This window comes from Tistrella mobilis, assembly GCF_039634785.1.
GTDB classification, from domain to species: domain Bacteria; phylum Pseudomonadota; class Alphaproteobacteria; order Tistrellales; family Tistrellaceae; genus Tistrella; species Tistrella mobilis.
The window spans coordinates 287,919-345,589 of the sequence record NZ_JBBIAB010000002.1 but is presented as its reverse complement, the minus strand read 5'-3'; the positions used below and the strand labels follow the sequence as shown (position 1 = coordinate 345,589).

47 protein-coding genes (2 of these 47 cut by a window edge) are annotated in these 57,671 nt (G+C 70.6%); 16 read left to right on the top strand and 31 right to left on the bottom strand.

Translation table 11 applies throughout. The annotated features are described in order from the left end of the window. The 3 genes in view from WI697_RS04345 to WI697_RS04335 are tightly spaced (at most 14 nt apart) and all read right to left on the bottom strand, a layout consistent with a single transcriptional unit that may run on beyond the window. Positions 1-238, bottom strand: the 5' portion of a protein-coding gene (locus WI697_RS04345) for a CinA family protein (RefSeq protein WP_345957531.1). 284 nt of this gene lie to the left of the window's left edge; only the first 238 of its 522 coding nucleotides appear in the window; its start codon is at positions 236-238; its stop codon lies off the left edge, out of view. A 12-nt stretch (positions 239-250) separates the two neighbouring features. Then, on the bottom strand, positions 251-574 hold the full coding sequence (locus WI697_RS04340) for a hypothetical protein (protein WP_345957530.1): 324 nt from the start codon (positions 572-574) through the stop codon (positions 251-253). 14 nt (positions 575-588) lie between these two features. Further along, on the bottom strand, positions 589-780 hold the full coding sequence (locus WI697_RS04335; RefSeq protein WP_062763167.1) for a DUF3008 family protein: 192 nt from the start codon (positions 778-780) through the stop codon (positions 589-591). A 107-nt stretch (positions 781-887) separates the two neighbouring features. On the opposite strand from WI697_RS04335, the gene WI697_RS04330 reads away from it, so the two are divergent. Further along, positions 888-1,919 carry a hypothetical protein gene (locus tag WI697_RS04330; protein WP_345957529.1) on the top strand — a complete coding sequence of 344 codons (1,032 nt, stop codon included), beginning with the start codon at positions 888-890 and terminating at the stop codon, positions 1,917-1,919. Here WI697_RS04330 and WI697_RS04325 read toward each other — a convergent pair whose 3' ends face one another. From WI697_RS04325 to WI697_RS04285, 9 genes are all read right to left on the bottom strand, one after another. Beyond that, positions 1,920-3,275 (bottom strand): MBOAT family O-acyltransferase, encoded by a 1,356-nt coding sequence (locus WI697_RS04325; protein ID WP_345957528.1) that lies wholly within the window; start codon positions 3,273-3,275, stop codon positions 1,920-1,922. It abuts the gene before it with no gap. Between the two features lie 16 nt (positions 3,276-3,291). Next, positions 3,292-4,239, bottom strand: coding sequence for an SGNH/GDSL hydrolase family protein (locus tag WI697_RS04320; protein ID WP_345957653.1), 948 nt, complete (start codon positions 4,237-4,239; stop codon positions 3,292-3,294). 59 nt (positions 4,240-4,298) lie between these two features. Then, positions 4,299-4,430 (bottom strand): hypothetical protein, encoded by a 132-nt coding sequence (locus WI697_RS04315; RefSeq protein ID WP_345957527.1) that lies wholly within the window; start codon positions 4,428-4,430, stop codon positions 4,299-4,301. A gap of 60 nt (positions 4,431-4,490) precedes the next feature. Continuing rightward, the gene (locus tag WI697_RS04310; protein ID WP_345957526.1) at positions 4,491-4,643 is read right to left on the bottom strand and encodes a DUF5989 family protein; all 153 of its coding nucleotides are present in this window, start codon (positions 4,641-4,643) and stop codon (positions 4,491-4,493) included. A 54-nt stretch (positions 4,644-4,697) separates the two neighbouring features. Then, positions 4,698-4,904, bottom strand: a complete 207-nt coding sequence (locus WI697_RS04305) for a hypothetical protein (protein ID WP_345957525.1) — start codon at positions 4,902-4,904, stop codon at positions 4,698-4,700. 267 nt (positions 4,905-5,171) lie between these two features. Next, entirely contained in the window at positions 5,172-5,303 is a 132-nt protein-coding gene (locus WI697_RS04300; protein WP_345957524.1) for a hypothetical protein, read from the bottom strand. Positions 5,304-5,363: 60 nt separating this feature from the next. After that, positions 5,364-5,516, bottom strand: a complete 153-nt coding sequence (locus WI697_RS04295) for a DUF5989 family protein (RefSeq protein WP_345957523.1) — start codon at positions 5,514-5,516, stop codon at positions 5,364-5,366. Positions 5,517-5,570: 54 nt separating this feature from the next. Continuing rightward, on the bottom strand, positions 5,571-5,777 hold the full coding sequence (locus tag WI697_RS04290; RefSeq protein WP_345957522.1) for a hypothetical protein: 207 nt from the start codon (positions 5,775-5,777) through the stop codon (positions 5,571-5,573). Positions 5,778-6,160: 383 nt separating this feature from the next. After that, the gene (locus WI697_RS04285; protein WP_345957521.1) at positions 6,161-6,304 is read right to left on the bottom strand and encodes a hypothetical protein; all 144 of its coding nucleotides are present in this window, start codon (positions 6,302-6,304) and stop codon (positions 6,161-6,163) included. A gap of 249 nt (positions 6,305-6,553) precedes the next feature. On the opposite strand from WI697_RS04285, the gene WI697_RS04280 reads away from it, so the two are divergent. The 7 genes from WI697_RS04280 to WI697_RS04250 all read left to right on the top strand — a co-directional run bounded on the left by WI697_RS04280 (position 6,554) and on the right by WI697_RS04250 (position 14,408). Beyond that, positions 6,554-7,345, top strand: coding sequence for a FadR/GntR family transcriptional regulator (locus WI697_RS04280; protein ID WP_296715873.1), 792 nt, complete (start codon positions 6,554-6,556; stop codon positions 7,343-7,345). Between the two features lie 183 nt (positions 7,346-7,528). After that, complete coding sequence (locus tag WI697_RS04275) at positions 7,529-8,749, top strand: ABC transporter substrate-binding protein (RefSeq protein WP_345957520.1); 1,221 nt, start codon at positions 7,529-7,531, stop codon at positions 8,747-8,749. A 499-nt stretch (positions 8,750-9,248) separates the two neighbouring features. Beyond that, positions 9,249-10,109, top strand: a complete 861-nt coding sequence (locus WI697_RS04270) for a branched-chain amino acid ABC transporter permease (RefSeq protein WP_345957518.1) — start codon at positions 9,249-9,251, stop codon at positions 10,107-10,109. A 3-nt stretch (positions 10,110-10,112) separates the two neighbouring features. Further along, a complete protein-coding gene (locus WI697_RS04265) occupies positions 10,113-11,132 on the top strand; it encodes a branched-chain amino acid ABC transporter permease (protein ID WP_345957517.1) in 1,020 nt (339 codons plus the stop codon). Continuing rightward, positions 11,129-11,905: an ABC transporter ATP-binding protein gene (locus tag WI697_RS04260; RefSeq protein WP_345957516.1), complete on the top strand. Its 777-nt coding sequence runs from the start codon at positions 11,129-11,131 to the stop codon at positions 11,903-11,905. The genes WI697_RS04265 and WI697_RS04260 overlap by 4 nt, the downstream gene beginning before the upstream one ends. After that, positions 11,899-12,591: an ABC transporter ATP-binding protein gene (locus WI697_RS04255; RefSeq protein WP_062765789.1), complete on the top strand. Its 693-nt coding sequence runs from the start codon at positions 11,899-11,901 to the stop codon at positions 12,589-12,591. Before WI697_RS04260 ends, WI697_RS04255 begins: the two co-directional genes overlap by 7 nt. A 374-nt stretch (positions 12,592-12,965) precedes the next feature. Then, positions 12,966-14,408, top strand: coding sequence for an amidase (locus WI697_RS04250; protein ID WP_345957515.1), 1,443 nt, complete (start codon positions 12,966-12,968; stop codon positions 14,406-14,408). A gap of 73 nt (positions 14,409-14,481) precedes the next feature. Here WI697_RS04250 and WI697_RS04245 read toward each other — a convergent pair whose 3' ends face one another. The 14 genes from WI697_RS04245 to WI697_RS04180 all read right to left on the bottom strand — a co-directional run bounded on the left by WI697_RS04245 (position 14,482) and on the right by WI697_RS04180 (position 28,164). Beyond that, on the bottom strand, positions 14,482-15,801 hold the full coding sequence (locus tag WI697_RS04245) for an enoyl ACP reductase FabMG family protein (RefSeq protein WP_345957514.1): 1,320 nt from the start codon (positions 15,799-15,801) through the stop codon (positions 14,482-14,484). A 523-nt stretch (positions 15,802-16,324) separates the two neighbouring features. Beyond that, positions 16,325-16,489 (bottom strand): hypothetical protein, encoded by a 165-nt coding sequence (locus WI697_RS04240; RefSeq protein ID WP_014747492.1) that lies wholly within the window; start codon positions 16,487-16,489, stop codon positions 16,325-16,327. Between the two features lie 30 nt (positions 16,490-16,519). Further along, positions 16,520-16,666, bottom strand: a complete 147-nt coding sequence (locus tag WI697_RS04235) for a hypothetical protein (protein ID WP_345957513.1) — start codon at positions 16,664-16,666, stop codon at positions 16,520-16,522. 71 nt (positions 16,667-16,737) lie between these two features. Continuing rightward, complete coding sequence (locus WI697_RS04230) at positions 16,738-18,084, bottom strand: MmgE/PrpD family protein (RefSeq protein WP_345957512.1); 1,347 nt, start codon at positions 18,082-18,084, stop codon at positions 16,738-16,740. Next, positions 18,081-18,770 carry an aspartate/glutamate racemase family protein gene (locus WI697_RS04225; protein ID WP_345957511.1) on the bottom strand — a complete coding sequence of 230 codons (690 nt, stop codon included), beginning with the start codon at positions 18,768-18,770 and terminating at the stop codon, positions 18,081-18,083. Before WI697_RS04225 ends, WI697_RS04230 begins: the two co-directional genes overlap by 4 nt. 14 nt (positions 18,771-18,784) lie before the next feature. Then, the gene (locus tag WI697_RS04220; protein ID WP_345957510.1) at positions 18,785-19,543 is read right to left on the bottom strand and encodes an aspartate/glutamate racemase family protein; all 759 of its coding nucleotides are present in this window, start codon (positions 19,541-19,543) and stop codon (positions 18,785-18,787) included. A gap of 377 nt (positions 19,544-19,920) precedes the next feature. After that, the gene (locus WI697_RS04215; RefSeq protein WP_345957509.1) at positions 19,921-20,811 is read right to left on the bottom strand and encodes an isocitrate lyase/PEP mutase family protein; all 891 of its coding nucleotides are present in this window, start codon (positions 20,809-20,811) and stop codon (positions 19,921-19,923) included. Between the two features lies 1 nt (position 20,812). Beyond that, complete coding sequence (locus WI697_RS04210) at positions 20,813-22,231, bottom strand: MmgE/PrpD family protein (protein WP_345957508.1); 1,419 nt, start codon at positions 22,229-22,231, stop codon at positions 20,813-20,815. A gap of 13 nt (positions 22,232-22,244) precedes the next feature. Further along, positions 22,245-22,946 carry an ABC transporter ATP-binding protein gene (locus tag WI697_RS04205; RefSeq protein ID WP_062765803.1) on the bottom strand — a complete coding sequence of 234 codons (702 nt, stop codon included), beginning with the start codon at positions 22,944-22,946 and terminating at the stop codon, positions 22,245-22,247. Between the two features lie 14 nt (positions 22,947-22,960). Next, positions 22,961-23,704, bottom strand: coding sequence for an ABC transporter ATP-binding protein (locus WI697_RS04200; protein ID WP_062765768.1), 744 nt, complete (start codon positions 23,702-23,704; stop codon positions 22,961-22,963). Then, the gene (locus WI697_RS04195; RefSeq protein ID WP_345957507.1) at positions 23,704-24,687 is read right to left on the bottom strand and encodes a branched-chain amino acid ABC transporter permease; all 984 of its coding nucleotides are present in this window, start codon (positions 24,685-24,687) and stop codon (positions 23,704-23,706) included. The genes WI697_RS04200 and WI697_RS04195 overlap by 1 nt, the downstream gene beginning before the upstream one ends. Next, entirely contained in the window at positions 24,687-25,559 is an 873-nt protein-coding gene (locus WI697_RS04190) for a branched-chain amino acid ABC transporter permease (RefSeq protein WP_062765764.1), read from the bottom strand. The genes WI697_RS04195 and WI697_RS04190 overlap by 1 nt, the downstream gene beginning before the upstream one ends. A gap of 73 nt (positions 25,560-25,632) precedes the next feature. Further along, positions 25,633-26,856 carry an ABC transporter substrate-binding protein gene (locus tag WI697_RS04185; RefSeq protein WP_345957506.1) on the bottom strand — a complete coding sequence of 408 codons (1,224 nt, stop codon included), beginning with the start codon at positions 26,854-26,856 and terminating at the stop codon, positions 25,633-25,635. Between the two features lie 432 nt (positions 26,857-27,288). Continuing rightward, complete coding sequence (locus WI697_RS04180) at positions 27,289-28,164, bottom strand: GntR family transcriptional regulator (RefSeq protein WP_345957505.1); 876 nt, start codon at positions 28,162-28,164, stop codon at positions 27,289-27,291. A gap of 241 nt (positions 28,165-28,405) precedes the next feature. Here WI697_RS04180 and WI697_RS04175 point away from each other — a divergent pair, with 241 nt between their 5' ends. Beyond that, positions 28,406-29,800 carry an FAD-dependent oxidoreductase gene (locus tag WI697_RS04175; protein WP_345957504.1) on the top strand — a complete coding sequence of 465 codons (1,395 nt, stop codon included), beginning with the start codon at positions 28,406-28,408 and terminating at the stop codon, positions 29,798-29,800. Here the strand turns inward: WI697_RS04175 and WI697_RS04170 are convergent, their stop codons facing one another. After that, entirely contained in the window at positions 29,801-30,391 is a 591-nt protein-coding gene (locus tag WI697_RS04170; RefSeq protein WP_345957503.1) for a glutathione S-transferase family protein, read from the bottom strand. 18 nt (positions 30,392-30,409) lie between these two features. Further along, the gene (gene tam, locus WI697_RS04165; protein WP_345957502.1) at positions 30,410-31,174 is read right to left on the bottom strand and encodes a trans-aconitate 2-methyltransferase; all 765 of its coding nucleotides are present in this window, start codon (positions 31,172-31,174) and stop codon (positions 30,410-30,412) included. 124 nt (positions 31,175-31,298) lie between these two features. On the opposite strand from tam, the gene WI697_RS04160 reads away from it, so the two are divergent. Next, entirely contained in the window at positions 31,299-32,345 is a 1,047-nt protein-coding gene (locus WI697_RS04160) for a phosphotransferase (protein WP_345957501.1), read from the top strand. Positions 32,346-32,348: 3 nt separating this feature from the next. Here WI697_RS04160 and WI697_RS04155 read toward each other — a convergent pair whose 3' ends face one another. The 3 genes from WI697_RS04155 to WI697_RS04145 form a co-directional block, all read right to left on the bottom strand. Further along, positions 32,349-33,680 (bottom strand): MFS transporter, encoded by a 1,332-nt coding sequence (locus WI697_RS04155; protein ID WP_345957500.1) that lies wholly within the window; start codon positions 33,678-33,680, stop codon positions 32,349-32,351. Beyond that, positions 33,677-35,098, bottom strand: coding sequence for an MATE family efflux transporter (locus WI697_RS04150; RefSeq protein ID WP_345957499.1), 1,422 nt, complete (start codon positions 35,096-35,098; stop codon positions 33,677-33,679). Before WI697_RS04150 ends, WI697_RS04155 begins: the two co-directional genes overlap by 4 nt. A gap of 126 nt (positions 35,099-35,224) precedes the next feature. After that, positions 35,225-35,767 carry an aspartate 1-decarboxylase gene (locus WI697_RS04145; RefSeq protein WP_345957498.1) on the bottom strand — a complete coding sequence of 181 codons (543 nt, stop codon included), beginning with the start codon at positions 35,765-35,767 and terminating at the stop codon, positions 35,225-35,227. 348 nt (positions 35,768-36,115) lie between these two features. On the opposite strand from WI697_RS04145, the gene WI697_RS04140 reads away from it, so the two are divergent. The 6 genes in view from WI697_RS04140 to WI697_RS04115 are tightly spaced (at most 6 nt apart) and all read left to right on the top strand, a layout consistent with a single transcriptional unit that may run on beyond the window. Next, on the top strand, positions 36,116-38,557 hold the full coding sequence (locus WI697_RS04140) for a non-ribosomal peptide synthetase (RefSeq protein WP_345957497.1): 2,442 nt from the start codon (positions 36,116-36,118) through the stop codon (positions 38,555-38,557). Between the two features lie 6 nt (positions 38,558-38,563). After that, complete coding sequence (locus WI697_RS04135) at positions 38,564-45,199, top strand: amino acid adenylation domain-containing protein (RefSeq protein WP_345957496.1); 6,636 nt, start codon at positions 38,564-38,566, stop codon at positions 45,197-45,199. Continuing rightward, positions 45,199-50,634: an AMP-binding protein gene (locus tag WI697_RS04130; RefSeq protein WP_345957495.1), complete on the top strand. Its 5,436-nt coding sequence runs from the start codon at positions 45,199-45,201 to the stop codon at positions 50,632-50,634. Before WI697_RS04135 ends, WI697_RS04130 begins: the two co-directional genes overlap by 1 nt. After that, a complete protein-coding gene (locus WI697_RS04125) occupies positions 50,631-53,621 on the top strand; it encodes a type I polyketide synthase (protein ID WP_345957494.1) in 2,991 nt (996 codons plus the stop codon). The genes WI697_RS04130 and WI697_RS04125 overlap by 4 nt, the downstream gene beginning before the upstream one ends. Beyond that, the gene (locus WI697_RS04120) at positions 53,618-56,926 is read left to right on the top strand and encodes a non-ribosomal peptide synthetase (RefSeq protein WP_345957493.1); all 3,309 of its coding nucleotides are present in this window, start codon (positions 53,618-53,620) and stop codon (positions 56,924-56,926) included. The genes WI697_RS04125 and WI697_RS04120 overlap by 4 nt, the downstream gene beginning before the upstream one ends. Beyond that, a protein-coding gene (locus WI697_RS04115) for a non-ribosomal peptide synthetase (protein ID WP_345957492.1) crosses the window boundary here: on the top strand, positions 56,923-57,671 show its 5' portion. Its footprint extends 3,946 nt past the window's final position; only the first 749 of its 4,695 coding nucleotides appear in the window; the start codon lies at positions 56,923-56,925; its stop codon lies off the right edge, out of view. The genes WI697_RS04120 and WI697_RS04115 overlap by 4 nt, the downstream gene beginning before the upstream one ends.

The window sequence follows — 57,671 nt, the reverse complement described above, 5'->3', positions numbered from 1 at the left end:
CGAGCAGCAGCTGCGATATGCCCAGGATCTCGCGCTTGGCCTCGGGGCTATAGACCACGAAGCCGCGCTCGAACACGTGCGCGCAACCGGGCACATCGGTCAACACCGATGCGATCAACCCTCCGGTGCAGCTCTCGGCGGTGGCGAGCCGGTATCCGCGCGCGCAGATCCGGCCCATCACCTCGTTGATCCGCCGGTCCAGCCCGGCCGGCAAAGCGGGGGAGAGTGTGTCGGTCATGGCGCCGTTACCTCACGCCTCCCCGCCACTGCCCTGCGGGCGACCCGGACCACTGCCCTGCGGGCGACCCGGACCACTGCCCTGCGGGCGACCCGGGCCGCTGCGGGTCTCGCCCGCATCCCGCGTCCGGCGGTTGGCCTCGTGGTCTTGATACTGGTCGGTCTGGGTGGCCTTGCCGTCGAAGCCGCGGGTCTTCGCACCCTGGGCCTTGTCGCGGTTCGACAGCACCTCGTTGTCGCCCATCTCCACATCCCGGGGCAGGTCGGTCATGGCGCCTGCACCACTGCCCTTGCCCTGGGATCCGATGCCGATGTGCTTCTTGCTCGCATTGGCCATGATGATCTGGTCCCTCAATCCGATTTCGAGGCGTGCTCTGGCTTGCCCTTGCGCGAGCTGGAGGCCATGTCGTGCAGCTCCGTCTCGCTCATCGATTTCGCCATCGATTTCGACGCGCCCTGAAGATCGCTCATCTTCGTCTCGCCGCGTTTGGCGGAGAGCGCCGCACCGGCGGCTTTCTGCTGGGCCTTGGATTTGGCGGGCATGGGCCGGCTCCTTTATCGAAGACTGTGCCCCTTTAACCATCGACGGCGGGATTTGCTCCCGCTATTCATGGGGGCCAGCTGCCATCCCCGACCGGATCGATTCCCGCATGAAAAAGCTCGCCGCCCTGATCTTCGGGCTGTTTCTGCTCGTGGCCCTGATCGACGGCGTGCTCGATATCGGGCTGGGCCTGGCCTATGGGCTGCGGGGCCGGATGGTCGAGGCGGCACGCAATGCCGACCCTTACGCCGGGCTGCGGGCGGATTACGAGGCGCGGAAGCAGGACCTGCCGATCCGCTATGTTCCGGGCATCGGCGGCGTCTTTCAGCCGGGCACGGTTCCCGGCTTCACCATCGGTGCCGGCGGGGAGCGGCTGCATAGCCATGTCACGGCACCGGACAAGGCGGCGCGCCATGTTCTGCTGCTCGGCGCCTCTCAGGCCTTCGGATCGTTGAACCAGGACGATGCCAGCCTGGCGGCGGCGCTGGAACGCGCGATGCCCGGCACGGTGGTCCGCAATTTCGCAAGCGTCGGCCAGCGGCTGCCCGGCAACACCATGGTTCTGGAGCAGCGCATCGCCGCGGGTGACCGGATCGATCAGGTGCTGATCGTCAACGGCACGCTGGACCTGATCATGTACTGCCTGCCGCAGGCCTATCCGGCGCCCCGCCCCCGGCCGGTCCTGGCCGAAATCGCCGCCCGGCTGACCGGCAGGGCATCAGAAGGTCCGGCGGCCGCGACCGAGGACGCCTGCACCACGCCCGAAGGCCGGGCCGCGGTGCTCAACCGGCTGATGGCCGATATGGACGAGGTGCTGTCGGCGGCACGGCGCCACAACCTGCCGGCCATACTGGCGATCGTGCCCATGCCTTATGTCGCCGATGCCGGTGACGGCACATTCGCAGATCTGGCGCAGTTTCAGCGCTATCGCCGGGTCATCGATCCGGTGATCACCGCTCTGCGGCCGCGGATCGCGGATATGGACGGGATCGTCGATCTGACCCGGGATTTCGGCACCGCCCGACCCGGCATGTTCATCGACCTCCACGGCCACTTCACCGATGCCGGCAACCAGGCCCTGGCCCCGCTGCTCGCCGGGGCGCTGAACCGGCAGCTGCCGCCCGCGCCCCGTCCCGACTGATCAGAAGTCGAAATAGAAAAACGCCTGCGGCCGGCCGGCCGCGATCATCGCGCAGCCGGCGACGAGGACCAGGATCACCGGCAGGGCCAGTGCCGCCGGCACCCGGGCGGTCGCGCTGCGGATGCGGTCGATCGTATCGAAGGGATGCAGGGCCAGGGTCACCAGGATCAGCCCGGCCAGCAGCGGGGCATCCGCCGGCAGCATGCCCGGCCCATGCGCGCCGAAGCCGCCCGCGATCACCGATGCGGCGACCTCCAGCGTCGGCGCCCGGAAGAAGGTGGTGACCACGGCCCAGGTCAGGAAGGTCGCCAGAATGAAGCCCGCCCGCGCCAGGCCGCGGGACTGGCGCGCCCGCACGGCATGGCCGGTCAGGGCCTCTGCCATCATGATCGTGCCGTGGATCAGCCCCCAGACCACGAAGGTCCAGGCGGCCCCATGCCACAGCCCCGACACCGCCATGGTGCCGAGGATGGCCAGCACCCGCCCCAGCGGCTCGCGCAGGTATTTATAGACATAATCCCGCAACCAGAAGCTGAGGGTCATATGCCAGCGCTGCCAGACGTCGGTCATGGAGGTTGCGGCATAGGGTTTGTGGAAATTCTCGGGGAACGCCACCCCGAACATGCCGGCCAGCCCGATCGCCATATCGGAATAGGCGCTGAAATCGCAATAGATCTGGACCGCGAAGCCCAGCATCACGAACCAGGCCTCGATGATGCCCAACTGCCCCGGCCGGGTGATCACCCCGTCGATCCACAGCCCGATCGGGTCGGCGATCAGCACCTTCTTCATCATGCCGATGGCGAACAGCCCGGCATTCGCCGTGAACGCCGCCCGATCGATCCGGATGTTCGACAGCCGCGGCACCATCTTGTGCAGGCGCAGGATCGGCCCGGCGATCAGATGCGGGAAGAAGGTGACATAGACCGCAACGATGCCGAAGCGCGGGAAGGGGCGTTTGGGGTGGTGGGCGGTATCGACCAGCAGGCTGATCACCGAAAAGGTGACGAAAGACACGCCCAGCGGCAGGCCCCAACCCAGATGCGGCAGGCCGGCGCCGGTCAGCTCTTCCAGCGTCGTCATCACGAAATCGGTGTATTTGAACAGCAGCAGCGGCAGCAGCACCGTCACCACCACCGCCGGCAACAGCCGCGGATGCGCCCTGACCAGCCGCCCGCCGATCCAGGCCGCCGCCACATAGCCCAGGATCAGCGCGGTATAGGGGGGGTACCACCAGGCATAGAAGACCAGGCTGGCCAGGAAGACATAGGCCAGCACCAGCCGCCGGGGGCAGAGCGCCAGCCCGGCCGCGAAGGCCGCCAGAAAGACGAAGAAGCTGGGCAGCTGGAACAGCATCGGGCCTGGCCGGGTTTCACGAGGCCGGCGCGGCGAGCAGCGGCGCCAGCCGGTCGGCGATCCGGGCATAGGCCGCGGCATTGGGATGGATGTCGCCGGGCATGGTCCAGAAATCCGCCGCCGTCTCGCCCGCGAACAGCGGATAAAGATCGACGAAGTCCCAGCCATGGGCCGCGGCTTCGCGCCCCGTGATCCCGGTCACGAAGCCGAAGGCATAGTCGCGGAAATCATTGGTGTCGGGCATCTGGGCCACGATCACCCGGATGCCGTCGGCCCGGGTTTCGGCGGCCAGCCGGTCGAAAGCCCGTGCTATGCGCGCCTGCCCCTCGGCGCCGGTCCAGGCGGTGCGATAGGCGGCGATCATCCCGTCGCGGCCGGCGGCGCCGCTGGTCGCCTGGGCCCAGAAGGTCGCGATCAGGGCCGCCAGCTCGCTGTGGCGCACCAGCCAGCCGGCATCACCCGCGGGCTGCGGCAGCCCGGCGCGCGACGAGGGCAGCAGCACCAGTGTCCGCACCGGAAAGGCGTCGCCGATCCGCCGGCGGATCTCCAGCCAGTGGGCCACGATCTGCGGCACGGCCATGTTGCCGACGCCGGCATTCACCACCTGAACATCGTCGCCCAGCCGGCGGGCAAGCTGACCGGCCAACGTGCCGCTTTCCGCCACGCCCCAGCCCAGCGTCATGCTGTCACCCGCCAGCACCACGGCCGGGCGGCCGGGCACCGGTTCCGGCCCGCGCAGCCCCAGGGAATTGATCGAGACCTCGACGCCCTGCAGGCGCGCGGACGCGCCCGGCACATGTTCATGGCCGATGGCGGGGTCGTCGCTCGGGCGCTTCAGCAGCTTTGCATAGCGCCACATCTCGATGACGTAGTTCTTCTGATTGGCGGTGCCGAGCCGCACCAGCCCTTCCCCGGCCAGGCAGCCGAGACCGATGCCGACCAGCACCAGCACCAGGACACGCATCACGCGACGCATCGACGCACCCCGGTCAGACGGCGGTGTTCAGGTCAAAGGCGAGCGGATCAGGAGAAGCCGGAGAGGTCCGGGACGCTGCCCGCATTCTCTGCCGTCTCATCCAGCGCCAGCATGCCGAGCACGGGCCGGATCCACATCTTGCGGGCCTCGTCGGTCGCCATCGGTGCGGTCTTCTGCATGTCCATGTCCTGCATATGCCCCAACTCCGGGTCCGATTGGTTTTCGACAGGGATGCCGGCTCAGAACACGGCATACAGGAAAGGCGACCAGGCGGTTCCCTGGGTGGCGACAAGAACCACCGCAAACCCCAGCAGCACCAGCACGAAGGGGATCAGCACCAGCCGCATGCGCGGCGAGAACAGAAGCCGCAGCACCTCCATCAGGCTGCCCATGCAGGCGGTCTCCCGATCAGCCCGGTGTCTGTCCCCATCAATCGGCGACGGAGTTCAGGAGACGGTCTGGCCGGAATTATCAGGCTGCGTACCGGCACCGACCGCGGTCTCGTCGATCGACAGCACCTCAAGCTCGGGCCAGCTCCAGACACCACGAACTGAAGCGGCGGTCGTCACGGGCTTGGCGTTCATCTGCATCATCTCGCTCCAGTATGACGGCGACCGATCGACGACACATGCCGGCCGATCTTCTTCGGTCATACCGCATCAGGCACTCATCAGCAACCACAGGCTCATGTTCATTTACCTGCCGCTGCGCTCCCTCAGGTGGAGAGGCCAGGACCCGGTGGTCCAGGTGCCGGCTGACTCCCCTCGACCGGTTCAGGAATTCGGAGCGAAGCCATCGTCCCCGGTAGCGCTGTCGAACGCGGTCTTGTCCGCCGACAGCGACCAGCACCAGGGCACGCATCACGCGACGCATCGACGCACCCCGGTCAGACGGCGGTGTTCAGGTCAAAGGCGAGCGGATCAGGAGAAGCCGGAGAGGTCCGGGACGCTGCCCGCATTCTCTGCCGTCTCATCCAGCGCCAGCATGCCGAGCACGGGCCGGGCCCACATCTTGCGGGCCTCGTCGGTCGCCATCGGTGCGGTCTTCTGCATGTCCATGTCCTGCATATGCCCCAACTCCGGGTCCGATTGGTTTTCGACAGGGATGCCGGTTCAGAACACGGCATACAGGAAAGGCGACCAGGCGGTTCCCTGGGTGGCGACAAGAACCACCGCAAACCCCGGCAGCACCAGCACGAAGGGGATCAGCACCAGCCGCAGGCGCGGCAAGAACAGAAGCCGCAACACCTCCATCAGGCTGCCCATGCAGGCGGTCGCCCGATCAGCCCAGTGTCTGTCCCCATCAATCGGGAGCGAGGATCAGGAGACGGTCTGGCCGTAGCCGTCATTCACCGTCCCGGCACCGACCGCAGTCTCGTCCATCGACACCACCTGAAAGTCGGGCCGGCTCCAGACACGACGGGCTGAAGCGGCGGTCGTCACGGGCATGGCGTTCATCTGCATCATCTCGCTCCAGTATAACAGCGACAGATCGACGACACATGACGGCCGATCTTCTTCGGTCATACCGCATCAGGCGAAGACCAGCAACCACAGGCTTACGTTCATTTACTTGCAGCTGCGCTCTCTCAGGTGGAGATGTCAGGAACAGATCAGGACAGACTGTAATAGTCCGATATATTGGTCCCGCTGATCGCCGTGTCGTTCAGCGACAGAATATCGAACACAGGCAGGCTCCAGCGCTTGTGCCGGCGGCTGATCCCGTCATGCCCGACCGCCCCCCCCGGGGGGCGGGCTTTTGCCTGTCGATATCCTGCATTTGCCAGCCGAGTTATTCACCCAGGCGGCCCGAAGGACCCCCTGAAAGACCTCAACCATAGCAGGTAAAACGCTTCAGACACCAGATTTATGCGCGAGGGCGCCGCATCCGCACCGCGCCGGTCGCGACGTCAGGACCGGGCGCCGCCATCCGACACGACGCCGGCATTCACGGCGGTTTCTTCGTACAGAACCACGGTCAGCACGGGCCGCGCCCAGCCGGTACCGGCGGCCGGACGGAAGCGACGACGATCGCGTTCGACTTTATCCCGCATGACAGATGCTTCCTCTGGTTGTTTCGGGCGTCACGGGAACCGGCGGCCCCCGTTCACATGCGCCGGATCCTTCCCGTTATACCAGAGCATTCGAGAGTCAAAAACCACAGGATCACGTTATAAACCTGCGATCGTCTTCGCCAGGGCAACACCGCGCCGTCGCGCCCGGCTGCGCGCGCCGCTTGACAGGGCCCGTCTGCGCGGCGCCTAATTATCATAATAAATAGGATCGATGCGGAGACGGGGCATATGGCTGAAGGGCGATCGGCAGGCGGCAGGCGTGGCGCCCCCACACGGCGGCGCCCCAAGCTGTCGGAGCTGATCGTCGAGGATGTGAAGCGCAGGATCGTCACCGAGCAGCTGAAACCGGGTGACCGGCTGCCCGGCGAGGCGGAGCTGATCCGGCTGCATGGCTGTTCCAAGGGCACGGTGCGCGAGGCGCTGAAAGGGCTGGAGGTGGAGGGGCTGGTGGTCAGCCGCACAGGCCCCGGCGGCGGCGCCTGGCTGGCCCGGCCGACCCATGAACACGCCTCGCGGGCCCTGCGCAACTTTCTGCAGTTCCGCCATCCCGACGGCCACCAGATCTACGCCCTGCGCAAGCTGATCGAGCCCGAGGTCGCGGTGCTGGCGGTGGGCCGGCTCGGCCCCGCCGACTTCGAGGTGCTGGAAGCCAATATCGCCCTCTGCGCCCATGAACCGGTCACCGAAGAGGAACAGCGCGTTCAGCGCATCGCCGAGATCGACTTCCACAACGTGCTCGCCGATGTCTGCCCGAACCCGATCTTCGGCTTTCTGGGCCGGTTCCTGAACGAGCTGCTGCGCGACGTGGTCGTGCTGAAAAAGGTCTATCTGCCCGAACGCCGGCAGTTCGGCCTGAACAATGTCGACTATCACCGCCGGCTGATCGAGGCCTTCCGCCGCGAGGATGCGGCAGAGGTCCGCCGGCTGATGCTGGACCATATGTGCGACGCCGAAGATCACCTCGATGCGCTCGAGGCCGAGGTCGCGCGCCGCTTCCTGCTGGAACCCGGATCGGGCTGAACCCGGCCGGGTTTTCAAACGACGACCAGCTGCCGCACCGGCAGCCCGCGCCGGGAGAGCGCGTGGCGGCATGTCAGAATCAGAACCGGGCGGCACCGGAGGATGACCCGAGGAATCCCCGTATTCCGATCAAAAAGGGTCCGAGGGGCGGATCACACGCCCCGGACGTGACATGGAGGCTCGATGACGATGATCACCACCACCCGCCGCACGCTGCTGAAGGGCGGCCTTGCCGCCGGCACGCTGCTCGCCGCCCCCGCCATCATCCAGAGGCGCGCATTCGCCGCCGATGCGGTCACCATCCACGGCGTCAAGTCGCTGTCGGGCGCCTTTGCCAGCTATGGCAAATTCGCCGATATGGGATCGAAGCTCGCCATCCAGGATTACGGCGAGCTGCTGGGCGCCCCCGTCGCCTACAAGGCGATCGATACCGAAGGCAATGCCGGCAAGGCGGTGCGCAAGGTGCAGGAAGCCATCCAGCAGGACGGCGCCCGCTTCTTCAACGGCTGCACGCTGTCGTCTTCGGCGCTCGCCGTCGGCAAAGAGGTCGACAAGGCCGGCGGCGTGTTCATGACCCCGGCCGGTGCCGACGAGCTGACCGGCACCGACTGCAATGCCGGCACCTTCCGCTGGTCGGTGCCCACTTACGGTGCCATCGAACAGACCGTCCGGCCGCTGATCGAGCGGATGCCGAACGCGAAGCGCTGGTACACCATCACGCCCCAATACGTCTTCGGCGAGGCGCTGCTGGCCAATGCCAAGCGCATCTTCGAAGAGAAGGGCATCGAGCATGTCGGCAACAGCTATCATTCGCTGCAGGAACAGGAATTCTCGGGCTATCTGACCAATGCCATGGGGGCGGCGCCCGATGTGCTGCTGATCCTGAATTTCGGCGGCCAGTCGTCCAACGCCCTGCGCCAGGCGGTGAATTTCGGCCTGAAGAGCCAGATGACCATCCTGCTCGCCTGGTCGGCCGGTCTCGACCAGTACCAGGAGCTGGGCTCGGACGTGATCGAGGGCGTGTATCTGGGCGCCCAGTACTGGCACCAGGTCGACAGCCCGATGAACAGGAAGCTGGTCGCCCGGGTGCGCGAGGCCTATGGCATCACCGCCAACTATCCGTTGGCGGCCGATTATATCGGCACGAAGGTGATCCTGGACGCCATCGCCAAGGCCGGCTCCGCCGACGGCGCCGCGGTCCGCGCCGCCCTTTCGGGCATGACCTTCGACGGCCCCACCGGTTCTGAAACCGTGCGCGCCGCCGACCATCAGGTGATCAAGGATTATTACCTGCTGAAGGGCAAGCCCGCCTCCGCCAAGACCGACGAGGATGATCTGGCCGAGCTGATCTCGTCGGGCAAGTCGTTCCCCGAGGGGGATAAGATCGCCTGCAAGATGGCCTGACCGGCAGGCCGCCCCTGCCGATACACACGTCGTCGGACCACTCTGACTGCACATGTCGGGCGCCGGCTTTCCCGGCGTCCGTACAACACGAATACCGTCATCCCGGCCTTCGCCCCCCGGCGCCCAGGTCGACGATCCCGCCGTCTGCACATGCCCGGCACCATCATTTCACGTGGTTGTTCAAAATAGCCGCCGTCATCCCGGCGAAGGCCGGGATCCAGGTAGGCTTCCACAGAAGTGGACGACGGGCATTTGCGGGAACGGGTATGTCGGCCGCCAGGCTACCCCGATCCGTGCGGATCGATCGACGCTCCTGGCGCGGAGACAAACCTGGATCCCGGCCTTCGCCGGGATGACGGCATAGATGTTGTACCGAGACTGGCGAGTGGTGCGCCGGACATATCGACATCCGGACACAGACCGTGCGTGCGCATCTCAAGGGTCCCCTCCCCCCTCGACACCCAACCGAACGGCACCAGCTGTCGGAGACCGGTCACCCATGCTCAACGTCTACCTCTTCCAGATCCTGAACGGTCTGGGGTTGGGGATGATCTATTTCCTCACCTCCGTGGGGCTCACGATCATCTTCGGCCTGCTCAACTTCGTGAACTTCGCCCATGGTGCCTTCTTCCTGGTCGGCTCCTATCTCTGCTTCACGGTCGTGGCCGCCACCGGCAATTTCTGGGCGGCGCTGGTCGCCGGCCCGCTGATCGCCGGCGCCATCGCCTGGGTCACCGAACGGGTGCTGGTGCGCCGGGTCTATCACCTGCCGCACACCTTCCAGATCCTGATCACGCTGGGCATCGCGCTGATCATCCAGGAAAGCGCGATCATGATCTGGGGTCCGGTCGGCAAGTCGGTGCCGCCGCCCGAGATGCTGAAGGGCGTGGTCCGCTTCGGCAATTTCGCCTATCCGGAATACCGGCTGTTCATGATCGCCTTCGCGGCCCTGGTCGGCTTCGCCCTCTGGCTGCTGCTTGAACGCACCACCTTCGGCGCCAAGGTGCGCGCGGGCAGCGAGAACCCGGAACAGGTGGCCCTGCTCGGCACCAACATCTACCGGCTGTTCTCGGCCACCTTCGCGCTGGGTGTGGCGCTGGCCGGGCTTGCGGGCGTGCTCTCGGCACCCCTGCGCGGCGCCCATCCCTTCGTCGGCACCGAAGTGCTCGGCATCGCCTTCGTCACCGTGGTGATCGGCGGCATGGGCTCGTTCGGCGGCGCGCTGGTCGGCGGGCTGCTGGTCGGGCTGGTGCAAAGCCTGATGACCAGCATCTGGCCCCAGGGTGCCAGCCTGATGATCTACGGCGCCATGGCCGCGGTCATCCTGCTCCGCCCCTATGGCCTGTTCGGAAGGGCGTGAGCCATGCAGACGACCCGCTCTCCCGCCCCCTCCTCCGGCACCTCCTCGTCCGGCACCTCCTCCTCTCTCTTCGGCGGCATCACGCTGGCGGCCCTCGCCGCCCTCATCGCCCTGCCGCTGATCCTGCCGTCTGCGACGCTCGCGACCGAGATCGTGATCTTCGCCATGGCGGCGCTCGCCTGCAATCTGCTGCTCGGCTATACCGGCCTGCTCTCCTTCGGTCAGGCGATCTTCTTCGGCATCGGCGCCTATCTGTCGTCGCTGGTGATGATCCATCTGGGCGCCGGGCTGATCATGGCGCTGGTGGTGGCCGCCATCGCCGGTGCCCTTGCCGCCGCCCTGGTCGGCGCGCTCGCGATCCGGCGGACCGGCATCTATTTCGTGATGCTGACGCTGGCCTTCACCCAGCTCGCCTATTTCATCGCCTATACCGCCGCCGACTGGACCGGCGGCGATAACGGCCTGCTGGACGTGCCGCGGCCGCCGCTGGCGCTGGGCGGGATGGTCATCGCCGATCTGGAACCGGCGGTCTCGTACTACATCTTCGTCGCCGCCCTGTTCCTGCTGCTGTTCGTGGCCGCGCGCCGGATCATCGGCTCGCCCTTCGGCAGCACCCTGGTCGCGATCCGCGAAAACCCCGACCGGGCGGCCGCGGTCGGCTACGACACCCGCCAGTTCAAGATCCTGGCCTTCACGCTTTCGGGCGCCATCACCGGCATCGCCGGCGCGCTCTACGCCATGCTCCTGCATTTCGCGCCGCTCTCGAACATCGAACTGCCGATGTCGGAAAACATCCTGATCATGACCATCATCGGCGGCACCGGCTCTCTGCTCGGCTCGCTGCTGGGCTCGACCGCGATCGTGCTGCTGGGCGACTGGCTGTCGGCGATCTGGCCGCGCTGGCTGATGCTGCTCGGCATCGCGCTGATCGGCGTGGTGATCTTCATGCGCGGCGGTCTCTGGGGCGGCATCGAAAGCGTGGTCGCAAAACTGCGCGAGCGGCGCGGAGGGCCCGAGGCATGAGTACCAATCGGCAGACCGGCGACGTGATCCTGGAGACCTCCGGGCTGGAACTCGCCTATGGCGCCTTCAAGGCGGTGGACGGGGTCGACCTCAGGATCCGCCGCGGCACCATCCACACCATCATCGGCCCCAACGGCGCCGGCAAGACCACCACCTTCCACTGCCTGACGGGGGAACGCCGGCCCACCGCCGGCCGGATCCTGTTCGACGGCAGCGACGTCACCCGCAAGCCGTCGCAGGATCGGGTCGGGCTCGGCATGTCGCGCTCCTTCCAGATCACCAGCCTGTTCCAGACCTTGAGCGTGCGCGAGAATCTGCGCCTCGCCGCCCAGGGCCGCGACGGGGCGAAGGCGCTCGCCTTCTGGCGCCCGGTCGGCGCCCGGCCCGATCATCTGAAGGTGGCGGACGAGATCATCGACCGGCTGCAGCTGGGCGCCCGCGCCCATGTGGCGGCGGGCGAACTCTCGCACGGCCAGCAGCGGGTGCTGGAGGTGGGCATGGCCATGGCCGCCCGCCCGAAACTGCTGCTGCTCGACGAGCCGACCTCGGGCATGGGCATCGACGACATTCCGGTGATGACGAAGCTGATCGGAGAGCTTGGCCGCGACTACACCGTCATGCTGATCGAGCACAATATGGGCATCGTGATGTCGATCAGCGACACGATCACGGTGATGCATCAGGGCAAGGTGCTGGTCGAGGGCGACCCCCGGACCGTGCGCAACGACCCCCGGGTGCGCGCCGCCTATCTGGGGGAGGCCGGGGCATGCTGACGCTGGACCAGGTCCACGCCTATTACGGCAAAAGCCATGTTCTGGAAGGCGTGTCGCTGGAGGTGCGGCCGGGCGAGCTGGTCACCCTGCTCGGCCGCAACGGCGCCGGCAAGACCACCACGCTCAAATCCATCGCCGGCATGGTGGACACGAAAGGCACGATCAGCTTCGACGGCACCAGCATCGCCGGCCGCCCCTCGCACGACATCGCCCGCCGCGGCGTGGCGCTGGTGCAGGAACATCGCGGCATCTTCGGCATGCTCTCGGTCGAAGAGAATCTGAAGATCTCGGTCCGCAAGGGCAGCCGCTGGTCGCTCGACGACGTCTACGCCATGTTCCCGCGGCTGAAGGAACGGCGGCGCAATGGCGGCAAGGCGCTCTCGGGCGGCGAACAGCAGATGCTGGCCATCGCCCGCGCACTGGTCAACGCCCCCCGCATCCTGCTGCTGGACGAGCCGACCGAGGGGTTGGCCCCGGTGATCGTGGACGAAATCGTCCGCATCCTGGGCCGGATCCGCGAAAGCGGCGTGCCGGTGCTGCTGGTCGAACAGAACCTCGCGGTCTGCGAGAAACTGGCCGACCGGCATTACGTCCTGGAACAGGGCCGCATCGTCTATGCCGGCAGCAATGCCGATTTCCGCGCCGACCGCAGCGTCCGCGACCGCTATCTGGCGCTCGACGCCTGACGCTGCCCCGACGGCCCTCGCCCGGAAATGTCAGGCGCCATCGTTCCGGATACACACACACCATCACCACCGTCATCCCGGCGAAGGCCGGGATCCAGGTAGGCCTCCACGAAAATGAACGGCAGGTATCCGGAAAGATGGAAATGTCAGGCATCAGGATGGATCCTGCCAGCAGGGCCGGAACCCGCATGTCCGACATCCTTCACGCGGAAGCGAACCTGGATCCCGGCCTCCGCCGGGATGACGGTATGAATGTTGTGCGGAAGGGGCGGGCCCTGCGCCGGACATGGGCGGCGGGGCATCACAGATACGCATGCATCCCCCCGGTACTCCACAAGGTGCCGACAGGAAACAATCTCGTAAGGACAGACGCCATGCCCGACACCCCCCTTTCGTCCACCCCCCTCTCATCTACAGATCTGGGCGAACTCGGCGCGGGCGAACTGCTCGGCCTCTATGCCCGCAAGGCGGCCTCGCCGGTCGAGGCGACCGAGGCGGCGCTGGATCGCATCCGTCGTTTCGACGGCGCGGTCAACGCCTGGGTCCTGGTCGATGAAGACAGCGCCCGCGCCGATGCCAAGGCGTCGGAAGCGCGCTGGATGGCCGGCCGGCCGATCGGGCCGGTCGACGGCGTGCCGTCCTCGATCAAGGATCTGACCTTCACCCGCGGCTGGCCCACCCGCAAGGGATCGAAGACCATCGCCGCCGACGGCCCCTGGGAGGTGGATGCCCCCTTCACCGCCTTCATGCGGGGCGCGGGCGCGGTGCTGCTCGGCAAGACCACCACGCCGGAATTCGGCTGGAAAGGGGTCACCGACAGCGCGCTCACCGGCATCACCCGCAACCCCTGGAATGTAAATACCACGGCCGGTGGTTCCAGCGGTGGTGCCGGCGCGGCAGCGGCGCTCAATATGGGCGTGCTGCATCAGGGCTCCGATGCCGGCGGCTCGATCCGCATTCCCTGCGGCTTCACCGGCACCGCCGGCATCAAGCCGACCTTCGGCATCATCCCCCAATGGCCGGCCAGCGCCATGGGCACCACCTCGCATCTGGGGCCGATGGCCCGCACCATCGCCGATGTCGCGCTGATGATGACGGTGGTCGGCCAGGCGGATGACCGCGACTGGTATATGGGCGCGCCGATCTCTCGCGACTGGCGGCTGGGCCTGGACCAGGGCGTGCGCGGGCTGCGCATCGCCTTCAGCCCGACCCTGGGTTACGTGAACGTCCGCGAGGATGTGGCGCGCGAGGTCCGCAGGGCGGTCGACGTCCTGGCGGCACTCGGCGCGATCGTGGAAGAGGTCGATCCCGGCTTCGAGGATCCGATCGACATCTTCAACGCCCACTGGTTCGCCGGCGCCGCCAAGATCCTGGCCAATACCCCGGCCGACCAGCGTGAACTGATCGATCCGGGGCTGCGCCGGGTGGCGGAACTGGGCGCCGGCATCGGCATCGTCGACTATATGCGCGCGGTCGATGCCCGGGTGGCGCTGGGCGAGCGCATGGCCGCCTTCCACCGCAGTTACGACCTGCTGGTCACCCCCAGCCTGCCGATCACCGCCTTCGAAGCCGGCCACGACGTGCCCCCGGGCTCGGGGCTGGATCACTGGATGCAGTGGACGCCCTTCACCTACCCCTTCAACCTCACCCAGCAGCCGGCGGCCTCGGTTCAGTGCGGCTTCGGCGATGACGGGCTGCCGGTCGGCCTGCACATCGTGGGCCCCCGCTTCCGCGACGAACTGGTGCTGCGCGCGGCCCGCGCCTATGAACTCACCTGCCCGCCGCGTTTCCCGACCGCACCGGTGGTGCCGGGCTGACATCCCGCCAAAAGCAAAGGCCCGGCCGGGTGGCGCCACCCGGCCGGGCCTTGCTTCATTCTGGCACCCGTGGTCAGGCGCCGTGCATCTCGATCAGCTGGCGTGCCACGATGTCGTGGTCCAGCCACAGCACCGGCGCTTCGGGGGCGCTGGTGGCGCCGAAGATCAGCCGGCCGGTGGCGGCGACCACATGCTGGCTCAACACGTCGCTGACCAGGGTCTTGCGGTCCTTGTGCAGGTTCACGATGTCCTGCGAGGTGCCGACGGTCTGCTCCACCTGATCGGCGCTGTTGGCCTTGGGCCAGCTGGCGAAATCGTAATAGGGCTGCATCGCCGGGTTGTGCTGATAGTCGTGGACCATCTGCAGCACCGTATCGACGCTGATGCCGTCCTGCAGCAGGGTCTCGCAATACTGCCACAGGTCGTCGACCCAGGCGCCGCCGCCCTCGTGGCGCAGCGCCGTCAGCAGCGGCAGCAGCGACAGCTCGATGCCGGCGAACACGTCCGAGGAATTGGTGCGGATCTCGGGGCAGTTGAACACCACCGCCTTCACGCCCTTATCCCATGCCGCCCGGGCCAGCCCTTCCAGCCGCATCTTGGCATAGCCCTGGGTGTAGTTGGTATAGGTCTGCCAGCGATAGGCGCCGTCGATCAGAACCCGGGTGCCGTGATAGCCATAGGCGGTATAGCGCACCTGGCCGCCCTGGGCTTCGATGCGGGCGCGCAAGGGCCCGCTCAGCTCCAGCAGATGGCCGAAGCTGTTGGCGGTGACCTCGTCGAAATTCTGCAGGATCAGCTTGCCCAGATCGCTGTCGATCAGCGCCTGAGACGACATATAGCGCGCGCCGCGGCCCTTATAGACCCGGTTGGCGATCGCCATGAACACCTTCGCCCGCGGGATGCCGCCGGCCATGGTATGGGCGAACAGCACGTTGCGGCCGGCCGGGATCATCCCGTCCAGCTCTGCCATCACCCGGGTCACGGCGTCGCGGAAGCGGGCAACGCCCACCTCGCGGGCCCGGGCGATCCGGTCCTGGTCCAGCTTGAAGCTTTGCCAGTTCTCAAGCGTCATCTCGCCCAGCATGTCGGTGGGCGTGGGCTCGCCGGGGGCGGCATCCATGTCGAAGCCGGCCATCAGCGGCACGTTGATGATGCGCCCGCCCAGCCCGGCCTCGGCCGCCGCCAGTTCCTCGTCGGTGAGCGGCCTGAGCGCGCCGCCATTGTCCCGCCGGCCCATGGTCATGCCGATGACGGTCATGCCGGCCGCCTTCGCGGCCTCGATCAGGCCGGTGGCATAGCCACGCCCGAACATTTCCCCGAAGAGCACGAAGACATCGCCCTCCCCGAACAGGGTGTTCGCGGGGATCGATTTCAGCGCGAGAGGGTGTTCCATCATCTTATCCTGTCTGCCGGCGTCTGAACGCCGAAAGCTTGCTGCCCCGGACGCAGGCGCCTGGGATGACAGGACGACGTCGAATTGATCCGGGCTCACATTCACGCTGCCTGCCCGTGTGAACGCGCAGGCAGGGCCAACATTCAGCCCGGCGGAGAGAATGTCAAGCCACCCACCGCGCGAAGCGGTGGTCTGCCCCCCTCCGAAGGCTCATTTCCCCTGGTGCCGGCGATCGAATGGCGACTTGGAAGGTGGATCCCCGCCTGCGCGGGGATGACGGGGGAGATGATGGTGAGCGGACCGGCACCGCCTTGCCCGCCGTTGACCCCGGTGCTGTCTTCCGGCCGCGGCAAGGACGGCCATGTCAGGTATCGCCGCTGCCGTACCCGCCCCTCTATCATCAATACCGTCATCCCCGCGCAGGCGGGGATCCACCCTATGGTGACAAGCCGTTCTCCCATAAAGTCCGGTCATCCCCGCGCAGGCGGGGATCCACCTTCCGTGCGCCGCAGCCGTCCAGGCGTCAGATCAGGCTGAACACCACCGCCAGCACCCCCATCAGGATCAGCCCGCCGATGAAGATCTGCCGGCGGCGCTTCGTCCGCAGGATGATCTCTCCCTGGCTGGTCTCATCGCCGGTATAGCTGGGGCCCGTCTTGTCCGGGCCGCCCGGTCCGTTGCCGGTCATGACAGATCTCCTTGCCCGGATGGCGGCCGGTCAGTAGACCGCAAGGGCCAGCACCACCGCGACCGCCACCACCAGCAGCCCGATCCAGATCAGCCCGCGCCGGCGCCGGGGCGAGGCGGGCGGGGTCATGCGGGCAGAAGGGGGGCTGGCGGCATCGGTGCGGGGATCGGTCGCCATGCAGGATCTCTCCTCGTTACGGATCATCGGGGAGAAACCGCCGGGGCCGGCCATGGTTCCGACGCCGGTGTTCAGACCGGCCCGATCCGGTCCAGGCTCTCGATCCGCGCCAGATCGGCTTCCAGGGCGTCGATCGCGGGCTCAGCCAGCGTCAATGCCGCCAGCCGGCGGAACTTGGCCCGCAGATCGGCCTCGGGCAGCGGGTTGTCGAAGCCGCCGATCGGGGTGTCGGATTGTGCCGAAACCACCCGGCCGTCGCGCAGGCCGATCTCCACCCGGGCCGCCCGCACCCCCGGCAGCAGTGCCGTCAGCGCCGGATCCTCGCGCACCGTCACCCGCGCCACCAGATCGACCAGGGCCGGATCATGGACCACGGCCTCGTTGTAGACCCCGACATCATTGCTGCCGTGCATCAGCTGTGCCGCCACGTTGAACGGGATCGAGTGCTTCGCCGCATAGGCATTGGCCACCCGGCCGCCGCCCAGCCGGGTCGCCGGGTCATAGGTGTGGACGACCACCCGGTCGATCATCGCAGGCGTCAGCCCGTGGGCTGCACGCAGATCGCGCGCCGCCTCGATCGGGGCATGGTTCCAGCGGCTGCAGGCATAGATCTTGAAGTAGTTGCGGGTGAGGTAGAAATCCTCGATCCGCGCCTCGACCGCGATCCCGAACCGTTCGCCCAGGATCCGGCCGAACACGGTTTCCAGCGCTCCCGGCTCGCCGCAGAAGCCGGCGCGGGCAAGCTTCGCCGCCAGCAGCCCGTTATGATTGGTGAAACCGGTGAAGAGGTTGCGCACCGAGGCGCCGGAATTCGCCGCCATCTGCGACGACGCGATCGGCAGCCCCGCCGCCAGTTCGATGCTGCGCGCGGTCAGCGCCGCATCGAAGCCCAGCAGCCGTGCCGCCCCCACGGCGGTGCCGATGATGGTATGGGTTCCGAAGGGATGCACCGGCCCGCGCAGCTTTGTGGCCGCCCCCACCCGGACGGCGATCTCGTAGCCCGCGACCAGGGCTTCCAGCAGGGCGGCGCCCGATGCCCCCTCTTCCTCTGCCAGCGCCCAAAGTGCCGGGATGATGTGCACGCCCGGATGGTTGACCGCGAACTGGTTGCCCTCGTCCAGTTCCAGCGACACCCCGCCGGTGCCGTTGACCAGCGCCGCCATATGGGCCGCCGCCCGGGTACCGGTGCCGAACAGCGAGGCGCCGCCCGCCGCCAGGCCGGGGGCGATGGCGGCCAGATTGCGGATCTCGGGCAGGGCCGCCCCGCCCAGCATCACCCCCACCGTGTCGCGCAGGATCCGCTTCGCCTGGGCCACCACAGCGGCGGGCAGATCGTCCAGCCGCACCGACAGCGCCAGCCCGGCCAGCGCATGGGCGGTTTCGGAAGGTTCGGTCAGAACCGGTGCCGCCGGGATCATGCCCCCGCCCCTGCGGCCACCAGCGCCGCGATCAGATCGGGTTTGGCGACCTGGGGCATCGGCCAGGTCCGCCGGCTCTGGGCCAGGCCCAGCCCCAGAAAGGCTTCGGCCAGCCGCAGCGACAGGCTGGCGGGCTCGATCAGCGGCACCGGCAGCGCCGCGGCCAGCCGCGCGGTCGCGGCTGCCGTAAGCGGCCGCCACAGCACCAGCACCTCGGCACCGTCTTCCTCGATCGCAGCGCGGGCCGCGGTCAGGATGGCGCCGTCGCCCTGGTCGATCCGGCGCACCCCTGCACATTGCGCGGCCAGCCCGTATTCCTGCACCAGCTTCCTCGCCCGCGCAGAACCGCCCGCCGGCGCCAGCACGCCGAAACGGGAGCCCAGCGTCAGGGCATAGAAGAGCGCACTCCGCCCGGCCCCCACCACCGGCACATCCAGCACCGAGCGGAGCGCATTGGCGCCATAATCGCCGGGGTCGGCGACACAGACCGCGGCATAGCCTTCAGCCGCCGCACCCTGGCCCGCCGCACCCTGGCCCGCCGCCAGCACCGCCAGATCGGCGAGCGTCCAGTCATGGGCGCTGACCAGCCCGGCCGGCAGACCGGGTGCCGTCAGCGCCACCACCTCCGCCTCGGCACTTTCCGGCGCCGGATGGTCGGCGGTGAAGATCATCAGAATCCGGGACATCCGGTCTCTCCCTGTCAAAGCCGCGTCGCCGCCGCACCCATGGCGGCCAGCGCCGCGTCGGCCGGGGCGGCGGGGCGGGGGAAGCTCGCCCGGCTATGGGTAAGCTTCTGGCGGATGGCGATTTCGGCCAGCCGGTAGGTCAGCGGGCCGGGATTGATCACCGGCACCGGCAGGCGTTCGGCCAGATAGGCATGGGCCTGATGCATGGTGGTGGAGCCGAGCACGATGACATCGGCGCCATCCTCTTCCACGCAGCGCAGCGCCGCGGCATGAAGCGCCGGAAAGAACGCCTCTTCCTTGCCCGCCATCAGGCTCTGATTGTCGGGCTGAAGATCGGCCGAGCGCAGCGAGGCGCATTTCGCCCCCAGCCCCAGTTCGGCCAGCGTCCTGGTATAGAGATGCCGCCACCGGTCCCACATGGCGAGGATGGAGAAGCGGTCGCCCAGCATCAGCGCGGTCAGCATCGCATGGCGCCCGGCGCCGATCACCGGAATGTCGAGCACCGAGCGCAGCGGCGCCATGCCGCCATCGCTGACCGTGTCGATGCAGACCGCGTCATAACCCTCGGCCTGGGCGCGGATGCCGGCCTCCAGAATGCCCACATCCGACAGCACGCTGTCCTGCTGGCTGACATAATTGACCGGCGCGATCCGGACCGGGCGGAAATCGAAATCCATCCCCGGCCCCAGCCGCACCGACCGCAGCTGCGCGCGGCGCATCTCCAGATTGTCCGCATCCATCGGAAACGGCACGATCACCAGAACCCTGGCCATGATTTCGGCTCCCTGCCTCTTAACATGTCGTGGCGGCCGCCGTGCCGGCAAAGCGGCCCGGTACAACCGCAGTCAGCAGTCCATTGCCACCCAGATAACCCCAGGATGCAGGTCCGGAGAGGCCCCGCGCCGCGCCGCCGGCCGACTACGACGACCGGATGGGCGACCACGACCGGTATGGGCCTGCCTCCCTCTATGTTCAGCGAGTGTTCTGGCGGTTGCGCCGCACCAGAGGTGGATCCCCGCCTACGCGGGGATGACGAGATTTTCTGTGAGAGCATCCGACGGCCAAGGGATCGTACCTCTCATAAACCAGGAGAAACCGTCATCCCCGCGCAGGCGGGGATCCACCTTTCTCGCCGTTTGGCTCGGCTGCCTCAGCCGATCTTCAACGCCACCGCCCCCTCCTCCGGCTCTTCATAGCTCCGCCCCAGCGCCAGCATCTCGGGCGTGCCGATCAGCGCGTTCAGGGCGTTGAAGTCGAACATCCGGTCCTTGAACGGCTGGTTGGTGCCGTTGGCCTTCAGCGAGCGGTAATAGGCCTGGGCGGTATGGGCCAGCGCGCGGACGATGCCGCCGGGGAAGATCACGATCCTGAACCCCAGCCCGCCCAGATCCTCGGCGCTGGCAAGCGGCGTGTCACCGCCTTCGACCATGTTGACCAGCAAAGGCCGGATGCCGCCCAGCGAGCGGGTCACCGCCACCAGCTGTTCGCGCGATCGGGGCGCTTCGACGAACAGCACGTCGGCGCCGGCCTCGGCGTAAAGACGGGCGCGGTCGATCGCACGGTCGAAGCCTTCCACCGCCACCGCATCGGTACGGGCCACGATCAGGGTCTCGTCGCTCTGCCGCGCATCGACCGCGGCCTTCACCTTGCCCACCATCTCGGCGGCCGTGATCAGGCTCTTGTCCTGAAGATGGCCGCAGCGCTTGGGCAGGGTCTGGTCTTCCAGCTGGATGGCGGTCGCGCCCGCGCGTTCGAACAGGCGTACGGTGCGCTGCACGTTCAGCGCGTTGCCATAGCCGTTATCGGCATCCACGATCAGCGGCGTCGGCACGCGGTCGCGCACCAGGGTGACGACCTCGGCCACCTCGCTCATCGATACCAGCCCGATATCGGGCCGGCCGAGGCGGGTATAGGCGATCGCCGCACCCGACAGGTACAGCGCCTCGAACCCGGCGGCGGTTGCGATCGATGCGGTCAGCGCATCATAGACGCCGGGGGCGACCACGGGGGCGGCGGTCGTCAGTCTCTGTTTCAGGCTCATTTCACTGTTCCTCGCGCGCCGGCTCTTTGAGCAGCGCATCCAGATCCGCAAGATCGGCGGCCCGGTCCAGGCCGTCGACCGCCTCCCTGATGCGGGTGGCATGGGCCGCGCCCCAGACGGGCGTGGCCAGGTCCATGAATTTCGCGACCACCTCGTCGGGCCCGTAGGGGTCGACGGCATCGCCGCGATTGGTGAAGGTTTCACCCGTCAGCACCCGGCCGTCGGTCAGGCGGATGGTCACCCGCGCCGGGCGCCTGTCGGGCAGCATGGCGGTCATCGCCGGGTCTTCGTCCACCGTCACCCGGCCGGCCAGATCCAGGATCCGCGCATCGGTCAGCGCCGGTGCCCGAAAGGCCGGCACGCTCGCCGCCCCATGGGCCAGCATGGTGGCGACCGCGAACGGCACCGAGAACTTGGCCGCCAGCATGTTGTCGGGCCGGGCCCCGTCCAGCTGCGCCGCCCAGACATAGGTCACCACCTCCACCCCGGCCACCGCCTCGGGCGCGATGGGGCCGTGCTCGGCGATCAGCCCCGCCACCACGTCGAGGGCGGCATGGGTGAAGCGGCAGGCGGCATGGCGCTTGAAGTAGTTGCGCCGGATTTCCCAGCGCGTGCCCAGCTCCGCCACCATCTCCTCGGGCCGGAAGCCTTCGGCCAGCACGCCGCCATACACGCTGCGCACGCCGTCGGTCTCGCCGGTGAAACCCGCCATGACGAGATCCCAGGCGGTCAGCCCGTTGCGCGCCGACAGGCCGGCATAGGCATTGCGCACCGTCGCCCCCTCCAGCATCGTCCTGAGGCTGGAGCCGACCGACAGGCTGGACGAGACATTGATCGCCGCGATCACCTCTTCCGCCCCGGCGCCGTCCAGCAGGGCGGCCCCCACCGCCGCCCCCACCGTGCCCCAGGTGCCGTGGGGGTGCAGCGCATTGCGCAGCCGGGCCGCGGCGCCGATCCGGGCACCGGCCTCGTAGCCGAAGACGAAGGCGTGCAGAAAGTCCGGGCCCGACACCCGGGCCAGCGGCCGCACCGCCAGCAGGGCCGGCAGCACATGAATGCCCGGATGGCCGCGGGCGAAGGAATTGCCCTCGTCCAGTTCCAGCATGGTGCCGGCGATGCCGTTGGCCAGCGCCGCATCATCGGCGCGCAGGGCAAGCCCCGCGCCGACCGCGGGGGCCGTCACCGTGCCGCCGCGCCGGGCCAGGCGCGCGGTCAGCGCCCGCATTTCCGGCTCCTGCATGCCGGCGGCAATGGCGCCCAGGCAGTCCAGCACCACCAGCCGCGCCTGGGCGGACAGATCGGCGTCGAAATCGCCGAAGCGGATGCCGGTCGCCGCCTCGGCGAAGGTCTTGAGCCAGGCCGGCCGCGGCTCGGCCAGCAGCACCGAGGCCGGCACGACATCAGGGGTGGCGATCGCCATGGGGGGCTGCTCCTCAGAGGCCGAGATAGGCGCGGCGCAGTTCGGGATCGGCGGCGATCTCGGCCGCCGGCCCCGACATGGTCACCAGCCCGTTCTCGATGATGTAGGCACGGTTCGCGATCTCCAGCGACTGCACCACATTCTGTTCCACCAGCATGATCGGCATGCCGTCGGCATTCAGCCGGCGGATCAGGGTGAACATTTCCTCGACCAGCAGCGGCGACAGGCCCAGCGAGGGTTCGTCCAGGATCAGCAGCCGCGGCTCGGCCATCATGCCGCGGCCGATGGCCAGCATCTGCTGCTCGCCGCCCGACAGCGTGCCGGCCGCCTGGCTCCGCCGTTCGCGCAGCCGCGGGAAGGTCTCGTAGACCCGCTCCAGATTGCGCGCCCGGTTCTTCCGCGCCCGCCGATAGCTGCCGAGTTCCAGGTTTTCCTGGATGTCGAGATTGGGGAAGATCTTGCGGCCCTCCGGCACCTGGATCAGCCCGGCCTCGACGATCGCCGCCGCATCCACGCCGTCCAGCCGGCGGCCTTCGAAGGTGATCTGGCCCGCGCGCGCCGGCAGCACGCCCGAAAGCACCTTGTTGATCGTGGTCTTGCCGACACCGTTCGATCCCAGCACCGCCACGATCTCGCCGGCGCCCACCGCCAGATCGATGCCGCGCAGCACCTCGACCCCGCCATAACCGGCCTTCAGGCCGGCAACCTCCAGCACGTATTGCCCGCCGGTCATGGCCGCGCCCCTTCCGCCTTCAGCCGCTCGGCCGCACCCCGGCCCAGATAGGCTTCGATCACTTTCGGATCGACGCAGACCGCGCGGGGCGTGCCCTCTGCGATCATCTCGCCCTGAGCCAGCACATAGACCTCGTCGCACAGGTTCATCACCGCCTGCATCACATGCTCGATCATCAGGATGGTGATGCCCTCGTCGCGGATCGCCCGGATCACCGGCACGATGTCGCGGATCTCCGACGGGTTCAGCCCGGCCAGCACCTCGTCCAGCAGCAGCAGCCGCGGCTCGGTCGCCAGCGCCCGGGCCAGTTCCAGCCGCTTGCGCCCGGCGACCGTCAGGCTGGAGGCCGGCTTGTCCAGATCTTCGCCCAGCCCCACCCGGCGGGCCACGGCCTCGGCCCGGGCATGGGCTTCGGCGGCACCCGCATGGCGCAGATAGGCGCCGACCGCGATGTTCTCGCGCACATTCAGCCCGGCGAAGGGCTGGACGATCTGGAAGGTGCGCGCAATGCCAAGTTTCGCACGTTCGTGCGCAGGCCGCCCGGTGATGTCGGTGCCTTCCAGCACCACCCGGCCGGCGGTCGGGGTCAGAAAGCCGGCGATGATCGCGAACAGCGTGGTCTTGCCGGCGCCGTTGGGGCCGATCAGCCCGACGATCCGGCCCGGTGCCACCTTCAGCGAGGCGCCGCCCACCGCGGTCAGCCCGCCGAAGCGCATGGTGATGTCCTGAACCTCCAGCATCACGCGCCCTCCCCGCCGGTTCCGGTGCCGCCGCCGCGGCGGCCGCGACCCAGCTTGTGCAGCAGGCCCAGCACGCCGCCCGGGGCAAAAGCGATCACCAGCACCAGCACCGCGCCATAGACCGCCAGATCGATGCCCGGCACCCGGCCGGTGAACATCTTGGTCGCCTCACCCAGCCCGTGCAGGGTGAAGGCGCCGATGATCGGCCCCAGCACCAGCCCGCGACCGCCGACCATGGGGGCGAGCAGCGCCTCCACCGAAATCCACAGCCCATAGGCGATGTTGGCGTCGATATAGAGGAAATACTGCAGATACAGGCAGCCCGCGGCCGCGGTCAGCGCGCCCGAGACCGTGATCGCCCGCAGCTTCACCGCCAGCACGTCCACGCCCAGCGCCCGCGCCGCTTCCTCGTTCTCGCGCACCGCCACCAGCTGGGCGCCGAAGCGGGAATTGGCGATCATCTGGCAGATCACCAGGCCGGCGGCCACGAAGACCAGCGCCAGCCACAGAAAGGCGCCGCGGCTGCTGAACTGCATGTTCCAGAAGCCGACATCCAGCTTCAGCAGCAGGCCGGCCGCACCATTGGTGAAGCCCGAGGCATTGGCCAGAATGCGCAACACCTCGGCGAAGGCCAGCGTCACCAGCGCGAAGTAAGAGCCGCGCAACCCGGCGCGGAAGGCCAGATAGCCGATCACCCGGCCGACCACGGCGCCCGCGATCACGCCCGCCGCCATCGCCGCCCAGGCATTCACGCCATAGCGGGTCTGAAGGATGGCCGAGGCATAGGCGCCGGTGCCGAAAAACGCGGCGTGGCCGAAGGATGACTGGCCGCCCGTGCCGCCCAGCAGGTTCCAGCCCTGCGCCACCAGGGTGATGATCAGCACGAAGACGACGAAGTTGAGGATGACGTTGGAGGTGACGACCAGCGGCAGGGCCGCCAGCACCACCAGAATCAGGGCGATGGGAAGATAGCCGCGTCGCATCACGCCCGGGCTCCGAACAGACCGGTGGGCCGGAACAGCAACACCAGGATGAAGATCAGGAAGATGCCGATCTGGCCCAGGCTTTCGCCCAGATACAGCCCGCACAGGCTTTCGACCACGCCGATGAACAGCCCGCCGATCAGGGCGCCGGTGATCGATCCCATGCCGCCCAGCACCACGATGGTGAAGGCGACCAGCACGAAGGCGCCGCCGACGCGCGGATTGACGTAGAAGGTCGGCATCAGCAGGCAGGCGGCGATGGCGAGCGTGGCACAACCCAGGCCGAAGGTGACGGCGAAGACATGGGCGACATTGATGCCCACCAGCCGCGCGCCCAGTTTCTCCTTCGCCACCGCCCGGATCGCCTTGCCGGTATCGGTGCGGGCCAGCAGCAGCCAGAGCAGCGCGCTCACCACCACAGCGCCTGCAAAGCCGTACAGCCGGGCCTGGGAAATCAGCAGCGGCCCCAGCTCCACCACCTGGAAGGAATAGTCGGTCGACAGCGACCGGGTATCCGACTGGAAGACGGCGAGCAGCACATTCTCGATCACGATCGACAGGCCCAGCGTCACCAGCAGGATATTGCCGTCATCGCCATGGGCGGCCGGCCCGATGATGAAACGCTGCACGCCATAGCCGATGGCGAAGAACACCAGCGTCAGCGGCAGGATCGCGAGATAGGGATCCAGGCCGAAGGCGGTGTAGACCAGCCAGACGGCGAACATCGCGCAGGTCAGCAGGGCGCCATGCGCAAAATTGATGATGTGCAAAACACCATACACCAGCGTCAGACCCAGCGCGATGAGCGCATAGACCGCACCGGTCAGAAGCCCGTTCAGCATGGCTTCCGCGACGATGGGAAGGGAGTACATCGTGCGATCCGTTTCGGCAAACGGGGACCGGGGCGGCGCGGGCGCGGGCCCGACGCCGCCCCGGTCGCCCGGATCAGCTCTCGACAGGGAAGATCGGCTTGGCGTCCGCGAAGCTTTCCGGATAGACCACCCGGATCTGGGACTTCTGCACCTGGGTCGACACCGGGGCCGCACCCTGGTTCTGCCCGCCCTCGAACTTCGTCGGGCCATAGGGCATCAGATGGTCCTGGAAGGTGGAGGCGGCCAGCGCCTCGATGATCTTCGTGCGATCCGCGCTCGCCGCGCGCTCGATCGCATCGGCCAGCAGCATCATGCAGGAATAGTTGAGCGGGGTGTTGTAGTTCCACTGCTTGCCGGCATCCGCCACCCGCTTCTGCAGCACGGCGTTCTTCGGGTTGCGCGGATCGTGCCAGTGGTTCACGTCCATGATGTTCTCGGCCGCTTCGGGGAATTCCTTCACGAAGCGCATATTCGATGCCGCACCATTGACCACGGCGTAAACCGCCTTCGGCCGCACGCGCTGCTGCTGCATGGTCCGCGCCAGCAGCACGGTTTCGCCGTAATAGGTGCTGGGGATCACCAGATCCGGGCGCAGAGAGCGCAGCCGCAGCACCACGTTCGACAGATCGCGCGACGGCGTCGGCACCGCGATGGTCTCAAGGATCTCGAAGCCGTGCTTGGGCAGCTCGGTCTGCATCAGCTTGGCCAGGCCCGACCCGAACAGCCCGTCTTCATGCACCAGCGCCACGGTCCTGGCCGGGCGGCCGGCGGCATTGTTGATCCGCACCAGATTTTCGATCGCGGTGCGGGTGCAGATGCCGAAACCGGGCGCGAAGCGGAAGGTATTGGTCAGGCCGCGGCTGATGATCTGGTCCGACACGCCGACATCGACGATATAGGGCAGGTCGTAGCGCGCCGCCGCCTGGGTGGTGGCCAGGCAGATCGGGCTTGCGAAGCCGCCGACGACGGCGGCCACGCCCTCGCTCTGCATCCGCTCCACTTCCTGCACGCCGACTTCGGGGTTCGATCGCGCATCGCCGAAGACCATCTCGATCTTCGCACCGCCCAGCGACTTGATGCCGCCCGAAGCATTGATGTCGGCGATGGCGAGTTCGGCGCCCGTGCGGCCGAATTCACCGTCCATCGCCAGCGCGCCGGTCACCGGCTGCAGCACACCGATCTTCACCGCCGGCGGCTCGGCGGCGCGCAGCACCGCCGGCGCCGCCATCACCGCCGCCGCGGCCATCCCGCCCTTCAGCGCGGTGCGGCGGCTGATCGATTTGTCGAACAAGGTCATGATCGTGCCTCCTCTGCCGGCCGTCGTCCCACCGCCGGCCGCTGTCATTGTTCTTTGTCCCGGTCCGGGGTCTTGTCCCTGCCCCGGTGGGCATATCCTCGCGCTTCAGCGTGCCCCGCAGTCATTGTCGGGCCGTGCCCTCACCATGCCGTGCACACACCCCCTCCACCGTCATCCCGGCGAAGGCCGGGATCCAGGTTCATCTCCGCGCGAAGAGCGGCGAATATCCTGGCAATGGCCGGGATGCCGGCATGCATGGCGTGGCCCGGCATGACGGCCTTTACACGTGAACCTCGTTCATTCCCGCAGCTACCTACCTGGATCCCGGCCTCCGCCGGGATGACGGTACGGAAGACAGGCAAATACGGGGCGGCGACGGCGACGGACATCCGGCGCGATGCAGCGCCGGGCATTCTGTACGGCGTCGTCTTCCTACGGCGTCTTCTTGCGCGGCGTGCTCCCCCGCCGCACCGTGCTCCGCCGCTGATGGGTTTCGGTCTCCGCCCGCGCCGCGGCCTGGCCGCGGGATCGGGTGGCGCCCTTGCGGGCCGGCCCCACCGGTGTCCACGACCGGGCATCCCCCGGCCCGGTGCGCACCAGATCCATCCGGAAGGAATAGAGATCGGGCCGGTAGAAGGCGTGCAGATGCTCGATGCCCTCACCGTCGATGCCCTGCACCACGCGGGTCATCGACAGCAGGGCCGCACCGATTTCCAGCCCCAGCGCCTCGGCGAGATCGGGGCCGGCAAGCGCGGCGCCGATGGTCTGGCTGGCGCGGTCGGCCACGATGCCGGATCGCTCCAGCAGTTCCAGCAGCGGCGTGGAGGCCATTTCGGCCTCGGAATACGACACGCCGATGCGTTCAGGCACATGGGTGATGAGATACGAAAAGGGCGTGCCGTCGATCAGGCGCAGGCGCACCGCCCGCTGCACCCGCTCTCCCGCCGCCAGGCCCAGCGCCTCGGCCACCGCCGGTGGCGGCATCACATAGCCGAACGACAGCAGGCGCACCTCGGTCCGCCGACCCATTTCGACCAGATGCGTCAGCAGGTTGGAAAAATCGGCGGTCACCGGCGCCTCGTTGCGCCGCCCCGCCACGAAGGTGCCCGATCCGGGCCGCCGCTCGATCAGCCCTTCGCCGGCCAGCTTGTCCAGCGCCCGGCGCACGGTCACCCGCGACACGCCGTGCTGTTCGGCCAGCATCGGCTCGCTGGGCAGGCGGGTCTGCGGGCGGTCCTCGCCGCTGACGATGCGGTCACGCAGCAGCAGGTAGAGCCTGCGTGCCTTCAACGGCTCGACCCCCGCCATGCGGCCCCTCTCCTGTCCCATTCGTGATACAGCTGCCTGTATTATTCGAACCGCGATATGCGGCTTGTCAAGCCTGTCTGCGATCTGCCGTCCGAGGTGGGCCCGGCACGGCCAAGCCTATGACACCTCGCCCCCGTATGACAAATCTTGTATTAGATCTGATACAGATTACACTCCGTCACATGGGACAGGTTGCGGTGCTGCCGGCAGCGGGGTCCGGTGGCGGGAAGCAGGGAGGCTGATGGTGAGCGAGGTGATCCGGGACGGCGCCAGGGTGTTCGAATTCACCGTGCCCGTGGTGGTGGTGGGCGCCGGAGCCGCCGGTCTGGTTGCGGCGCTGGCGGCGCGCGAGGCGGGTGCCGAGGTGCTGGTGCTGGAACGCGATGTCGTGCCGCGCGGCTCCACCGCCCTCTCCGCCGGCCTGATCCCGGCCGCCGGCACGCGCTGGCAGAAAGCCGCCGGCATCACCGACACGGCAGAAGCCTTCGCCGCCGACATCATGGCCAAGGCGAAGGGAGAGCCCGACCCCGATCTGGTGGCGCTGGTGACGCGCGAAGCAGGGCCCGCCATCGAATGGCTGGGCGACCGCTACGGCCTGCCCTTTTCGGTGGTGGCGGATTTCAGCTATCCGGGCCACGGCGCCCGGCGCATGCACGGCCTGCCGACCCGCTCGGGCGAAGAGTTGATCGATGCGCTGCGCGGCGCGGCAGAGGCCGCCGGCATCGACATCCTGTGCGAGGCGACCGTCACCCGGCTTTATGCCGATGCGGCGGGCCGCATCACCGGCCTCGCCTTCACCCGCCCCGACGGCTCGGTCGACGAGGTCGGCTGCGGCCGGCTGATCCTGGCCTGCAACGGCTATGGCGGCAACAGGGCGCTGGTGCGCGAACACATCCCGTCGCTTGCCGATGCGCTCTATTTCGGCCATGACGGCAACAAGGGCGATGCGCTGCTCTGGGGCCAGGCGCTGGGCGCCGCCACCCGCCATCTGCCCGGCCATCAGGGCCATGGCTCGGTCGCCCACCCGGCCGGCATCCTGATCAGCTGGGCCACCATCACCGAAGGCGGCATCCAGGTGAACCTGGCGGGCGAGCGCTTCTCCAACGAGGCCACCGGCTATTCCGAACAGGCGGCCGAGGTGCTGCGCCAGCCGGACGGCCTCGCCTGGACGGTGTTCGACGGCCGCATCGCCGCCATCACCCGCCAGTTCGAAGATTTCAAGCGCGCCGAGGCCATGGGCGCCGTGATCACGGCGGACGACCTGCCAACCCTCGCCCGCCGCATGAACCTGCCCGCCGAAGCGCTCATCCGCACCATGGACGCGGTCGCCTCCGCCCGCGCCGGCACCACCCCCGACGCCTTCGGCCGCGACTTCACCACCACGCGCCCGCTCGCCGCCCCCTATTGCGCGGTCAAGGTCACCGGCGCGCTCTTCCACACCCAGGGCGGCCTGGTCGTCGACAGCGCAGCCCGCGTCCTCGACACCACCGGCCACCCCCTGCCCAACCTCTACGCCGCCGGCGGCGCCGCCTGCGGCGTCTCGGGCGCCCGGGCCGCCGGCTATCTGTCGGGCAACGGCCTGCTCACCGCGGTGACGCTGGGGCGGGTGGCGGGGCGGGCTGCAGCGGCGGCGTGATCACCCCCCCGCCCGCGCCAGCGCCGGCCGGCCGGCCAGGCGGGCCCAGTAGGTTTCGAAGGCCGGGCGGCGTTCCATGGTGCCGAATTGCAGGCCCCAGCCGATCTGGGCGCCCAGATACACATCCGCGGCGGTGAAGCGGTCGCCGGCCAGGTAGGGGCTGGCGGAGACGGCCACCTCCAGCGTGTCCATCACCCGGGTGAAATTGCCGTAGCCGACGCTGCGCTCGCGTTCGGCCGGCACCTCGATGCCGAGCGCGCGGTTGATGATCGCCGCCTCCAGCGGCCCTGCGCCGAAGAACAGCCAGCGGAACCAGGCCGCGCGTTCATGGGGCCGGGGGGCGAGCCCCGCTTCGGGGAAGGTTTCGGCCAGATAGGCGCAGATCGCGGCGCATTCGGTCACCACCGCGCCGTTATGGACCAGGGTCGGCACCTTGCCCATGGGGTTGAGCGCCAGATAGTCGGGCGCCTTCATCGGGGCGCCGTACTCCAGCACCACGGTGCGGTAGGCGACGCCCACCTCTTCCAGCATCCAGCGTGCGATCATGCCGCGCGATTGCGGGTTGGTGTAAAGGATCAGGTCGTCGGACATGGGGCTTGGGGCTCCGGCTCAGCGGGTGGCGATCATGAACAGGCGTGGGAAGGGCAGCAGCACCGTCCCGTCGGCAAGCGGCGGATAGGCGGCGGCGATCTTCGTGCGGTAGCGGTTCAGAAAGTCGTCGCGCTCGGCCGGGCTCAGCGGGTCCAGGAAGGGGCGCAGCCCCGTGGCCTTCACCCAGTCCACCACCGCATCCGGCCCGCCGGGCAGGACGTGGATATAGGTGGTGCGCCAGATATCCACCCGGCCCGCCAGGTTGCGCAGCAGCTGGTAATACCAGGCGGCGGGCGGCAGGGGCGCGCGGGCGGCACCCGCCAGCCGCTCGGCCCAGGGGCCCTGGGCCGCGGTCTCGCGCATCAGCACATGGCTGGGTTCGGCCATGTTGTCGGGCATCTGCACCGCCAGGCTGCCGCCCGGGGCCAGCCGCTCCACCAGCGCCGGCAGCAGCACGTCATGCCCCGGCACCCATTGCAGCACGGCGTTGGACAGGATCACGTCGAACGGCCCCGCAGCCTGCCAGCGGCTGACATCATCCTGCGCGACATCGATATCCGGCAGCCTTGCCCTGGCGGCCGCCACCATCTCGGGCGAGGAGTCGAGCGCCGTTACCCGCGCGCCCGGAAAGCGGCGGATCAGCACCTCGGTCGAATTGCCCGGGCCGCAGCCCAGATCGACCGCGCTCCGGACCGGATCGGTCGGCACATGGGCCAGCAGATCGACCACCGGGCGGGTACGCTCGGCCTCGAAGGTCAGATATCGGGCGGGGGACCAGGTCATGGGGGCAGGCTCCGGTTGTGGGTGCACAGTCTGCGCCGGGACGTCCTCTCCCACAACCCCTGGCACCGGGACCAACCCGCGGGTAAGCTGATGACCAGAACAAGGCCGCAGGAGCCTCCGCCCGATGAGCACCGCCCCCCAGACCACGATGCCCGACACGGCGACACCCGACACCGGCGCCCTCGAAGCCTGGTTCGCCGATCACGTTCCCGGCCGGCATGGCCGGCTGGCGCTGGAGCGTTTCGCCGGCGGCCAGTCGAACCCGACCTTCCGGATCCGGAGCGAGGCCGGAACCTATGTGCTGCGCCGCAAGCCGCTGGGCGAGGTGCTGCCCTCCGCCCATGCGGTCGACCGCGAATTCCGGGTGCTGGCCGCACTTCAGGGCACGGGCGTGCCGGTGCCGCCGGTGCATGCGCTCTGCACCGATCCGGCGGTGTTCGGATCGATGTTCTATGTGATGGATTTCGTGCCCGGCCGGATTTTCTGGGATCCGCGCCTGCCCGACCTCACCCCGGCCGAGCGGGGGGCGATCTTTTCGTCGATGAACGACGCCATCGCCCGCATCCATGCGCTCGCCCCGGATGCGATCGGGCTGGGCGATCACGGCCGGCGCGGCAATTACGTCGAACGCCAGATCGCCCGCTGGACCCGCCAGTATCGGGCATCCGAGACCGTGGCCAATCCGGCGATGGAACGGCTGATCCAATGGCTGCCCGAGCACGTGCCGGCGGAAGACGACACCCGTCTGGTTCATGGCGATTACCGGCTGGACAATGTGATCATCCACCCGACCGAACCCCGGGTGGTGGCGGTGCTGGACTGGGAGCTGTCGACGCTGGGCAATCCGCTGGCCGATTTCGCCTATCACATGATGACCTGGCGCATCGCCCCGGGCCTGTTCCGCGGCCTGGCCGGCACCGATTTCGCGGCCGCCGGCATCCCGGACGAACGCGCTTATCTGGAGATGTGGCTGGCCCGCACCGGCTTTGCGCCCTCGCCGTCCTGGGATGTCTATGTGGTGTTGAGCCTGTTCCGCCTGGCCGCCATCCTGCAGGGCATCGCCCGCCGCGCGCTGGACGGCACCGCCGCCAATGCCGATGCCGAAGAGGTCGGCCGCAAGGCGGTGCCGCTGGCCGAACTCGCCTGGTCGTTTGCGGAAAAGATCCGCTGATCCTCAATCCACCGCGCCCGACGCCACCGGCCTGCCGGCAGGCCGGCGGCAGGCCGATGGATCGGCCAGGCGCAGCAGCGGCAGAACCAGCACGAAGATCAGGGTGGTGAGACCAAAATAGCCCGGCCAGCCGAGCGGGTCGGCCAGCCAGCCGCCGGCCATGTGGGCCGCCGTGGCGGTGAGGTAGAAGCTGCCGCGCAGCACCGCGATATCCGTGCCGGCATGGGTGGTGCGCGCCCGCTCCATGGCCAGGATGTTCAGGATCACGGTGAAGCCGGCATAGGCCGAGAGCTGGACGACGCCGAGCGCCGCCAGCGCCGTGCCGTCGACCGCCAGGCCGCGGCCGGCTGCCAGCGCAAAGCCGGTCCAGACCGCCAGCGCCGCGATCTGGCCGGCAATCAGCGTCACCATCACCCGCCCGGCGCCGAAGCGCGCCGCCAGCCGCCCGGTCCCCCAGGCGGCCGCCAGGCTGGCGATGGTGCCACCCCCGCCCAGCACCAGGCCGATCCGCTCCATGGTCAGCCCGGCATCGGCCAGGAAGACCGGGAACATCGCAACCGGCAGGGCCAGCGGCACCGCCACGATCGACAGCCCGGCCATCCGCCGGCGCCCCCCGGCATGGCGCAGCATGTGGCCGAGCGCGGCGAAGGCGCCGTCCAGGCCTTCCTCTCCCGCCTGAGCACCCGTCGCGGGTCCGCTGGCCTGCCGGCTGCCGCATGCCCCCAGCCCGATCATCGCCGGCAGCATCAGAATGCCGAGCCCGGCAGTGATCAGGAAGGCGTCGCGCCAGCCGATCACCTCGTACCAGCCGGTCAGCATGCCGCTGCCGATCCAGGTGCCCAGGAACAGCGCTGCGGCGCGCAGCCCGTTGGCGCGGGCCATCAGCCCGGGGCTGCCCGCCGCCATCTCGCGCAGCAGCGCATTGGCCGCCACCTCCTTGGTGGCGAACAGGATCGAGATCACGAACAGCAGCGCCAGCACGATCAGATAAAGCGACCGGTCGAGCCCGCCCATCCCACCCGGATCGCCCCCACCCGGATCGACCGCTGCCGGATCCACCGCCGCCACCACGGCGAGCGCGGCTGCGGCCAGCACCTGGGTCACGATCATCCAGCGCCGGTGACGGGCGGCCGCCGCGGCCGGGGCGCGGGCGCCGCGATCGATCAGCGGCGCCCAGAAAAAAGCGATCCCGGTCGGCAACGCCAGCAGGCCCAGCAGGCCGACCGCGGCGCTTTCCGCGCCCCCCGCCCTGAGCAATACCGGCAGGGCGGTGTAGAGGAAGCCGTAGAAGCAGCCGAGCGGCACGTATTGCAGGGCGAGGCGCAGCTCGATCATGACCGCATATCCCCACCGGCCGCCATCAGGGGCCGAAGCGCGCGGTCGGTGAAGCCCCGCCATGTGCGCCAGGCGAACAGGCCCGCGATGGTGGTGATGCCGGCCAGGATGCCGTACCACCAGCCGGCCGCCCCCTCGGTGGCGCCCATCTGCCAGCCGACCGGCTGGCCCACCAGCCAATAGGCGCCCAGCATCATCAGCAGCGGCAGGTTGACGTCGCCGCGGCCACGCAGCGCACCGCCCAGCACCACCTGCAGGGCATCGATCACCTGAAAAGCCGCGGCCAGCAGCAGCAGGCGCACCGCCAGCACCACCACCGCATCATCGGCGGCGTAGATACCGGCAATCTCGGGCGCGAAGAGCACGACCAGCACCGCCGTGACCATGGCAAGGCCGCAGCCCAGCGCCAGCCCGGCCGCAAGCGCGCGGCGCGCCGCGGCAGGATCGGCCGCGCCGATCGCCCCGCCGACCCGGATGCTGACCCCGATCGACACCGAAACCGGGATCATGAACAGCACCACGGTCACGTTGAAGGCGATCTGATGGGCGGCCAGCGCCACGGCGCCGATGCCGCCGATCAGCACCGCCACCGTGCTCATCATCGAATACTCGACCAGAAAGGCGAGGCCGATCGGCAGCCCCTGGCGCAACAGCCCCAGCATGGCGCGCAGATCGGGGCGCAGCGGCACGGGGCCGCGCCGCGCCGGCGCATAGCGCCCGGCGGTCAGCGCGCGCATGGTCAGGATCAGGGCGCCGGTCGCCATGCAGATCGCGCTGGATATGCCGGCCCCGACCACACCCAGCCCGGCCCCGGTGCCGGGACCGAAGGCATCGTCGAACATCAGAACCAGGTTCAGCGGCACGTTCAGCAGGGCGATGAAGATCGCGGTCACCATGGCCGGGCGGGTATCGGAATGGCCGTCGCAGAAATAGCGCGCCGCCATCGACAGCCCGACCAGCGGCACACCCGGCGCCACCGCGGCGAGATAGGCCGCCGTCGGATCGATCAACGCCGGGTCCACCCCCATATGCGGCAGCAGCCGCGGCATGCCGAAGGCCAGGAACAGCGCGCCGATCAGGCCGATGGCAATGCCGCCCCAGGCGGCCTGCACGGCATCGCGGCCGCCGGCGCCGTCACGGCCGGCGGCCGCATGGCCGGCGATCAGCGGCAGCAGCACATAAAGCGCACCGCCGATAAAGGTGGTGACCGGTACCCAGATCGCCGCACCCAGCCCGACCGCGGCCAACGCGCCGGTGCCGAGCCGGCCGGCCATGATCGAATCGGTCGCCCCCGTCGCCATATAGGCGAGCTGCGCCACGACGATGGGGGCCGCCAGCCGGGCCAGCACCCCGGTTTCGGCAGCGAGCCCCGGCGGACGCGCCCGGGCGGCGGGATCGGCGATCGAGGTGGTGGTCATGATCTGCGGCCTTCAGCTGGGGGCGGTGACATGACGAACAGCCGTCAGGGTCGTGACGTCCGCCGGACGTCCGACCCTGACGTCCGCCGGTCGGATTATTTTCCGGCCGCCTCAGGCAACCGGTCCTCAGGCAACCGCCTTCAGATGCCGCGCGACCACATCGGCAATCGCATGATCATCCAGCCCGCGGCGGCGCAGGTCGTGGGTGAAGGCATCCAGATCCACCCGGTTCACCGGCCGCTTGGCCGGGGCGCTGCGCTCGCCCATCTCCAGCGCGAAATCGAAGCGCCGTCGTTCGGTCTCGCGGACCCGGTAGCGCATCACCTGGTCCACCTGGTTGTCGGGGGTGAAGGTCAGCACCACCGGCTCGATCGCATGCAATGCCGGCTCGTCGATATAGGCCGAGGCGCAGATGATCACCTGGTCGCCGCGGGCACAGGTCCGGGCAGCGGCGCCGTTCAGCACGCAGGCGCGTGACCCCGGCTCACCGAAGATCACATAGGTCTGGATGCGGGCGCCGCTCGCCTTGTTCCAGATGTCGACGAATTCAAGCGGCCGGATCCCGGCCAGGTCGCACTGCTCCGGATCGAGGGTGATCGAGCCGTGATAGTCGAGATCGGCACCGGTGACGGTGATGCCGTGAAACTTCGCGCGGACGACGCGGATCATCGGTGGTCCTCCCTTTGGCGGCCGGACGGGCATGGAAATGACGGAGATCGGTGACTGGGCGGAGGCGAGGCATAAGGCGGCCGCTCGCTGACGAGCCTGGCGTGCAGAGCGATCCGCAAGGGCGAAGAGCGCCGGGTATTGCGATACCTCGGCGGACATTTTGCGAATGATTCGCACTCGCGTCTCATGCAAAGCAACAGCGTTAACCATGCGTTAATTGCATAGCTCAATACGTCAGGGTCGCGAGCAACGCAAACGTCTCAGCCACATGGACGTGTTGCAGGCACGCATTTCAAAGCCTGGTTGCAGCCCCTTTGATTTCCCGCCCCCGGCAGAGGACGTTCCCCCATGCCCCGTTCCGTCTCCCGGCCTTCCGTATCCACCCGTCCGGCCTCGGTCGCCGCACGTCGGCTGGATGCCGTGCTGGCCCTGGCGCTCATCTCGCGGGCCCACGGTCATGCGACCGGCAGGGTGCGCATTCTCGATGCCGGCGGCCGGTCAGGTGAGATCGGGGCGGGTGAGATCAGAGTGGGTGAAGTGCTGCTTCCGGCCGATCCGGATACACCGGTCGACCAGGTGCGCGCAGCACTTGCCCCCCGTCCCTGTGTGGCGGCGCCCCTGCAGGAGCCGGCCCCCCGTCAGATCGGCGAAGGTTGCGTCCTGATCGACGGCGGGGCCGCGCCACCCGCGGATGCCGCAGTGGTGATGCGCATCGATCCGGCGGGCAGGCCGCAGCTCACCTGCCCCGATCCCGACCTTGCCGACGCCGCAGCCCTCAACCGGCAGCTCCATCAGGTGATGGCGGATCTGGCTGCGGCCCGGCGGCATCGCACCGCCCTGCGCCTCGCCGATCTGAGCCTGCTCGACGGCCCGGCCCGCGCTCAGGTTCTGGCCGCGGCAGCCGGGGTCACGCGGCCCTGGCCGCGCGATGCCGCCCTCGGCCGGCTGATGGAACGGGCGGCGGCCACATACGGGGCGGCACCCGCGCTGATCTTTTCAGACCGGGTGCTGTCCCATGCCGGGCTGGAGGCCGCAAGCCGCCGGGTCGCCGCGGGATTGATGCGCCAGGACCTGCCGCCCGGGGCCGCGATCGGCGTGTTCTCGGCCCGCTCGGCAGCGGCGGTGATCGCCATCGCCGGCATCGTCCGGGCGGGCTGCGTCTATGTGCCGCTCGACCCCGATCTGCCCGACCAGCGGCTGAAGGTGATCGCGGATCTGGCCGGTCTCGGCGCCGTGATCATCGGCCCCGCGGCCGATGGCCGCCCGGCGGTGATGGCCGGGCGGGCCGCCGCCCTCACCGCCCGGGTCCTGCCGCTGGCGGCGCTGGAGGAAACCCCCGCACCCGAGGTCTTGCCCGATCCCGGTACCGGCGGCGGCGATGTGGCCGAGATCCTGTTCACCTCGGGCTCCACCGGCGTGCCCAAAGGGGTGGCGCTGACCCATCGCGGCATCGCCCGGCTGGTCACGGCCCATGACATGGCCGGTTTCGCCCCCGGCCGGCGCATTGCCCAGACCGCGACGCTGGCCTTCGACATCGCGACGCTCGAAATCTGGGGCACGCTGATCACCGGCGCGACGCTGATCGGCGTGCCGAAACCGGTCCTCTTGGATGCCGCAGCCTTCCGCGCCCATGCCGCCCGCCACCGCATCGACACGATGGTGATCGCAACCAGCCTGTTGCATGGCCTGGCGGCTCAGGATCCGGGCGCCTTCACCGGCATCCGCGCCATCCATGCCGGCGGCGAACCGCCCGACCCGGTGCTGTTCCGCAGGGTTCTGGCCGAGAGCGGGCCCGAGATCCTGAACAACGGCTACGGCCCGACCGAAACCGGCGTCTTCGCGACCATGGAGCCGGTGGTCCCGGCCGGGGATCCGGCGACACCGGTCGCCTCGGGCCGGCCGATCGGCGCCACCACCGTCCATGTGCTCGATGACCGCCTGCAGCCGGTCCCCGACGGTGTGGCCGGCGAGATCTGGATCGGCGGCGACGGCGTCGCCCGCGGCTATGTCGGCGATGATGTCCGCACCCGTGCCGCCTTCCACCCCGATCCCTTCTCCGACGATCCCGAAGCCCGGCTCTATCGCACCGGCGATCGCGGCATCCGCATGGCTTCGGGCACGATCCGGGTCACCGGGCGGATCGACGGCCAGCTCAAGATCCGCGGCTATCGGATCGAGCCGGAAGAGGTCCAGGCGGCGCTGTCGGGCGCGCCCGGCATCTCGCGGGTACTGGTCGGCGCCTGGGAAGTGGCCCCCGGCGACCGGCGCCTCGCCGCCTGGGTGGAGACCGGACCGTCTCCGTCGGAACCGCCGCGGGCCCTGGCGGCACGGCTGCGCGCCTGGCTGACCACGCGCCTGCCCGACTGGATGATCCCCGCCTGGTTCGTGCCGGTCCCGGCTTTCACCCTCACCGTCAACGGCAAGATCGACCGGCGCCGCCTGCCGGCACCCGATGCCGGGCTGATCCTCGCCGAACAGGCCTGGGCCGCGGCCATTCCCATCGAGGCCGGCACGCTCGGCCGGGTGGTCCGCCTGTTCCGCGAGGTGCTGCGCAACCCGCTCTTCACCGCCGATGACGGCTTCCTGGAGGCCGGCGGCAATTCACTGCTTGCCGCCCGGCTGCAGACGGCGATCGGACGCGCCTTCGGCACCGCGCCGCCGATCGCCCTGTTGCAGACGCCCGAGACCGCACGGGTGACGGCCGCCTGGCTCGCCGCCGCCGCCTGGGCGGGCGATGCACCACAGGCCACGACCACCGCCGCCACCGATTTCGAGACCGTAAGGATCTGATCCGCCATGACCGTTCAGGCTTCTCCCGCCACTGCGTCCGTCGAGGCGGCGGCGCTCGTCTCCCTGGTTGCCGCGGAAGGCGGCCGGATCGCCGTAGACGGTGCCGAACTGGTGATCGAGTTGCCGCGCGACCGGCTGACCGACGATCTGGCCCGCAGGCTCAGATCCGCCAAACCGGCGCTGATCGCCTTCCTGTCCGGCGCCGGCGACGGCATCGACGAGGCCGAGCCCCAGGTGACCGCCGACCCCGCCAACCGCCACGCCCCGTTTCCGCTGAACGAAAACCAGCAGGCCTATTGGCTGGGGCGGGACGATCATTTCGAACAGGGCGGCGTCGCGATCCGGATCTATCTGGAAATCGAACGGGCCGGGCTGGATCCGGCACGGTTCGAACATGCCTGGCGCCGGCTGGTCGCCCATCACGACATGCTGCGGGCCGTGGTTCTGCCCGACGGCCGCCAGCAGGTTCTGGCCGACCCGCCGCGCTGGTCGCTGCCGGTCGAGGATCTGACCGCGCTGGACCCCGCGGCCGAAGCGGCGCGGCTCCTGGCCTTGCGCGAAGAGCTGTCCCATGAATGCCACGATCTGGAGCGCTGGCCGACCTGGACGATCCGTGCCCTGCGCCGGCCGGGCGGGGTGGTCCGCCTGCTGGTCGGCATCGACTGCTGGGCGATCGACGGCCGCAGCTGGCAGGTGATGTTCGGCGACCTCGCCACCCTCTATGAAGACGGCGATGCCGTCCTCAGGACCACCGGGATCGGCTTCCGCGACTACATTCTGGCGGCGGGGCGCGCCGAGGAAGGGCCGGCCTTCGCCCGCGATCTCGCCTACTGGCAGGCACGCATCCCCCATCTGCCCGGCCCGCCGCCGGTGCCACGGGCGGCGCGTCTGCCGGAAGGCCGGCCGCGTTTCCGCCGGTTGAGCCTGCGGATCGATGCCGATCTTCTCGCCGGGCTGAAGCGGCGGGCGGCGGCGCGCGGCCTCACCCTCGCCTCCACCCTGCTCGCCGCCTATGCCGAGGTCTTCGACCGCTGGAGCGGGTCGCGGCATTTCATGCTCAACGTGCCGCGCTGGAACCGGCGCGACCTGCACCCGGACGTGCCCGACATCATCGGCGAATTCGCGACCTTCACCCTGCTCGAAGTCGACAACCGCCCGACCGGTGATCCGGCGGACGACGCCTTCACCGCCCGCGCCCGCCGGCTTCAGGAGCGGCTGTGGACCGATCTCGCCCATGCCCGGGTCTCGGGCGTGCGGGTGCTGCGCGAATGGCGGCGGCTGTCGCCCGACGCCCCGGCCGGCACCATCCCCTTCGTCTTCACCGACGAGCCGGACACCCGCGGCGCCGCCGGCGATCCCGACGATCCGAGGACCCGGTCGTGGATGGCCTCGATCTCGCGGATCGGCGACGTGGTCCATTCCCTCAGCCAGACGCCCCAGGTCTGGATCGACACCCAGTATCACGAGCTGGACGGCACCCTGCTCGGCCATTGGGATGCCCATGACGCACTGTTTCCCGACGGTCTGGTCGACGACATGTTCGCCGGCTGGGAGGGGCTGATCCGCGGCCTGGCCGCCGGAGACGATGCCTGGGCCGATCCCTGCCCGATCCCGCTGCCCGCAGACCAGCTTGCCCGGCGCGCCGCCGCCAATGCCACCACCGCCCCTGTCGACCGCACCGAGCTGCACGCCGCCATCGCCGGCCATGCTGCCCGGCTCGGTGACGCGATCGCGGTGACCGACGGCAAGGGCAGTCTGTCCTGGACGATGCTTGCAGCCAGGATCGCCGGGACCGCCGCCCGGATGGCCAAGGCCGGCCTGTCTGGCGGCGACGTGGTGGCGGTGATGATGCGCAAGGGGGCGGCCCGGCTGGTCGCCGCCCAGGCGATCCAGCGTCTGGGGGCGGTGATGGTCGCGGTCGACCCCGACCTGCCGGCCGCGCGCCGCGCGCATATCCTGACCGACAGCGGCGCCCGGCTGGTGCTGGTCGACGGCGGGACGGCCGAACCCGACGGCGCCGGGCAACGCATGCCATCCCGGATGATCATCGACGCCCATGGCCCGATCGATCCGGCGCTGGTCGCCGCAGGCCACGGCCTGGCGGCGCCCGATCCGGCGCGACCGCTGGCAGCCCTGGTCTATACCTCGGGTTCCACCGGCACGCCCAAGGGGGTGATGGTCCCGCGCGACGGGCTGTTCAACCTCGCGACCGATATCCGCGACCGGTTCGCCCTCGGCCCCGACGACACCGCAATCGCGCTTGCGCCGCTGCATCACGATCTGGGCCTGGTCGAAGCCCTGCTGATGCCGGCGATCGGCGTGGCGGTGGTCTTCCCCGACCCGGACCGGGCCCGCGACCCCGGCCACTGGATCGACCTTGCCGCCGGCCATCGGATCACTTTCTGGAACAGCGTCCCGGCGATGGTCACCATGCTGGCCGATCATGCCGGGGCGCTGGGGCTGGCGGCGCCCTTCCCCGATCTGCGCATCGCCGTGCTCTCGGGCGACTGGATCCCCCTCGACACCCCCGTCCGGCTGGCACGCCTGGCGCCGCGCTGCCGGCTGTATGGCAGCGGCGGCCCCACCGAGACCACGATCTGGAACCTGTTCCAGCCGGTCGGGCAGGCCGATCCCGCCTGGACCAGCATTCCCTATGGCCGGCCGGCGCGGAATTCCGGCTATCACATTCTGGATGCCGCCGGCCGCGACTGTCCCGACCATGTCACCGGCGAGCTGTGTGCCACCGGCGCCGGCCTGTCGCCCGGCTATCTGAACGACCCCGAACGCACCGCCCGGGTCTTCGTGCCCCATCCGGTGACCGGCGAGCGGATGATGCGCACCGGCGATCTCGGCCGCTGGCGGCCCGATGGGCGGATCGAATTCGCCGGCCGCGCCGATGGCCAGATCAAGCTCAACGGCATCCGCATCGAACTGGGCGAGATCGAAGCCCAGCTCACCGCCCATGACAGCGTCGGGCGCGCCATTGCCCTGCCGCTGGCCACCGGCGACGGGCGGCGGATCGGGCGGCTGGCAGCTGTCGTCACTGCCGCCCATGGCGGAACCGGCGCGCCCCCCCACCCGCAGACCCCCGACCCGCAGATCCCCGACCCGCAGATCCTGGCCGCCTGGCTGGCCGGCCGGCTGCCCCGGCAGGTGATCCCGGCGCCGATCCGGGTGGTGGACCGGCTGCCGCTCACCGCCAATGGCAAGGTCGATCGCGCCGCCCTCGCCGCACTGGTTCTGGAAAGCGATGCCGCGTCCGGCCCCGCCGACACCGGCGGCTGGCCGGCCACCGCGGCCGAGCGCGCGGTCGATGCCGCCTGGACCGAGATCCTCGGGGCACCGCCCGCCGATCCGGAGCGGAGCCTGTTCGATGCCGGCGGCGACAGTCTGACGGCGATCCGTCTCTATGGCCGGCTGGTGGCAGGCAAGGTGGCCGGCGCCAGCGTGATGAGCGTGTTCCGCGCCGGATCGCCCCGGGCCCTCGCCCGGCTGATCGCCGCCGGCCGCGATGCCACGGGCGAAGACCTCGCCCTGCCGCAGGTCACCGCCCTGGCGGCGCCGCGCCCCGATCGCGGCCCTGCGACCACCGCCCAGGCCCGGCTCTGGCTGGAGGAACTGGCGACCGGTGACACCACCGCCTATGTCCTGGCCTTCGCGCTGCCGGTCACGGCAGAGCCGGGTGCAAGGCGGATCGACCCCGACGCCATCGACCAGGCCTGGTGCGCGGTGCTCGCCGCCGACGAGGCCCTGCGCACCCGCATCGTCGGCGATGATCGGGGCCGCCCCGAACAGCATGTCGACCCGGCCCCCGTGACGGCACTGCTGGTCGACGACGTCTCGGGTGCGGCCGATCCCAGTGCCGCGGCAGAGGCGCTTGCCCGGCAGGATGCCGCCACCGGCTTCGCCCTTGGCCGTGACCGCCCCGCCCGCCTGCGGCTGATCCTGACCGGCGCCGGAACCGGGCTGCTGGTCTTCTCGGTCCACCACGCCGCCATCGACGGCATGGGGGTGGAAGCCACCTTCGATCGCCTGGCTGCGGCACTCGACGGCCGGCCGGTCGCAGCACCTGCCATCCAGCCGCTCGATTATGCCGCCTGGGAAGCCCTGCCCGCCGTCAGATCGGCCCAGGACCGGGATGTCCGGTGGTGGGCCGACCGCCTCGGCCGCGGCGAGGCGGTGCCCGCCGCCGCCGTGATCGAAACCGGCCGTCCGCGCCCGCCGCGCCGCGGGCTCGCCGGGCATCATCTCGACCGGCCGCTCGATGCCGCGGTGGTCGAGGGGCTGGGCGCCATCGCCCGCCGGGTGCATGCCACGCCCTATGCCGCGGTGACCGCGGGGCTCGTCGCCCTGCTCGCCCGCTGGACGGCGGATGCGGCACCGCTGGCGGATCGCGTGGTGATCGGCACCCATCTGGGCCTGCGCGACCGGCCTGAACTCGACGGTGCCTCGGGGCTGATGGTCAACAATCTGGTGCTGGCGATCGACACCGGCGACGATCCCGCCTTCACCGCGCTGGTCGACCGCACCGGCCGCGCGCTCGCAGATGCCTGGAGCCACGGCCTTGCGCCGTTCGAACGGGTGGTGGCCGAAACCGGTGCCGGCCGCGATCCGCGCCGCCACCCGCTGTTCGACATCTCGCTGGCTCAGGAAGGCCTGGCCGAAACCCTGCGCCGGGCCGGCGGGCTGACGCTGGGTATCGCCCGGCCGCTGGTCGCGCGCGCCCATCTCGATCTCGACATCGCCGTTCGTGCCGCCCCCGATGGCAGCTGGCGGCTGGGGGTGACCCATGCCCCGGCCGTGGTGGACGAGGCAACCGCACGGCTGCTGCTCGACCATCTGGCCGCCGTGCTGGCGGCAGCGGTGGCCGATCCCACCCGGCCGGTCTCGGCTCTCGATCCCGGGCAGCCCGCAATGCATCCGGCAGCCGACCCTGCCGGCCCCGGCACCACCGATCTGTTCAGCCTCTGGGTCGGGCGCTGTACGCGCCATCCCGGCACCGCCCTGATCGATACCGACGGCCGGCCGGTGCTCGATGCGGCGACGCTCGACGCCCATGCAGGCCGCCTCGCCGGCGGCCTGGCGGCAGCCGGGATCGGCATCGGCGACCGGGTGGTGGTGCCGCTTGCCCCCTCGGCCGGCATGCTCGCCCTCTGGCTCGGCCTCTGGCGTCTGGGTGCGGTGGTGGTGCCGATCGGTCCCGACCAGCCGCCGGCGCGGCGGGCGGCAATCCTGGACCGGCTGCGTCCGAAACTGGTGGCGGAGGATCCGGCCACCCTCGCCTCGGACGCGCCGGCACCGGCCCCCCGGCACATCGACGCCGGGGCCCCGGCGGTCATCATCCACACCTCCGGCTCTACCGGTACACCCCGGGGGGTGGTGCTCTCCCATGGCGCGATCGCCCGCCGGCTCGCCTGGGGCGAGGCCACCTTCCCCCATGCCGCCGATGACCGCGTGCTGGCCCGCAGTTCGGTCGATTTCGTCGACGCCGTCGCCGAACTGCTCTCGCCCCTGATGGCAGGCACGCCGCTCGCCTTCTGCCCGCCGGAAGACGGCCGCGATCCCCGCCGTCTGGCGGCACGGATCAAGGCCACCGGCGCCACCCGTCTGCTGGTGGTGCCCTCCCTGCTCGATGTGCTCTGCGACAGCGCCGATCCGGCGGATCTCGGCACCGTCCGGCTCTGGACCAGCAGCGGCGAGGCCCTGCCTGCGGCGCTGATCGATCGCTGGCGCCGGATCGCGGCGCCGGGGGCGCGGCTGATCAACATCTACGGCGCTGCCGAGGTCACGGCCGATGCCGCCTGGTTCGATGCCACCGGGGCGACCGCAGATCCCGTCCCTGCCGGCCAGCCGCTCGCCGGGGCCGGGATCCGCATCCTGGATGCCGCCGGCCGCGTCCTGCCCCGGGGCATGGCCGGCCGGGTCGCGATCACCGGCGGCGTGCTCGCCATCGGCTACGACGCCGACGCCCGCGCCACCGCCGCCCGCTTCCCTGTCACCGAAGACGGCACCCGCCTCTGCCTCACCGGGGATCGCGGGCTGATCGATGCCGAGGGCCGGCTGGTTATGCTGGGTCGCGCCGACGGCGTGGTCAAGATCCGCGGCCAGCGGGTCGATCCGGCCGAAACCGCATCTGCCCTGCGCGCGCTGCTGCCCGGCCGCGAGGTCGCGGTGATCGTGACCGACGGCGTTCTGGCCGCCGCCGTCACCGGCGGGCCGGTCGATCCGGCAGCGATCCGCGCCGATCTCGCCGGCCGGCTGACCCCGGCGGCGATTCCGGCCCGGATTGCCGTGGTCGATGCCCTGCCGCGGGGTCCGGCGGGCAAGCTCGACCGCCCGGCATTGGCGGCCCTGATGGCCGCCGCTCCGGACCCGGCCGCAGCCCCGCCGGCACCGCCCGAGACCCCGACCGAAATCCGTCTCGCCGGGCTCTGGCGCGCTGTCCTGCCGGCGACGACCGCATCGGCCCCGATCGGCCGGTTCTCGGACTTCTTCGGCCTGGGCGGCCATTCGCTGGCCGCCGCCCGGCTGGCGGTGCTCTCGGGCGCGCCCGATGCCGGCTTCGTCTTCGCCCATCCAACCCTGGCCGCCCAGGCGGCCGCACTCGATGCCCGCACCCCCGTGGTCGAGGAGCTGATCTGATGGCGCATCCGCACGACACCCGCGACATGGCCGAAGCGGCGGCCCTGCTCGACCGCTGCCGCAGCCTGGGCATCGACCTCACCCCCGCAGCGGGAGGCCGGCTGAAGATCGCCTCCGCCGGCCCCGTCACCGATGCAGCGCTGCGCGCCGCGCTGCTCCGGCTGCGCATGCCGATTTATGACCTGCTTGCAGCCGAACACGCGCAGCCTGTCCCCCGGCCCGGCGAGGCCGTGCCGCTCACCGCCTTCCAGCGCGGGCTCTGGTCGCTTCAGATGCGCGGCGATGCCGATCCCGGCACCCTGCATCCGGCAGCGGTGTTCGCCATCACCGGTCCGCTCGACCCGGTCCGCCTCGGCCGGGCCGCCGACCGGCTGGTCGCCCGCCATGATGCGCTGCGCCTGCGGATCGCGACCGGCACCGATGGTGTGGCGATGATGCGCGCCGAACCCGCCACCGGCCCGGTTCTGACCGTCGAGACCACCGCCGAAGTCGCGGCCATCGCCCGCGGCCGCGCCATCGCCCTCGCCGGCCGGCGCTTCGATCTGGCAGCCGAGCCGCCGCTGCGTCTGCATCTGGTCACCGATGGCGATCGCGACCACCGGCTGATCCTGGTCGTGCATCATCTGGCAGCCGATGGCTGGTCGATCGGGGTGATGCTGGCCGATCTGGCCCGGGGCTTCGCCTGCAATGCCGATCTGCCGGAAACCGCTCCCTCCGACTCCGCTCCCTCCGGCCCCGCCCCCTCCTTCCTGGCCGAAGCGGCCCGTCTGGCGGCAACGCCGCTCGGGGTGCAGGCGCGGGTGCGGGCAGAGGCACGGGCAGCCGCCTGCGCCGGCCTGCCCTTGCTGCAGCCGCTCATCCCCGACCTGCCCCGCGGCGGGCCGCGCGCGCCGGCCCGCCTGACCCGCCGGCTGGACGCGGATCTGGTCGCCGGGCTCGACCGGCTGGCCGCCGGGGCCGGCGCCACGCGGTTCATGGCGCTGGAAGCCGCCTTCCGGGCGACCATCGCCGGCCTGACCGGCGAGACCCTGCTGGCGCTCGCGACACCGGCCGCCAATCGCCCGGCCGGAACCGAGGCGATGGTCGGCTGCTTCGCCAACACCGTGCTTCTGGGCCATGCCATCGATCCCGCCGCCCCGGCTACCGCCCTGATCGCCGCGGTGCGGGCGGCGACCGCGGCGGCACTCAGCCGGGCGGACATCGCCTTCGACGATCTGGTCGACATCCTGGAACCGCCACGCCTGCCGGGGGTGCCGCCGCTCGCCCAGATCTTCTTCGCGCTCCAGAACGCGCCGGCACGGCTCGCCCTGGCCGGTACCGATATCCGGGTCGACCAGCGGCCGCTGCCGCTGGCCCGCCACGACATCTCGCTTCAGTTCCGCAGCCCCGATGACGGCGGGCCGGGGCTGGAGCTGGACCTGGATTACGACGCCGCCCTCTATCGCGAAACCCGCATGACCGGTCTGGCCGACGCCCTCGCCGCCCGGATCCGCGCCTGGATCGCCGATCCCGCCGCCCCGGCAGCCGGGCCGCTGCCGGCGGCTGCGCCCGAAACCCTCCGGTGCCGGCGGATCGAGGCGGCGCTTCGCGATCATGCCGGGGTCGCCGATGCCGCGATCGATCCGCGCAGCGACGGCCCGGTCGCCTTCGTGGTGCCGCGCCGCCGCCTGCCCGCGGCCCGCATCGCCCGCATGCTCGCCGGCGACTGGCCGGGCGCCGTCGCCACCGTCACCGCCATCCCCCGCCGCCGCGACGGCCGGGTGGATCGCGATGCCCTGGCGCTGCTGCCGGCCGTGACACCGGCTGCGGCAGAGCGGCTGGCCGGGCAGGGCGTCACCGCACGGCCGGTGCCGGCCCCTGCGGCACAGCCCGCAAGGCTGCATCTGGCCGATCTGATCCGCGACGACGACGCGGCCGGCGTGCATCTCTCCCCCGACTGGGCGCCGATCGGGCTCGACGACGTCGCCGGCCCGGAGGGTGACGATGCACCGCCTGCCATCCTGTCGGGCGGGCCGCTCGACGCGGTCTATCCGCCAGAGGGCTGGTCGCCGGCCGATCTGCTGGCGGGGATCGCGGCCGATCCGGCCCGGATGATCCTGATCGGCGACGACCCCGTCGCCGAGCGCCGCATCCCCGCAGCCGCCCTGATGGACCGCGCCCGGCGGATCGCGCAGGGCCTGCGGGCCGCCGGTTTCGAACCCGGGCAGACGGTGATGCTGGCGCCAAGACGCCCGGACGACATGCTGGCCGCGCTTACCGCCGCCATGCTGGCGGGATTGATCGCAGCCCCGATCCTGCCGCCGCGGCGCTTCGCCGGGGATGATCCGGCCACATTGCGCCTCGCCCATGTCGCCCGGCTGACCGGTGCCGCCGCCGGCCTGGTCGAGGGGCGGGACCTGGCCGGCTTCACCACGGCGGCCGGCTGCCCGGCCCTCGACATCGACGCCCTGGCCGACGGCCCGCCGCTGGACGGTCCCGGCCGGCGCTGGGGGCGGGACGACGTGGCGCTGATGGCCTTCACCTCGGGGTCTACCGGCGTGCCCAAGGGCGTGCCGCTCACCGCCGGCAATCTCTGGGCGACCCCCCATGGCTTCGGGCCGGCTTTCGGCTTCCGGGCGGGCGAGGTCTGTCTCAACTTCACCGCCCTCGACCATGTCGCCTCGCTGTTCGGCTTCTGCGGCTCGGCACTCAGGGCCGGGGCCGATCTCGCTTTGGTGCCGGTGGATGTCTTCCTCGCCGATCCGGCCGCCCTGCTCGCCCGCCTGGCGCACTGGCGGGTCGCGCGCAGCTGGGCCCCCGATTTCGCCTGGGGCCTGCTCGCCACCGCGGCCGAGGCGGCGCCTGCCGGCAGCCTGGATCTGTCCGCGCTCACCGCCGTGTTCTCGGCCGGCGAATGCGGGCTGGACCAGACCTTCGCCCGCGCCAGCCGCGCCTTCGCCCGCCACGGCGCCACCACCGCCTTCCACACCTCGTGGGGCATGTCCGAGACCACCTCGCTCACCACGCTCTCGGCCGCCTGGGACGGCCGCGGTGCCCATGCCGTGCGCGCCGGCGTGCTCGACAATGGCGGGCCGGTGCCGGGCACCCAGGCGCGGGTGGTGGATGCCGCCGGCCGGCCGCTGCCCGAAGGCCGCATCGGCCGGTTCGAAATGCGCGGCCCCTCGGTGTTCGGAGGCTATGTCACCCTCGGCGCGCCCGAGATCGTGCACGACGCCGATGGCTGGATGGCGACGGGCGATCTGGCGGTGATCGATCGGGGGCGCATCGTGATCTGCGGCCGCGAGAAGGAGATCATGATCCTGAACGGCCAGAACCTGTCGCAGGTGGAGATCGAGGACCGGCTGAACGGCCTGCCCGGCGTGCTGGCCGCCCATACCGCACTCACCGCCAGCCGCGACCGGCGGAGCGGTCGCGAGGTGGTGGCGGTGTTCTTTGCCCCCGACCCGGCCGACATGCCCTGGCCGCAGGTTCTGCAGGTGGCAGGCGCCATCCGCGCCGAACTCGCCGCCCGCTATGGCGCCGCCCCGGATCATGTCCTGCCGCTGGCCGCGGCCCGGATCCCCAAAACGGGGCTCGGCAAGCTGCAGCGCACCATCCTCAGGCGGCGCTTCGAGGCGGGCGAGTTCGATCCGCTGATCCGGCGCATGGATCTGTCCGGCGCCGGGCCGCGCAGCCTGCCGGCCTGGTTCTTCCGCGAAACGGTGGCGCCGCGGCCGGCCGATGCCCCCGCCGGCCCGGCAGCGGGCCGGATCGTGCTTCTCGACCAGGATGCCCCTCTGGCCGACGCCCTGCGCGCGGCCGGGGCCGACGTCATGGCCGGCCCTCCCGACGACGGGGCCGTGCCCTGGACACTGGTCGCCCGCCAGGATGCACAGACGGGCGATGCAGATGCAGAGGTGGGCCTCGCACCGCTCGTCGCCCTGGTGGCCCGGCTGGCGGCAGGTCGCCTGCACCCCGCCCGGCTGGTGCTGCTGGGCACCGGCGATGCGGTGGCGCAGGCGGCACTTGCGGCATTGGCCGAGACCGTAGCGGTCGAATGCGAGGGGATCGCCGCCCGCGTCATCGATGCACGCGGCCACGGCCCCGCCGATCTGGCGGCACGGATCCTGGGCAGCGGCCCGGTGGAGCGGCTGGTGCCGGCAGATCCGGCCCGCGCAGCTCCGGCGATGACCGGCCCCCGGATCGGGGCCTGCGGCACCCCGCCCCTGCTGGTGGTGGCGGGCGGGCTCGGCCGGGTCGGGCGGGCGGTGCTGCCGCATCTGCTCGCCTGGACGAACTGGCGCTTCGCCATTCTGGGCCGGCGCCCGGCCGATGCCGCAGCGGCCGCCCTCGCCCGGCTGGACGGCGGTGACCGCATCGCCTATGCCGCGGCCGACGTCTGCGACCCGGTGGCACTCGATGCAGCGCTCGACCGGCTTCAGGCCGCCACCGGCACGCGGCCCTTCGGCGTCCTGCATCTGGCGGGCGAAGTGACGGCCACCCCCCTCGCCGACACCACGGCCGCGGCCCTGCTCGCCCCGGCCACCCGGCGCCTGGCGGCGGGAGAGGCGCTGGCGGCGGCGATGCTCGCCCGCGGCGGCGGGGTGCTGGTCCAGGCGGATTCCGTCCTCGGCCGCTTCGCCAGCCGGGATTATGCCGGTTATGGCATCGCCTCGGCCATGGCCCGGGCGGCCGCCATGGCCGACGACCGGCCGGGGCTGCGCCGGGTGTCGCTGGGTTTCAGCCGCTGGCGCGACCCGGACGGGCTGGCGGATCCGCTGGGGGCCTGGCTCGCCGAACGCGGCTTTGCCGAGATCGACGGCCGCCGTGGCGCGGCGGTGATCCTGGCCGCATTGACCCGCGACCTGCCGCATCTTCTGGTCGGGCTGGACCCGGCGGCGCCCGAGGTCGCAGCCCGCGCCGCCACCCGCCCGGCCCCCCTGGAAGTGATCGGCCTCGACGGCCCCGAGACGGCCGTCACCGCTGCACTCGACCGCGCCCGGAGCCTGGGCCTGCCGGCACGGCGCCTGGATGGCGGCACCGGCCGCAGCTTCGGCAGCGGCAGCGCCCGGCTCGCCGCGATCGAACGTGCGATCGCCGGCCACTGGCGGGCCGTGCTCGGCCCCGACGCGCCGGACGACCCCGATCGCAGCTTCTTCGAGGCCGGCGGCAGCTCGATCCTCGCCGCCCAGTTCCACGACCGGCTGGTGCGGGATCTGGGCGTCGGTTTCGACGTGGTCGAAATCTTCGGTCACCCGACCCAGCGGGCGCTGGCCGCCCTGATCGCCGGCGCCGGGACCGCCGGCACCGCCCCTGCCACCGACCAGGCAGCCGACACCGCCGGCCGGCGCCGTGCCGCGGCAGCCCGCAACCGCAGACGCAGCGCCGGGGCCGGCGGGACCGAGGCTGAAGCCGAACCGGTTCCGACCGGTACAGCCGTGGAGAGACAGCCGTGAACGAGCGCATCGACGAGATCAGCACCGACACCGGCGAAGGGCCGGCGATCGCGATCATCGGCATGGCCGGCCGCTTCCCCGGCGCCGGTGACATCGCCGGCTTCGCCCGCATGATCCGCGAGGGCGGCACGGGCATCCGGCCGATCCCGCCCGAACGTCTGGCCGCCGCCGGCCGCCGCCCGGAAGATCTCGCCCGGCCCGGTTTCGTCGCGGTCGAAGCGCCGATCGACCAGCCGCTCGCCTTCGATGCCGGTTTCTTCAACCTGCCGCCGCGAGAGGCGGCGCGGCTGGACCCGCAGCTGCGCAACATGGCCGAGACCGCCTGGCATGCCTTCGAGGATGCCGCAACCGATCCGCGCCGCGCCGGCACCCGCTGCGCGGTCTATGCCGCGGCCAATCTTTCCACCTGGTGGCTGGCCCATCTGGCCGCGCGCTATGACGACGACGACCCGGCCGGGCTGATCGCCGATCTGATCGGCAATGGCCAGGATTATCCGGCAACCTGGATCGCCCACCGGCTGGGGCTGACCGGGCCGGCGCTGAACGTGCTCACCGCCTGTTCCAGCGGGCTTGCGGTGGTCGCCACTGCCTGCCAGGCGCTTTGCGACTACAGCGCCGACCGGGCGCTTGCGGTCGCAGGTTCGATCGCCTTCCCCCAGGGGCGCGGCTATCGGGCCGAAGGTGACAGCATTCATTCGCCCTCGGGGCGCTGCCGGCCCTTTGATGCCGCAGCCGACGGCACGGTCAGCGGCGACGGCGTCGGCGCCGTGCTGCTTCGCCGGCTGGAGGATGCCCGGGCCGATGGTGACCCGATCCGTGCGGTGATCCGCGGCTTTGCGATCAACAATGACGGCGGCCGCAAGGCCGGCTATTCGGCACCGTCGATCGATGGCCAGGCCGACGTTCTGGCCGAGGCGGCGGCGCTGGCCGGCATCATCCCCGGCGATCTCGACTTCATCGAAGCCCATGGCACCGGCACGCGGCTGGGCGATCCGATCGAGGTCGCAGCCCTTGCCCGCGTCCACGGAGCTGCGGCGGCGCCGATCGCGCTGACGGCGGCCAAGGCCGCGATCGGCCATCTGGAAACCGCCGCCGGCATGGCCGGACTGATCCGCACCGTGCTCGGCCTCCAGGCCCGGCTGGTGCCGCCCGTCCCCGGCTTTACGCAGCCCAACCCGCTGCTGAAGCTGGACGAGACCCCGTTCCGGATCGCAGACCGGCCCCGGCCGATCGCGGCGCGTGGCCGACCGGCCCGCGCCGGGGTCAGCGCTTTCGGCTTCGGTGGCACCAATGTCCATCTGATCGTGGAAGAAGCCCCCGCCGCTCCGTTGCCGGACACGATGCCGGGCCATGTCTGTCTGCCGCTGTCGGCCGCCGACCCGGCAGCGCTCGACCGGCTGCGCCGGGTCTGGATCGACCGCCTTCAGGCCCCGGATGCCCCCGATGCGGCCATCGCCGCCGCCACGGCGCGCGCCGGCCGCGCCCGCCTGCCCTGGCGGCTTGCCGCCACCGGCACCGATGCCGCAGCGCTGGCGGCAGACCTCGCCCGCCAGAGCCCGCAGATCCACGGCCGCCAGGCGCCGCACCGGCCGCGCCTGGCCCTGGTCTTCCCCGGTCAGGGCGTGCCGACCGGTCGGATCCTGGGCGCGCTCGCCCGTGATCACGCCGCCGCACGGGCGGTGCTGGATGATTGCGATGCGGCGCTCGCCGAGCTGGGCCGGCCACCGGTCTCGGCCTGGCTGACCGATCCCGGCAGCGCGCCCCCGGACCCGGTCGAAGTCGACCGCAGCCACGTCGCCGGCTTCGCCTTCGGCCTCGCCCTCGCCCGGGTCCTCGGCACACGCGGGCTCAGCCCCGATCTGGTGCTGGGCCATTCGGTGGGCGAGATCACCGCCGCCGCGCTTGCGGGCGCCTTCGATACCGGCGATGCGGTCCGGCTGCTGGATGCCCGCGCCCGCGCCTTCCGCGACGATGCCCCCGACGGCCTGATGCTGGCGGTGGCGCTGTCGGCGGATGCCCTGGCGCCGCTGATGGCGGAGATCGGTCCCGATGCCCTCTGGCCCGCCGCGCTCAATGGCGACGGACAATCGGTGGTGGCGGGACGGCCCGATGCGGTGCGCGGGCTGGCGGCGCGGATGGCCGCCGACGGCGTGCCCCACCGGATCGTGGCGGTGCCGCGCCCGGCCCACACACCCCTGATGGCCGGCTGCGTGCCCCGCCTTGCTGCGGCACTCGCGCGCATTGGTCTGCGGACGCCCGACCGGGCAATGCTCGTTTCGACCGTGACCGGCGGCCTGGTCGAGGGGGCCGCGGCACGCGCGGAGCACTGGACGGACCAGCTGACCCGGCCGGTGCGCTTCGCCGAGGCGGTGGCGGCGGCCGAGACCGCGGGTGTCACCACCTTCTTCGAACTCTCGCCACGCCCGGTTCTGGCCCAGGCCGGCCGTGCCTGCATCCGGGATGCCGCCTGGATCACCGTCTTCGACGACGACGCGGCCGACGGCGTGGAGACGCAGGCCCTGCTCGCCCGGATCGAGGCGGCTGCCTTCCAGGCCGGCCACGAGGCTGACCACGCGGCGCCGGCCCCGAGAGCGGGCGGCCTGCCCGCCTACCCCTTTGCGCGCGACATCCACGAGGTGCCGCTGCCCGCCCGCACCGCCGCAGCTGCGGCCGAAGCCCTGCCGGTGCGTCCCATCGCGCCGGCGCCTGCCGTCGCCCCGTCCCAGGCCGAAGACGAGGACCCGCTGCTCGCCGTGGTCTGCGAGATCTGGGCCGAGCGGCTGGGCCTGCCGGCGGTCGGCGCCGATGACGACTTCTTCCGCCTGGGCGGCACGTCGCTGGCCGCCCTTCAGATCCTGACTGCCATCGAAGAGGCAGCGGGGCTGCGCCCGCCGCTTGGCGCCATCGCCGAAGGCCGCACGCCCCGTGCCCTGGCCGACCGGCTGGCGGCCCTCGCCGGAGACGAGATGATCGGAGCGATCGCATGACCGAGACCCTGACCCCACCAGCCGGCACCGCCGCCCGCGCCACGATCGCCCGCCGGATCGCCCTGCGCCGCCGGCAGGCGCCCAGGATCACCCATGATGCCGCCGGCCGCTTTCAGCCCTTCCCGCTGACCGACATGCAGTATGCCTATTGGGCCGGCCGTCAGGATGGTCTGGATGGCGGCGGCGCCATGCAGATGCTGGTCGAATTCACCACCGACCGCCTGGATCCGGACCGGCTGGAACGGGCCTGGAATGCGCTGATCCGCCGCCACGACATGCTGCGCGCGGTGGTCGATGCCGAAGGCCGCCAGCGGGTGATCGATCCGGCCCCGCATCAGCCGGTGATCATCGGGGACCTCTCGGCCCTGGCGCCGGCCGCGCGCGAGGCCGAACTCGATGAGCTCCGCCAGCGGTTGCATGCCGAGGTCCGGCCCCTCGACCGCTGGCCGCAGTCGGAACTGCGCTTCGTGCGCACCGACCCGGCCTGTCCGGGCGTCGGCCGCCTGTTCCTGCGCTTCGACATGTGGTGTTTCGACGGCCGCAGCTTTCAGGTGGTGGTCGGCGAGCTTGCAACGCTCTATCGCGACCCGGATGCCAGGCTTCAGCCGCTGGATCTCTGCTTCCGCGACTATGTGGCGGCCCTGGCTCTGTCGGAACAGACCCCGGCCTTCGCCCGCGCGCTTGCCTGGTGGCGCGACCGCCTGGCGACGCTGCCGCCCCCGCCCTCCCTGCCGCTGGCCCGGAAGACCGGCGCGCCGGACGCACAGCCGGCCCCACAACGCTTCCGCCGCCATGTCGACCGGCTGGACGTGCTGGCCACCGCCCGGCTGAAACGCCTGGCCCGCGATCACGGCCTGGGCCTGCCCGCGGTCATGGCCACCGCCTATGCCGAGGTGCTGGCCCGCTGGTCCGGCAGCCGGCAGTTCACCCTGAACGTGCCGCGCTTCAACCGGCCGGACTGGCATGCCGACATCCCGCGCATGGTCGGCGAATTCGCGTCGTTCAGCCTGCTCGAAATCGATCTCGATCGCGGCCATGACCTCCTCTCCCGCGCCCAGGCGGTGCAGCAGCGGCTCTGGTCGGATCTGGAGCATCAGGCAGTCTCCGGGGTCCGCCAGCTGCGTGAGCTTGGACGGCTGCGCGGCGAGATGGCGGCCGGCGCCATGCCGATCGTCTTCACCACCATGCCCGACCGGGTCACGACCGAAGCCGATGCGCTGGAAGAGGCCTTCCGGGTCTTCGGCCGGCTTGAGCAGAGCCTGACCAGCACCCCGCAGGTCTGGCTCGACGCCCAGTATTTCGAGCTGGACGGCGGGCTGATGTTCAACTGGGATGCGGTCGAAGCCCTGTTTCCCGAGGGCATGATCGCCGGGATGTTCCAGGCCTTCGCCGATCTGGTCCACCGTCTGGCGGATGGCGAAGCCGCCTGGACCGAGGCGGAACCGGTGCGCCTGCCGGCCACCCAGGCGGCTCGGCGCGCCGCCGCCAACGGCGTCACCGCGCCGGTCCCCGACCGCTCCGCCCCGGCGATGATCGCCGATGCCCTTGCGGCCGCCCCCGACCGGCCGGTGATTTTCGGCAGCGGCGCGCCGGTCACCGCCGGCGCGCTCTCGGCCCGCGCCCGGGCGATCGCCGATGCGCTTGTCGCCGCGGGTGTCGTGGCCGGTGACCGGGTGGCGCTGTCGGTCGCCCGCGGGCCGGATCAGGTCGCGGCGGTGCTGGGCATCCAGGCAGCAGGTGCGGCGTATCTGCCGCTCGATCGCGGCAGCCCGGCCGCACGCCTTTCAACCATCCTGGCCGATGCCCGGCCGCGGATCGTGCTGGCCGATGCCGGTGCGGTGGCCACGCGCGAAGCGGCCGGTGGCCTGCCGCTGATCGCGCTCGAAGACATCGGCCCCGGCGCAGCACCACTCGACGCGGCCGACATGCCCGGCCCGGATGCGGCGGCCTATGTGATCTACACATCGGGCTCCACCGGCACGCCCAAGGGGGTGGTCGTCGGGCATCGGGCGCTGGCCAACATGGTGGCGGTGACCAATGACCGCTTCGGTATCGGGCCGGATGACCGGGCGCTGGCGGTGACCGCGCTCCATCACGACCTCTCGGTCTACGACCTGTTCGGGCCGCTCTCGGCCGGTGGCGGCATCGTCTGCCTCGACGAGGACGGCGCGCTCGATCCGGCCTGCTGGCAGGCGCGGATCCGCGAGGGGGGCGCCACGATCTGGAACAGCGTGCCGCGCCTGGCCGAGGCGCTGGCAGATGATGCAGAGGCCGGAAGCGGGACCCTGCCGCTCCGCCGTTTCGTGCTCGGCGGCGACTGGGTGCCGGTCGGGTTGCCCGCGCGGCTGAAGGCGCTGGCGCCGGGGGCCACCGTTACGACCATCGGCGGGCCGACCGAGACCACGGTCTGGAACATCATGGACGACGTGCCCGACGGCCCGGTCACCGGTCCCAGCCTGCCCTATGGCCGGCCGATCGCCAATTGCAGCTACCATATCCTCGACGACCGCCTGGCCGAGCGCCCGGATCTGGTGCCGGGGGAGATGTATTGCGGCGGCGTCTGCCTGGCCGACGGCTATCTGGGCGATCCCGGCCGCACGGCGGAGCGCTTCATCACCCACCCCGTCACGGGCATGCGGCTCTACCGCACCGGCGATCGCGGCCGCTGGCTGCCCGATGGCCGGATCGAATTCCTGGGCCGGGTGGATTTCCAGCTGAACATCGGCGGCACCCGCGCCGACCCGGCCGAGATCGAGGCGGCGATCACCGCCCATCCTGCGGTGGCCGAGGCTGCGGTCGCCGCCCGCCGGCTGCGGCCCGACGACCCGGCCGAGGTGCTGGTCGCCTGGATCCTGCCCGCGCCCGGCGCCGGCGCCCCGGTGCCGACGGATCTCGATGCCTTCCTGCGCGGCCGCCTGCCCCGGCCGCTGACCCCGCGGCTGTGGGAGGTGGTGGATCACTGGCCGCTCACCGCCAACGGCAAGCTCGACCGCCAGGCACTGACCACAGGACCGCTCACCACAGCCGCCGCCACGGCCGGCCGGGCACCCGAAACCCCGCTCGAAACCCTGATCGCCGGCCTTTGGACCCAGACGCTCGGCACCCCGGTCGCCGATGCCGGGGCCAATCTCTTCACCCTCGGCGCCGACAGCCTGGCCGCCACCCGGGTGGCGCTCCGGCTGGAGGCGCAGATCGGGGTGAAGCCCTCGCTGGCGGCGGTTTTCGCCGACCCCACCATCGCCGGCATCGCCGATGCCGTGTTGACCGAACTTGCCCGCCGCGTCGCCGAAGGACCCGCATCATGACCATGCTCTCCCCTGCGCCCCTGCACATGCTGAAGCAGCGGCTCGCCGCCCTGCCGGTGGAAGAGCTGGCCCGGCTGGCCGGCGGCGGTGGCCCCGCCGCCGGTCTGCCCGAGGTCGACCCGGTTTCGCCACCGCTTTCGGCAGCGCAGGAGCGGTTGTGGTTCATGGACCGGCTGGCGCCCGACAGCGCCTCCTACAACCTGCCTTTCGCGCTCGGCATCCGGGGGCCGCTCGATCCGGCCGCGCTCGAAGCCGCGATCGGCGACGTCATCGCCCGCCACGAGCCGCTGCGCACCATATTCCCGCGCGATTCCGGCTTCCCGCGCGCTTCGGGCTGCCAGCGCATCCTGCCGCCCGCCGCCTTCCGGCTGCCGGTAGAGGATCTGACGGCGGCGGGTACAGAGGCCGAGGCCCGCATCGGGGCCGCGATCGCAGCCGAGGCCGCCACCCCCTTCGATCTCGCGAACGGTCCGGTGATGCGCGCCCGGCTGCTGCGCCGCGGCCCGGATGATCACGTCCTGGTCTACGGCTTCCATCACATCGCCTTCGACGGCTGGTCGATCGGCATCTTCAACCGCGATCTCGCCACGGCTCTCGATGCCCGCAGCCGCGGCACCGCCCCCGCCTTCACGCCGGTCGCCCGCTATGCGGCCGTGGCCGCCGCCCAGGCCCTGCCGGACGACCGGCTAGATGCCGAAACCGGCTGGTGGCGCGACCGGCTGGCCGATCTGCCGCCGCTCTCGCC

Bases quoted from the DNA above. Each gene is read 5' to 3' on its own strand.
- WI697_RS04290 (WP_345957522.1), bottom strand. From the start codon at position 5,777: ATGACCGAAGAAGATCGGCCGTCATGTGTCGTCGATCTGTCGCTGTTA.
- WI697_RS04305 (WP_345957525.1), bottom strand. From the start codon at position 4,904: ATGACCGAAGAAGATCGGCCGGCATGTGTCGTCGATCGGTCGCCGTCA.
- WI697_RS04220 (WP_345957510.1), bottom strand. From the start codon at position 19,543: ATGGCCAGGGTTCTGGTGATCGTGCCGTTTCCGATGGATGCGGACAAT.
- WI697_RS04320 (WP_345957653.1), bottom strand. From the start codon at position 4,239: ATGCGTGTCCTGGTGCTGGTGCTGGTCGGCATCGGTCTCGGCTGCCTG.
- WI697_RS04240 (WP_014747492.1), bottom strand. From the start codon at position 16,489: ATGACCGGCAACGGACCGGGCGGCCCGGACAAGACGGGCCCCAGCTAT.
- WI697_RS04230 (WP_345957512.1), bottom strand. From the start codon at position 18,084: ATGATCCCGGCGGCACCGGTTCTGACCGAACCTTCCGAAACCGCCCAT.
- WI697_RS04265 (WP_345957517.1), top strand. From the start codon at position 10,113: ATGCAGACGACCCGCTCTCCCGCCCCCTCCTCCGGCACCTCCTCGTCC.
- WI697_RS04315 (WP_345957527.1), bottom strand. From the start codon at position 4,430: ATGCAGAAGACCGCACCGATGGCGACCGACGAGGCCCGCAAGATGTGG.
- WI697_RS04200 (WP_062765768.1), bottom strand. From the start codon at position 23,704: ATGCTGGAGGTTCAGGACATCACCATGCGCTTCGGCGGGCTGACCGCG.
- WI697_RS04170 (WP_345957503.1), bottom strand. From the start codon at position 30,391: ATGTCCGACGACCTGATCCTTTACACCAACCCGCAATCGCGCGGCATG.
- WI697_RS04160 (WP_345957501.1), top strand. From the start codon at position 31,299: ATGAGCACCGCCCCCCAGACCACGATGCCCGACACGGCGACACCCGAC.
- WI697_RS04325 (WP_345957528.1), bottom strand. From the start codon at position 3,275: ATGCTGTTCCAGCTGCCCAGCTTCTTCGTCTTTCTGGCGGCCTTCGCG.
- WI697_RS04130 (WP_345957495.1), top strand. From the start codon at position 45,199: ATGGCGCATCCGCACGACACCCGCGACATGGCCGAAGCGGCGGCCCTG.
- WI697_RS04245 (WP_345957514.1), bottom strand. From the start codon at position 15,801: ATGGAACACCCTCTCGCGCTGAAATCGATCCCCGCGAACACCCTGTTC.
- WI697_RS04340 (WP_345957530.1), bottom strand. From the start codon at position 574: ATGGCCAATGCGAGCAAGAAGCACATCGGCATCGGATCCCAGGGCAAG.
- WI697_RS04260 (WP_345957516.1), top strand. From the start codon at position 11,129: ATGAGTACCAATCGGCAGACCGGCGACGTGATCCTGGAGACCTCCGGG.
- WI697_RS04330 (WP_345957529.1), top strand. From the start codon at position 888: ATGAAAAAGCTCGCCGCCCTGATCTTCGGGCTGTTTCTGCTCGTGGCC.
- WI697_RS04235 (WP_345957513.1), bottom strand. From the start codon at position 16,666: ATGGCGACCGATCCCCGCACCGATGCCGCCAGCCCCCCTTCTGCCCGC.
- WI697_RS04215 (WP_345957509.1), bottom strand. From the start codon at position 20,811: ATGAGCCTGAAACAGAGACTGACGACCGCCGCCCCCGTGGTCGCCCCC.
- WI697_RS04310 (WP_345957526.1), bottom strand. From the start codon at position 4,643: ATGGGCAGCCTGATGGAGGTGCTGCGGCTTCTGTTCTCGCCGCGCATG.
- WI697_RS04195 (WP_345957507.1), bottom strand. From the start codon at position 24,687: ATGCGACGCGGCTATCTTCCCATCGCCCTGATTCTGGTGGTGCTGGCG.
- WI697_RS04135 (WP_345957496.1), top strand. From the start codon at position 38,564: ATGACCGTTCAGGCTTCTCCCGCCACTGCGTCCGTCGAGGCGGCGGCG.
- tam (WP_345957502.1), bottom strand. From the start codon at position 31,174: ATGACCTGGTCCCCCGCCCGATATCTGACCTTCGAGGCCGAGCGTACC.
- WI697_RS04300 (WP_345957524.1), bottom strand. From the start codon at position 5,303: ATGCAGAAGACCGCACCGATGGCGACCGACGAGGCCCGCAAGATGTGG.
- WI697_RS04335 (WP_062763167.1), bottom strand. From the start codon at position 780: ATGCCCGCCAAATCCAAGGCCCAGCAGAAAGCCGCCGGTGCGGCGCTC.
- WI697_RS04155 (WP_345957500.1), bottom strand. From the start codon at position 33,680: ATGATCGAGCTGCGCCTCGCCCTGCAATACGTGCCGCTCGGCTGCTTC.
- WI697_RS04140 (WP_345957497.1), top strand. From the start codon at position 36,116: ATGCCCCGTTCCGTCTCCCGGCCTTCCGTATCCACCCGTCCGGCCTCG.
- WI697_RS04120 (WP_345957493.1), top strand. From the start codon at position 53,618: ATGACCGAGACCCTGACCCCACCAGCCGGCACCGCCGCCCGCGCCACG.
- WI697_RS04190 (WP_062765764.1), bottom strand. From the start codon at position 25,559: ATGTACTCCCTTCCCATCGTCGCGGAAGCCATGCTGAACGGGCTTCTG.
- WI697_RS04150 (WP_345957499.1), bottom strand. From the start codon at position 35,098: ATGACCACCACCTCGATCGCCGATCCCGCCGCCCGGGCGCGTCCGCCG.
- WI697_RS04145 (WP_345957498.1), bottom strand. From the start codon at position 35,767: ATGATCCGCGTCGTCCGCGCGAAGTTTCACGGCATCACCGTCACCGGT.
- WI697_RS04275 (WP_345957520.1), top strand. From the start codon at position 7,529: ATGACGATGATCACCACCACCCGCCGCACGCTGCTGAAGGGCGGCCTT.
- WI697_RS04225 (WP_345957511.1), bottom strand. From the start codon at position 18,770: ATGTCCCGGATTCTGATGATCTTCACCGCCGACCATCCGGCGCCGGAA.
- WI697_RS04210 (WP_345957508.1), bottom strand. From the start codon at position 22,231: ATGGCGATCGCCACCCCTGATGTCGTGCCGGCCTCGGTGCTGCTGGCC.
- WI697_RS04250 (WP_345957515.1), top strand. From the start codon at position 12,966: ATGCCCGACACCCCCCTTTCGTCCACCCCCCTCTCATCTACAGATCTG.
- WI697_RS04180 (WP_345957505.1), bottom strand. From the start codon at position 28,164: ATGGCGGGGGTCGAGCCGTTGAAGGCACGCAGGCTCTACCTGCTGCTG.
- WI697_RS04295 (WP_345957523.1), bottom strand. From the start codon at position 5,516: ATGGGCAGCCTGATGGAGGTGTTGCGGCTTCTGTTCTTGCCGCGCCTG.
- WI697_RS04175 (WP_345957504.1), top strand. From the start codon at position 28,406: ATGGTGAGCGAGGTGATCCGGGACGGCGCCAGGGTGTTCGAATTCACC.
- WI697_RS04255 (WP_062765789.1), top strand. From the start codon at position 11,899: ATGCTGACGCTGGACCAGGTCCACGCCTATTACGGCAAAAGCCATGTT.
- WI697_RS04185 (WP_345957506.1), bottom strand. From the start codon at position 26,856: ATGACCTTGTTCGACAAATCGATCAGCCGCCGCACCGCGCTGAAGGGC.
- WI697_RS04270 (WP_345957518.1), top strand. From the start codon at position 9,249: ATGCTCAACGTCTACCTCTTCCAGATCCTGAACGGTCTGGGGTTGGGG.
- WI697_RS04285 (WP_345957521.1), bottom strand. From the start codon at position 6,304: ATGCGGGATAAAGTCGAACGCGATCGTCGTCGCTTCCGTCCGGCCGCC.
- WI697_RS04280 (WP_296715873.1), top strand. From the start codon at position 6,554: ATGGCTGAAGGGCGATCGGCAGGCGGCAGGCGTGGCGCCCCCACACGG.